Origin of the sequence: Nonomuraea sp. NPDC049714, from assembly GCF_044465295.1 — a bacterium.
Classification (GTDB): Bacteria; Actinomycetota; Actinomycetes; order Streptosporangiales; family Streptosporangiaceae; genus Nonomuraea.
In genome coordinates this window covers 132,570-189,023 of record NZ_JBITLM010000016.1, presented here as the reverse complement: position 1 = coordinate 189,023, position 56,454 = coordinate 132,570, and the positions used below count along the sequence as shown (strand labels likewise).

The 56,454-nt window shown below is 69.9% G+C and carries 54 protein-coding genes, 6 pseudogenes and 1 riboswitch (1 of these 61 cut by a window edge); of the genes and pseudogenes, 33 read left to right on the top strand and 27 right to left on the bottom strand.

Translation table 11 applies throughout. From position 1 onward, the window contains the following. The 5 genes in view from ACIBQX_RS43775 to ACIBQX_RS43755 are tightly spaced (at most 8 nt apart) and all read left to right on the top strand, a layout consistent with a single transcriptional unit that may run on beyond the window. Positions 1-551 carry the 3' portion of a CbtA family protein gene (locus ACIBQX_RS43775; protein ID WP_397015443.1) on the top strand. Its footprint begins 202 nt before the window's first position, so 551 of the gene's 753 nt are visible here — the last part of the coding sequence; its start codon lies off the left edge, out of view; it ends in the stop codon at positions 549-551. A gap of 5 nt (positions 552-556) precedes the next feature. Beyond that, positions 557-1,111 carry a histidine phosphatase family protein gene (locus ACIBQX_RS43770; RefSeq protein WP_397015441.1) on the top strand — a complete coding sequence of 185 codons (555 nt, stop codon included), beginning with the start codon at positions 557-559 and terminating at the stop codon, positions 1,109-1,111. Beyond that, on the top strand, positions 1,108-3,180 hold the full coding sequence (locus ACIBQX_RS43765) for a VWA domain-containing protein (RefSeq protein WP_397015439.1): 2,073 nt from the start codon (positions 1,108-1,110) through the stop codon (positions 3,178-3,180). The genes ACIBQX_RS43770 and ACIBQX_RS43765 overlap by 4 nt, the downstream gene beginning before the upstream one ends. Positions 3,181-3,182: 2 nt before the next feature. Continuing rightward, positions 3,183-3,785 (top strand): cob(I)yrinic acid a,c-diamide adenosyltransferase, encoded by a 603-nt coding sequence (gene cobO / locus ACIBQX_RS43760; protein ID WP_397015435.1) that lies wholly within the window; start codon positions 3,183-3,185, stop codon positions 3,783-3,785. 8 nt (positions 3,786-3,793) lie between these two features. Then, positions 3,794-5,107, top strand: a complete 1,314-nt coding sequence (locus ACIBQX_RS43755) for a cobyrinate a,c-diamide synthase (RefSeq protein WP_397015535.1) — start codon at positions 3,794-3,796, stop codon at positions 5,105-5,107. On the opposite strand, the gene cobN is transcribed toward ACIBQX_RS43755, so the two are convergent. Then, entirely contained in the window at positions 5,062-8,706 is a 3,645-nt protein-coding gene (gene cobN, locus ACIBQX_RS43750) for a cobaltochelatase subunit CobN (RefSeq protein WP_397015433.1), read from the bottom strand. The genes ACIBQX_RS43755 and cobN overlap by 46 nt on opposite strands. 30 nt (positions 8,707-8,736) lie before the next feature. Next, positions 8,737-8,942: riboswitch (cobalamin riboswitch) on the bottom strand. Between the two features lie 15 nt (positions 8,943-8,957). Between cobN and cobG the strand changes: the two genes are divergently transcribed. From cobG to cobJ, 3 genes are read left to right on the top strand one after another with little or no spacing between them, the layout of a single operon-like run. After that, a complete protein-coding gene (cobG, locus tag ACIBQX_RS43745) occupies positions 8,958-10,205 on the top strand; it encodes a precorrin-3B synthase (RefSeq protein WP_397015431.1) in 1,248 nt (415 codons plus the stop codon). After that, on the top strand, positions 10,202-10,822 hold the full coding sequence (locus ACIBQX_RS43740; protein WP_397015429.1) for a precorrin-8X methylmutase: 621 nt from the start codon (positions 10,202-10,204) through the stop codon (positions 10,820-10,822). Before cobG ends, ACIBQX_RS43740 begins: the two co-directional genes overlap by 4 nt. 5 nt (positions 10,823-10,827) lie before the next feature. Next, a complete protein-coding gene (gene cobJ, locus ACIBQX_RS43735) occupies positions 10,828-12,306 on the top strand; it encodes a precorrin-3B C(17)-methyltransferase (RefSeq protein ID WP_397015427.1) in 1,479 nt (492 codons plus the stop codon). Here the strand turns inward: cobJ and ACIBQX_RS43730 are convergent. Genes ACIBQX_RS43730 through ACIBQX_RS43715 form a run of 4 tightly spaced genes read right to left on the bottom strand, consistent with a single transcriptional unit; the run spans position 12,297 to position 15,368 of the window. After that, positions 12,297-13,031 carry a cobalt-precorrin-6A reductase gene (locus tag ACIBQX_RS43730; protein WP_397015425.1) on the bottom strand — a complete coding sequence of 245 codons (735 nt, stop codon included), beginning with the start codon at positions 13,029-13,031 and terminating at the stop codon, positions 12,297-12,299. The two genes, cobJ and ACIBQX_RS43730, sit on opposite strands and share 10 nt — an antisense overlap. Beyond that, positions 13,016-13,771, bottom strand: a complete 756-nt coding sequence (gene cobM, locus ACIBQX_RS43725; RefSeq protein WP_397015423.1) for a precorrin-4 C(11)-methyltransferase — start codon at positions 13,769-13,771, stop codon at positions 13,016-13,018. Before cobM ends, ACIBQX_RS43730 begins: the two co-directional genes overlap by 16 nt. After that, positions 13,768-14,976 (bottom strand): precorrin-6y C5,15-methyltransferase (decarboxylating) subunit CbiE, encoded by a 1,209-nt coding sequence (gene cbiE / locus ACIBQX_RS43720; RefSeq protein ID WP_397015421.1) that lies wholly within the window; start codon positions 14,974-14,976, stop codon positions 13,768-13,770. The genes cobM and cbiE overlap by 4 nt, the downstream gene beginning before the upstream one ends. After that, complete coding sequence (locus ACIBQX_RS43715) at positions 14,973-15,368, bottom strand: pyridoxamine 5'-phosphate oxidase family protein (protein WP_397015419.1); 396 nt, start codon at positions 15,366-15,368, stop codon at positions 14,973-14,975. The genes cbiE and ACIBQX_RS43715 overlap by 4 nt, the downstream gene beginning before the upstream one ends. A 62-nt stretch (positions 15,369-15,430) precedes the next feature. Between ACIBQX_RS43715 and cobF the strand changes: the two genes are divergently transcribed. Further along, the gene (cobF, locus tag ACIBQX_RS43710) at positions 15,431-16,189 is read left to right on the top strand and encodes a precorrin-6A synthase (deacetylating) (protein WP_397015417.1); all 759 of its coding nucleotides are present in this window, start codon (positions 15,431-15,433) and stop codon (positions 16,187-16,189) included. Positions 16,190-16,956: 767 nt separating this feature from the next. Here the strand turns inward: cobF and ACIBQX_RS43705 are convergent. Beyond that, entirely contained in the window at positions 16,957-17,676 is a 720-nt protein-coding gene (locus ACIBQX_RS43705; protein ID WP_397015415.1) for a CHAT domain-containing protein, read from the bottom strand. 169 nt (positions 17,677-17,845) lie between these two features. Then, on the bottom strand, positions 17,846-18,196 hold the full coding sequence (locus ACIBQX_RS43700) for a leucine zipper domain-containing protein (RefSeq protein ID WP_397015533.1): 351 nt from the start codon (positions 18,194-18,196) through the stop codon (positions 17,846-17,848). Positions 18,197-18,363: 167 nt separating this feature from the next. On the opposite strand from ACIBQX_RS43700, the gene ACIBQX_RS43695 reads away from it, so the two are divergent. Continuing rightward, complete coding sequence (locus ACIBQX_RS43695; RefSeq protein WP_397015413.1) at positions 18,364-18,489, top strand: hypothetical protein; 126 nt, start codon at positions 18,364-18,366, stop codon at positions 18,487-18,489. A 73-nt stretch (positions 18,490-18,562) separates the two neighbouring features. Then, positions 18,563-20,230, top strand: a complete 1,668-nt coding sequence (locus tag ACIBQX_RS43690; RefSeq protein ID WP_397015411.1) for a hypothetical protein — start codon at positions 18,563-18,565, stop codon at positions 20,228-20,230. A gap of 920 nt (positions 20,231-21,150) precedes the next feature. Here the strand turns inward: ACIBQX_RS43690 and ACIBQX_RS43685 are convergent. Next, positions 21,151-22,809, bottom strand: coding sequence for a DUF4012 domain-containing protein (locus ACIBQX_RS43685; RefSeq protein WP_397015409.1), 1,659 nt, complete (start codon positions 22,807-22,809; stop codon positions 21,151-21,153). Between the two features lie 1,034 nt (positions 22,810-23,843). Here ACIBQX_RS43685 and ACIBQX_RS43680 point away from each other — a divergent pair. The 3 genes from ACIBQX_RS43680 (at position 23,844) to ACIBQX_RS43670 (ending at position 25,038) form a co-directional block, all read left to right on the top strand. Next, on the top strand, positions 23,844-24,251 hold the full coding sequence (locus tag ACIBQX_RS43680) for a hypothetical protein (protein WP_397015407.1): 408 nt from the start codon (positions 23,844-23,846) through the stop codon (positions 24,249-24,251). A 206-nt stretch (positions 24,252-24,457) separates the two neighbouring features. Then, positions 24,458-24,790 (top strand): zinc-binding dehydrogenase, encoded by a 333-nt coding sequence (locus tag ACIBQX_RS43675; protein WP_397015405.1) that lies wholly within the window; start codon positions 24,458-24,460, stop codon positions 24,788-24,790. Continuing rightward, the gene (locus ACIBQX_RS43670; RefSeq protein ID WP_397015403.1) at positions 24,787-25,038 is read left to right on the top strand and encodes a hypothetical protein; all 252 of its coding nucleotides are present in this window, start codon (positions 24,787-24,789) and stop codon (positions 25,036-25,038) included. The genes ACIBQX_RS43675 and ACIBQX_RS43670 overlap by 4 nt, the downstream gene beginning before the upstream one ends. 246 nt (positions 25,039-25,284) lie before the next feature. Here ACIBQX_RS43670 and ACIBQX_RS43665 read toward each other — a convergent pair. Both ACIBQX_RS43665 and ACIBQX_RS43660 read right to left on the bottom strand, forming a co-directional pair. Beyond that, positions 25,285-25,386 (bottom strand): annotated as a pseudogene (locus ACIBQX_RS43665) (Tn3 family transposase); the annotation flags it as partial. A gap of 231 nt (positions 25,387-25,617) precedes the next feature. Next, positions 25,618-25,824: pseudogene (locus ACIBQX_RS43660) on the bottom strand (Mu transposase C-terminal domain-containing protein); the annotation flags it as partial. 227 nt (positions 25,825-26,051) lie between these two features. Here ACIBQX_RS43660 and ACIBQX_RS43655 point away from each other — a divergent pair. Further along, positions 26,052-26,291: a hypothetical protein gene (locus ACIBQX_RS43655; protein WP_397015401.1), complete on the top strand. Its 240-nt coding sequence runs from the start codon at positions 26,052-26,054 to the stop codon at positions 26,289-26,291. A 13-nt stretch (positions 26,292-26,304) separates the two neighbouring features. On the opposite strand, the gene ACIBQX_RS43650 is transcribed toward ACIBQX_RS43655, so the two are convergent. Beyond that, positions 26,305-26,649 carry a hypothetical protein gene (locus ACIBQX_RS43650; protein WP_397015399.1) on the bottom strand — a complete coding sequence of 115 codons (345 nt, stop codon included), beginning with the start codon at positions 26,647-26,649 and terminating at the stop codon, positions 26,305-26,307. A 314-nt stretch (positions 26,650-26,963) separates the two neighbouring features. On the opposite strand from ACIBQX_RS43650, the gene ACIBQX_RS43645 reads away from it, so the two are divergent. Continuing rightward, positions 26,964-28,259, top strand: a complete 1,296-nt coding sequence (locus ACIBQX_RS43645; protein WP_397015397.1) for a flavin-dependent oxidoreductase — start codon at positions 26,964-26,966, stop codon at positions 28,257-28,259. A gap of 164 nt (positions 28,260-28,423) precedes the next feature. Here ACIBQX_RS43645 and ACIBQX_RS43640 read toward each other — a convergent pair whose 3' ends face one another. From ACIBQX_RS43640 to ACIBQX_RS43620, 5 genes and pseudogenes are all read right to left on the bottom strand, one after another. Next, on the bottom strand, positions 28,424-28,699 hold the full coding sequence (locus tag ACIBQX_RS43640) for a chromate transporter (protein ID WP_397015531.1): 276 nt from the start codon (positions 28,697-28,699) through the stop codon (positions 28,424-28,426). A gap of 121 nt (positions 28,700-28,820) precedes the next feature. Beyond that, a pseudogene (locus ACIBQX_RS43635) lies at positions 28,821-28,913 on the bottom strand (hypothetical protein); the annotation flags it as partial. Continuing rightward, complete coding sequence (locus tag ACIBQX_RS43630) at positions 28,907-29,086, bottom strand: hypothetical protein (protein ID WP_397015395.1); 180 nt, start codon at positions 29,084-29,086, stop codon at positions 28,907-28,909. The gene ACIBQX_RS43630 and the pseudogene ACIBQX_RS43635, both read right to left, overlap by 7 nt. A gap of 64 nt (positions 29,087-29,150) precedes the next feature. Next, a pseudogene (locus tag ACIBQX_RS43625) lies at positions 29,151-29,270 on the bottom strand (hypothetical protein); the annotation flags it as partial. Positions 29,271-29,395: 125 nt separating this feature from the next. Continuing rightward, complete coding sequence (locus tag ACIBQX_RS43620) at positions 29,396-29,866, bottom strand: winged helix-turn-helix transcriptional regulator (RefSeq protein WP_397015393.1); 471 nt, start codon at positions 29,864-29,866, stop codon at positions 29,396-29,398. An 88-nt stretch (positions 29,867-29,954) separates the two neighbouring features. On the opposite strand from ACIBQX_RS43620, the gene ACIBQX_RS43615 reads away from it, so the two are divergent. Beyond that, positions 29,955-30,368, top strand: a complete 414-nt coding sequence (locus tag ACIBQX_RS43615; RefSeq protein ID WP_397015391.1) for an ester cyclase — start codon at positions 29,955-29,957, stop codon at positions 30,366-30,368. Positions 30,369-30,461: 93 nt separating this feature from the next. Here ACIBQX_RS43615 and msrA read toward each other — a convergent pair whose 3' ends face one another. Continuing rightward, positions 30,462-30,971, bottom strand: coding sequence for a peptide-methionine (S)-S-oxide reductase MsrA (gene msrA / locus ACIBQX_RS43610; protein ID WP_397015389.1), 510 nt, complete (start codon positions 30,969-30,971; stop codon positions 30,462-30,464). 104 nt (positions 30,972-31,075) lie between these two features. Here msrA and ACIBQX_RS43605 point away from each other — a divergent pair, with 104 nt between their 5' ends. Continuing rightward, entirely contained in the window at positions 31,076-31,429 is a 354-nt protein-coding gene (locus ACIBQX_RS43605; protein ID WP_397015387.1) for an ATP-binding protein, read from the top strand. Between the two features lie 90 nt (positions 31,430-31,519). Further along, entirely contained in the window at positions 31,520-32,623 is a 1,104-nt protein-coding gene (locus ACIBQX_RS43600) for a hypothetical protein (protein WP_397015385.1), read from the top strand. On the opposite strand, the gene ACIBQX_RS43595 is transcribed toward ACIBQX_RS43600, so the two are convergent. Continuing rightward, positions 32,620-32,763: a hypothetical protein gene (locus tag ACIBQX_RS43595; protein WP_397015383.1), complete on the bottom strand. Its 144-nt coding sequence runs from the start codon at positions 32,761-32,763 to the stop codon at positions 32,620-32,622. The two genes, ACIBQX_RS43600 and ACIBQX_RS43595, sit on opposite strands and share 4 nt — an antisense overlap. A gap of 488 nt (positions 32,764-33,251) precedes the next feature. Between ACIBQX_RS43595 and ACIBQX_RS43590 the strand changes: the two genes are divergently transcribed. The 3 genes from ACIBQX_RS43590 (at position 33,252) to ACIBQX_RS43580 (ending at position 35,760) form a co-directional block, all read left to right on the top strand. Beyond that, complete coding sequence (locus ACIBQX_RS43590) at positions 33,252-34,928, top strand: hypothetical protein (RefSeq protein ID WP_397015382.1); 1,677 nt, start codon at positions 33,252-33,254, stop codon at positions 34,926-34,928. A gap of 65 nt (positions 34,929-34,993) precedes the next feature. Continuing rightward, entirely contained in the window at positions 34,994-35,230 is a 237-nt protein-coding gene (locus ACIBQX_RS43585; RefSeq protein WP_397015380.1) for a MerR family DNA-binding protein, read from the top strand. 401 nt (positions 35,231-35,631) lie between these two features. Next, positions 35,632-35,760, top strand: a complete 129-nt coding sequence (locus ACIBQX_RS43580) for a hypothetical protein (RefSeq protein WP_397015378.1) — start codon at positions 35,632-35,634, stop codon at positions 35,758-35,760. On the opposite strand, the gene ACIBQX_RS43575 is transcribed toward ACIBQX_RS43580, so the two are convergent. Further along, positions 35,757-36,491, bottom strand: a complete 735-nt coding sequence (locus ACIBQX_RS43575; RefSeq protein WP_397015376.1) for an alpha/beta hydrolase — start codon at positions 36,489-36,491, stop codon at positions 35,757-35,759. The two genes, ACIBQX_RS43580 and ACIBQX_RS43575, sit on opposite strands and share 4 nt — an antisense overlap. A 434-nt stretch (positions 36,492-36,925) precedes the next feature. After that, complete coding sequence (locus ACIBQX_RS43570; protein ID WP_397015375.1) at positions 36,926-37,846, bottom strand: serine protein kinase RIO; 921 nt, start codon at positions 37,844-37,846, stop codon at positions 36,926-36,928. A 188-nt stretch (positions 37,847-38,034) separates the two neighbouring features. On the opposite strand from ACIBQX_RS43570, the pseudogene ACIBQX_RS43565 reads away from it, so the two are divergent. Continuing rightward, positions 38,035-38,115: pseudogene (locus ACIBQX_RS43565) on the top strand (hypothetical protein); the annotation flags it as partial. Positions 38,116-38,724: 609 nt separating this feature from the next. Here ACIBQX_RS43565 and ACIBQX_RS43560 read toward each other — a convergent pair. The 3 genes from ACIBQX_RS43560 to ACIBQX_RS43550 all read right to left on the bottom strand — a co-directional run bounded on the left by ACIBQX_RS43560 (position 38,725) and on the right by ACIBQX_RS43550 (position 40,812). Next, positions 38,725-39,051, bottom strand: a complete 327-nt coding sequence (locus tag ACIBQX_RS43560) for an SRPBCC family protein (protein WP_397015373.1) — start codon at positions 39,049-39,051, stop codon at positions 38,725-38,727. Positions 39,052-39,356: 305 nt separating this feature from the next. Continuing rightward, a complete protein-coding gene (locus ACIBQX_RS43555) occupies positions 39,357-40,148 on the bottom strand; it encodes an agmatinase family protein (protein WP_397015371.1) in 792 nt (263 codons plus the stop codon). 52 nt (positions 40,149-40,200) lie between these two features. Then, positions 40,201-40,812: a TetR/AcrR family transcriptional regulator gene (locus ACIBQX_RS43550; RefSeq protein WP_397015369.1), complete on the bottom strand. Its 612-nt coding sequence runs from the start codon at positions 40,810-40,812 to the stop codon at positions 40,201-40,203. A 96-nt stretch (positions 40,813-40,908) separates the two neighbouring features. Between ACIBQX_RS43550 and ACIBQX_RS43545 the strand changes: the two genes are divergently transcribed. From ACIBQX_RS43545 to ACIBQX_RS43530, 4 genes and pseudogenes are all read left to right on the top strand, one after another. Next, positions 40,909-42,414: a carboxylesterase/lipase family protein gene (locus tag ACIBQX_RS43545; protein ID WP_397015367.1), complete on the top strand. Its 1,506-nt coding sequence runs from the start codon at positions 40,909-40,911 to the stop codon at positions 42,412-42,414. 271 nt (positions 42,415-42,685) lie between these two features. Further along, a pseudogene (locus ACIBQX_RS43540) lies at positions 42,686-43,148 on the top strand (IS3 family transposase); the annotation flags it as partial. Between the two features lie 219 nt (positions 43,149-43,367). Next, positions 43,368-43,916: a Gfo/Idh/MocA family protein gene (locus ACIBQX_RS43535; RefSeq protein ID WP_397015365.1), complete on the top strand. Its 549-nt coding sequence runs from the start codon at positions 43,368-43,370 to the stop codon at positions 43,914-43,916. Positions 43,917-43,922: 6 nt separating this feature from the next. Next, a complete protein-coding gene (locus ACIBQX_RS43530) occupies positions 43,923-44,156 on the top strand; it encodes a hypothetical protein (protein WP_397015363.1) in 234 nt (77 codons plus the stop codon). A gap of 327 nt (positions 44,157-44,483) precedes the next feature. On the opposite strand, the gene ACIBQX_RS43525 is transcribed toward ACIBQX_RS43530, so the two are convergent. Then, a complete protein-coding gene (locus tag ACIBQX_RS43525; RefSeq protein ID WP_397015361.1) occupies positions 44,484-45,095 on the bottom strand; it encodes a TetR/AcrR family transcriptional regulator in 612 nt (203 codons plus the stop codon). Between the two features lie 427 nt (positions 45,096-45,522). On the opposite strand from ACIBQX_RS43525, the gene ACIBQX_RS43520 reads away from it, so the two are divergent. The 4 genes from ACIBQX_RS43520 (at position 45,523) to ACIBQX_RS43505 (ending at position 49,332) form a co-directional block, all read left to right on the top strand. Then, positions 45,523-46,428, top strand: a complete 906-nt coding sequence (locus ACIBQX_RS43520) for an NADP-dependent oxidoreductase (RefSeq protein WP_397015359.1) — start codon at positions 45,523-45,525, stop codon at positions 46,426-46,428. Between the two features lie 51 nt (positions 46,429-46,479). Further along, a complete protein-coding gene (locus tag ACIBQX_RS43515) occupies positions 46,480-47,202 on the top strand; it encodes an alpha/beta fold hydrolase (RefSeq protein WP_397015357.1) in 723 nt (240 codons plus the stop codon). 168 nt (positions 47,203-47,370) lie between these two features. Continuing rightward, positions 47,371-48,513 carry a Gfo/Idh/MocA family protein gene (locus ACIBQX_RS43510; RefSeq protein ID WP_397015355.1) on the top strand — a complete coding sequence of 381 codons (1,143 nt, stop codon included), beginning with the start codon at positions 47,371-47,373 and terminating at the stop codon, positions 48,511-48,513. 621 nt (positions 48,514-49,134) lie between these two features. Beyond that, positions 49,135-49,332 carry a hypothetical protein gene (locus tag ACIBQX_RS43505; protein ID WP_397015353.1) on the top strand — a complete coding sequence of 66 codons (198 nt, stop codon included), beginning with the start codon at positions 49,135-49,137 and terminating at the stop codon, positions 49,330-49,332. 133 nt (positions 49,333-49,465) lie between these two features. On the opposite strand, the gene ACIBQX_RS43500 is transcribed toward ACIBQX_RS43505, so the two are convergent. From ACIBQX_RS43500 to ACIBQX_RS43490, 3 genes are all read right to left on the bottom strand, one after another. Further along, positions 49,466-50,095 (bottom strand): hypothetical protein, encoded by a 630-nt coding sequence (locus ACIBQX_RS43500; protein WP_397015351.1) that lies wholly within the window; start codon positions 50,093-50,095, stop codon positions 49,466-49,468. A 141-nt stretch (positions 50,096-50,236) separates the two neighbouring features. Beyond that, the gene (locus tag ACIBQX_RS43495; protein ID WP_397015349.1) at positions 50,237-51,190 is read right to left on the bottom strand and encodes an AAA family ATPase; all 954 of its coding nucleotides are present in this window, start codon (positions 51,188-51,190) and stop codon (positions 50,237-50,239) included. Between the two features lie 29 nt (positions 51,191-51,219). Then, a complete protein-coding gene (locus ACIBQX_RS43490; protein ID WP_397015347.1) occupies positions 51,220-52,797 on the bottom strand; it encodes a Mu transposase C-terminal domain-containing protein in 1,578 nt (525 codons plus the stop codon). A 243-nt stretch (positions 52,798-53,040) separates the two neighbouring features. Here ACIBQX_RS43490 and ACIBQX_RS43485 point away from each other — a divergent pair, with 243 nt between their 5' ends. Both ACIBQX_RS43485 and ACIBQX_RS43480 read left to right on the top strand, forming a co-directional pair. Further along, positions 53,041-53,346 (top strand): trypco2 family protein, encoded by a 306-nt coding sequence (locus ACIBQX_RS43485; RefSeq protein ID WP_397015345.1) that lies wholly within the window; start codon positions 53,041-53,043, stop codon positions 53,344-53,346. Positions 53,347-53,361: 15 nt separating this feature from the next. Beyond that, the coding region (locus tag ACIBQX_RS43480; protein ID WP_397015343.1) for a trypsin-like peptidase domain-containing protein at positions 53,362-56,454 on the top strand (3,093 nt) is incomplete at its 3' end.

Below are 56,454 nucleotides of genomic sequence, written 5' to 3'. Positions count from 1 at the left end.
CGGGGCTCTTCCTGGCCACGGGGCTCTACGGGCTGGCCGTGGGCGGCGTGTTCGCGCTCGTGTTCGCGGGCCTGCGCGGACGGGTGGGGCCGCGCTCCGACGGGCGGCTGGCGCTGGCCGCCGTCGGGACGGCCTTCGCAGCGGTCATCCTCGTTCCCTTCGTGAAATATCCGGCCAACCCGCCGGCGGTGGGCGATCCCGAGACGATCAACGGTCGTACGGTGCTCTACCTGGTGATGATCCTCGTCGGGCTGGCGGCGACGGCGATCGCGGTGGCCACCGCCCGCCGCGTCACCGCGGACCCGTGGGCCCGCTGGGTAGCGGCGGTCATCGTCTTCCTCGTGCCGGTGGTCGCCGCCTGGGCGCTGCTACCCACGGTCGACGAGGTGCCCGACGGCTTTCCCGCCACGCTGCTGTGGGAGTTCAGGATCGCCTCGATCGGCACGCAGCTCGTCTTCTGGGCGGCCTTCGGCGTGCTGTTCGGCTGGGCGAGCGAACGGGCGGCGCGGCGTACGAGCGACGTTCCGTTGAGCGCCGCCGCGCCGGCCTGAGCGGGGTGCTGTTCGTCCGGCACGCCACGACGCCGGGAATGCGCGCCGCGCGCTTTCCAGCCGACGAGGACGCCGACGCGGCGGCTCTGGCCAGAGCCGCCGCGCTCGGCTCGGCGGTGGCCGGAGTGGTGGCGTGGGCCGCTCCTGCCACCGCGGCCCGGCAGACCGCCGATGCCCTCGGCCTGCGTGCGCGTGTGGTCCCGGCGCTCGGGGAGGCGGACTGCGGCCGGTGGCGCGGCCTGCCGTACGAGCGAGTAGCGCAGGAGGAGCCGGACGGGCTGGCGAGCTGGCTCACCGACCCGCACGCGGCCCCGCATGGCGGCGAGAGCCGGGCTGCATTCGCGACCAGGGTGGCGGCCTGGCTCGAGTCCGTCCGGGAGGAACCCAGCGGGGTCGTCGTGTGCGATGCGGGCGCTATCCGGGCCGTGCTCGGCCACGCCCTGGGACTGGACCCGTTGATTGCCGACCGCTTCGATCTGACTCCTCTGTCCACCACCGAGCTGGCCGTCACGCGGGAGGGCTGGCGGGTGGCTCATGTCAACCGGAAGGTTCTGTTTTGATCGTCACCTACCCGTTCAGCGCCGTCGTCGGGCTTGCTGACCTGAAGCTGGCACTGGTGCTCAACGCGGTCTCGCCTCGAGTGGGCGGGGTGCTCGTACGCGGGGAGAAGGGCACCGCGAAGTCCACAATCGTGCGCGCGCTGGCGGCCCAACTGCCCGCCGTGGACGTGGTGCCCGGCTGCCGGTTCGCCTGCGATCCGGGCGCGCTCGACCCCGAATGCCCGGACGGACCCCACGAGCCCGGCGCCGAGGGCGTGCGTCGCCCGGCCGCGCTGGTGGAGCTGCCGGTGGGCGCGTCGGAGGACCGCCTGGCCGGCTCGCTCGACGTGGAGCGGGCGCTGACGGAGGGTGTGAAGGCGTTCGAGCCGGGCCTGCTGGCGGCCGCGCATCGCGGCGTACTGTACGTCGACGAGGTGAACCTGCTGCACGACCACCTGGTCGACCTCCTCCTCGACGCGGCCGCCCTGGGCAGGTGCTATGTGGAGCGCGAGTCGGTGTCGGTCCGGCACGCCGCCCGGTTCCTGCTGGTCGGCACCATGAACCCGGAGGAGGGCGAGCTGCGGCCGCAGCTCCTGGACAGATTCGGGCTCACGGTCGAGGTGAAGGCGACCCGCGACCCCGGGGAACGCGCCGAGGTGGTCCGGCGGAGGCTGGCCTTCGACGCCGACGCGGAAGCGTTCGCGGCGCGATGGGTGGCCGAGGAGTCGGCGCTGGCGGGCCGGATCGCGCGGGCGCGGGCCCGAGTGCCGGGCGTGCGGTTGCCGGACGCCCGGCTACGGCAGATCGCGACGGTGTGCGCGGCGTTCGAGGTCGACGGGCTGCGGGCCGACCTGGTCACGGCGAACGCCGCCATCGCCCATGCCGCCTGGCAGGGGCGGGACACGGTGACCACCGAGGACGTGCGGGCGGCGGCTCGCCTGTCATTGCCGCACCGACGGCGGCGCGACCCGTTCGACGCGCCGGGGCTGGACGAGGCCCTGCTCGACGAGCTGCTGGAGCGTACGTCCCAGGACGACGGACCCGGCGACGGCGGTCCAACCGGACCACCACCGGATGGGAGTGAGGGGTCGCCGCCGCCGGACGGGAACCAGGCGCCGCGGCCGTCAAGCGGAAGCGACGGGTCTCCGGATGAGAGCGAGGGACCACTCTCGGGGGGCCCCGAGGACGCCGGGCAGGCACTGGAGCCTCCCGCCAGCGACGGGCGGCCGAACAGCGGCCTCCCGGATCTGAGAGACGAGGACGCGAGAGGGACAACGCCCGGCATCGGCGTGCGGGTGGCAGGCGTAGGGGCTCCCCACCGGGTACCGCTGCTGGAGGTTCCGGGAATCGGCGAGGGGGCGGTCGGCCGGCGATCGCGCTCACGGACCCGGCACGGCCGGGGCACCGGCGCCCGCCGTCCCTCTGGCCAGGTGCGCGACCTGCACGTGACGGCGACGATGCTGGCCGCGGCACCGCACCAGCGGGGACGTGGGCGCACCGGCCCCGGGCTGGTACTACGTACGGACGATCTACGCGAAGTGGTGCGCGAAGGCAGGGAGGGCAACCTCGTGCTGTTCGTGGTGGACGCGAGCGGCTCGATGGCGGCGCGCAAGCGGATGAGCGCGGTCAAGACGGCCGTGCTGAGCCTGCTGCTGGACGCCTACCAGCGGCGCGACAAGGTCGGCCTGATCACGTTCCGGGGTGCGGGCGCCGAGGTGGCGCTACCCCCGACCTCGTCGGTGGAGGCGGGTGCGGCACGACTGCGTTCGCTGCCGACCGGCGGGCGCACCCCCCTGGCGGCGGGGCTGATGCGGGCGGCGGAAGTACTGCGCGTAGAGCGGCTGCGCGACCCGGCCAGGCGTCCGCTGCTGGTGCTGGTGACCGACGGGCGCGTCACGGCGGGCGGGGACGTGGACCGGGCGGCCTCCCTGCTGGAGGGCACAGCCTGCGTGGTCGTGGACTGCGAGAGCGGGCCGATCCGGCTCGGTCTGGCGGTCAAGCTCGCCTCGCGGTTGCGGGCCCGGCTCGTCTCCCTCGATGCGCTGGCCGATCTCGGTGGCCTCGTTCGTGACTACAGGAAGGCGGTCTGACCATGCCGCAGGGAAAGTCCTCCGTCGTGCCCGACGACGGCCTGACCACCCGGCAGCGGCGTACCAGGCCGCTGCTGATGGTCCACACCGGTCCGGGCAAGGGCAAGTCGACGGCCGCCTTCGGGATGGCGTTGCGGGCCTGGAACCAGGGCTGGCCGGTCGGGGTGTTCCAGTTCGTGAAGTCGGCCAAGTGGCGCATCGGCGAGGAGCGGGCCCTCAAGGTGCTCGGCGACAGCGGCGAGGGCGGCTCGGTGACCTGGCACAAGATGGGCGAGGGCTGGTCGTGGATCCAGCGCCCCGGCTCCGAGGAGGACCACGCGGCCGACGCCCGCGAAGGCTGGGAGCAGATCAAGCGGGATCTGGCGGCGCGGACGTATCGGTTCTACGTGCTGGACGAGTTCACCTACCCGCTGAAGTGGGGCTGGCTGGAGCTGGACGACGTCCTGGACGCGCTCATCGGCAGGCCTGACGGCCAGCATGTGGTGATCACCGGCAGAGACGCGCCCCAGCGGCTGATCGAGGTCGCCGATCTGGTGACGGAGATGGGCAAGGTACGTCATCCCATGGACTCCGGGCAGAAGGGTCAGAAGGGCATCGAGTGGTAGTTCCGCGGCTGGTCATCGCCGCACCCTCGTCGGGCAGCGGCAAGACGACGGTGGCCACGGGGCTGATGGCGGCGCTGCGGGCCCGCGGGCTGAAGGTCTCGCCGCACAAGGTGGGACCGGACTACATCGACCCCGGCTATCACGCGCTGGCCACCGGGCGGCCGGGCCGCAACCTGGATCCGTGGCTGGTGGGCGAGGAGCGGCTGCTGCCGTTGTTCCTGCACGGGGCGGCAGGGTGCGACGTGGCGGTGGTCGAGGGTGTGATGGGGCTGTTCGACGGCAGAGGCGACACGGACTTCGCCTCGACCGCGCACGTCGCCAGGCTGCTGGACGCGCCGGTGGTACTGGTCGTGGACGCGGCCCGGCAGAGCAGGTCGGTGGCGGCCGTGGTGCACGGGTTCGCCACGTTCGACGTGCGGGTGCGGGTGGCCGGGGTCGTGCTGAACCAGGTGGGCTCCGACCGGCACGAAGCGCTGTGCCGCGCCGCGCTCGCTTCGGCGGGGGTATCGGTGCTGGGCGCGATCCGCAGTGACGACGCCGTCTCCACGCCGTCCAGGCATCTGGGGCTGGTGCCCGCGGCCGAGCGCGAGGCGGAGGCGGTGGCAGCGGTGGACCGGCTGGGCGCGCTGGTGACCCGCTCGTGCGACCTCGACGCGCTGGTAAGGCTGGCGCGATCGGCCCCACCGCTGGACGCGACGCCCTGGAAGCCGGAGCGAGGACCGGCCGGGGACAGGCCGGTGGTGGCCGTGGCAGGCGGCGCGGCGTTCACCTTCGGCTACGCCGAGCATGTGGAGCTGCTGCGGGCGGCGGGCGCGGACGTCGCGGTGTTCGACCCGTTGCGGGACGAGAAACTGCCGGACGGGAGCGCCGCACTGGTCGTCGGCGGCGGGTTCCCCGAGGTGTACGCGGCCGAGCTGGCCGCCAACGAGCCGTTGCGCGAGCAGGTGGCGGCCTTCGGCGGGCCGATCGCGGCCGAGTGCGCCGGGCTGCTCTACCTGTGCGAGGAGCTGGACGGGCAGCGCATGTGCGGGCGGGTGCCGGGGCGCGCGCGGATGACGTCCCGGCTCACGCTCGGTTACCGGGACGCGGTCGCGCTCAAGTGTTCGCCGCTGACGAGGGCGGGCGAGCCCTTCCGCGGCCACGAGTTCCACCGCACCGTCATCGACCTCGCGGGCGAGCCGTTGTTCCGCTGGGAGGGCGGCGCCGACGGGTTCGGCGACGGCCTCGTGACCGCGTCCTACCTGCACCTGCACTGGGCGGGGAAACCCGGCCTGGCTCAGCGGCTGGTGTCGTCCTCCAGGTCGCCTTCGGTCTTGAGGTAGACCTCCCGCAGGCCGCGCAGGAGGTCCGGGTCTGGGTGCTCCCACATGCCGCGCTCGGCGGCTTCGAGGAGGCGCTCGGCGATGCCGTGCAGCGCCCACGGATTCGACTCGGCCATGAACGCCTGGTTCTCCGGGTCCAGCACGTACGTCTCGGTGAGCTTGTCGTACATCCAGTCGGCCAGCACGCCGGCGGTGGCGTCGTAGCCGAACAGGTAGTCGACGGTCGCGGCCAGCTCGAAGGCGCCCTTGTAGCCGTGCCGCCGCATCGCGGCCAGCCATCGGGGGTTGACGACCCTGGCACGGAAGATGCGGGACGTCTCCTCCGACAGGGTACGGGTCCGTACCGCGTCAGGGCGGGTGCTGTCGCCCACGTACGCGACGGGGGCCCTGCCGGTGAGCGCGCGGACGGTGGCGATCATGCCGCCGTGGTACTGGAAGTAGTCGTCGGAGTCGGCGATGTCGTGCTCGCGGGTGTCGACGTTCTTGGCGGCCACGGCGATCCGGCGGTAGGCGTCCTCCATCTGCGGGCGGGCGGCGACGCCGTCGAGGTCGCGGCCGTAGGCGTAGCCGCCCCACGCCGCGTACACCTCGGCCAGGTCGGCGTCGTCACGCCAGTTGCGGCTGTCGATGAGCGGCAGCAATCCGGCCCCGTACGCGCCGGGCGCCGAGCCGAAGATCCGCATCGTCGCCTGGCGCTCGTCGCCGCCGCTCCGGCGGGCGTGGGCGCGCACGTAGTTGTCCTCGTCCGCCTCGTCCAGCCGGGCGGCCAGGCGTACGGCGTCGTCGAGCATGCCCACCACGTGCGGGAAGGCGTCGCGGAAGAAGCCGCTGATGCGGACCGTCACGTCGATCCTGGGGCGGCCGAGCTCGGCGAGCGGGATGGGCTCCAGGCTCGTGACACGGCGCGACGCCTCGTCCCATTCGGGGCGGATGCCGAGCAGGGCCAGCACCTCGGCCACATCGTCGCCCGCGGTGCGCATGGCGCTGGTGCCCCAGACGGACAGACCCACCGAGCGCGGCCACTCCCCCGTGTCGGCGTGATAGCGCTCCAGCAGCGAGTCCGCCATCGCCTGACCGGTCTCCCAGGCCAACCTGCTCGGGACCGCGCGGGGGTCGACGGAGTAGAAGTTGCGGCCGGTCGGCAGGACGTTGATGAGGCCGCGCATGGGGGAGCCGCTCGGGCCCGCGGGGACATAGCCGCCGTCGAGGGCGTGCAGGAGGTGGTCGAGCTCGTCAGTGGTACGGGCCAGCCGCGGCACCACCTCGGTGGCGGCGAAGGCGAGAATGCGGGTGACAAGATCCAGCTGATCGCCGCTCCGCGTGCCGACGGGCTCGACACCGCCCGCGATGTCAGCGGCGGAGGCCGTTTCGAGCACAGCGCGGGCGACCTCGGGCGCGGCGTCCGGCGCCCAGCCGCGCTCCTCCATCGCCTCGACCAGGGCGCGGGCGACGGCCTCGGCTCGGTCCACGTGGCTCAGCCCGGCCGTGCCGTCCTCCGCCAGCCCGAGCGCCTCGCGCAGGCCGGGCAGGGTCTCCCGGCCTGACCACATCTGCCGGGCCCGCAACATCGCCAGCACCAGGTCCACCCGTACCTGGCCGGTCGGCGCCTGCCCGAGCACGTGCAGGCCGTCGCGGATCTGCGCGTCCTTCACCTCGCACAACCAGCCGTCCACGTGCAGGATGAAGTCGTCGAACTCGCTGTCATGCGGCCGGTCGGCCAGCCCGAGGTCGTGGTCGAGCCGGGCGGCCTGGATCAGGGTCCAGATCTGCGCCCGGATGGCGGGCAGTTTGGCCGGGTCCATGGCGGCGATGGTGGCGTGCTCGTCGAGGAGCTGTTCCAGCCGGGCGATGTCACCGTAGGTGTCGGCGCGGGCCATCGGCGGCACCATGTGGTCGACCAGCACGGCGTGCGCCCGCCGCTTGGCCTGGGTGCCCTCGCCCGGGTCGTTGACCAGGAAGGGGTAGATCAGCGGCAGATCGCCGATGGCGGCGTCGGTGCCGCAGGCGGCCGACATTCCCGCCGACTTGCCCGGCAGCCACTCCAGGTTGCCGTGTTTGCCCACGTGCACCATCGCGTGCGCGGCGAACTCGGCCGAAAGCCAGCGGTAGGCGGCCAGGTAGTGGTGGCTCGGCGGCAGGTCGGGGTCGTGGTAGATGGCGATCGGGTTCTCGCCGAATCCGCGCGGCGGCTGCACCATCACCACCAGGTTCCCGGCGCGCAGCGCGGCCAGCACGATGTCGCCCTCGTGCACGAACAACTCGCCCGGCGGCGGCCCCCAGTGCTGTTCCATCCGGGCCCGTAAGTTCTCGGGCAGGGTCCGGTACCAGCGCTCGTAGGAGGCGGCGGAGATGCGTACAGGGTTGCCCGCCAGGTGCTCCTCGGTCAGCCAGTCCTGGTCCTGGCCGCCGGTGGCGATGAGCGCGTGGATGAGCGCGTCGCCGTCCTGCTCGGCCACTCCAGGGAAGCCGTCGCCCAGGTCGTAGCCCGCCTCGGCGAGCCGGGCCAGCAGCCGCACGGTGCTGGCCGGCGTGTCCAGCCCGACCGCGTTGCCCACCCGGGAGTGCTTGGTGGGGTACGCCGACAGCATCACCACCAGGCGGCGTTCGGCGGGCGGGGTGTGCCGCAGCAGGCCGTGCCGGACCGCGATGCCCGCCACCCGGGCGGCCCGCTCGGCGTCGGCGACGTAGACGGTGAGCCCGTGCTCGTCGATCTCCTTGAACGAGAACGGCACCGTGATGATCCGCCCGTCGAACTCGGGGATCGCCACCTGCGAGGCCGCGTCCAGCGGCGAGAGCCCGTCGTCGTTCTCCTCCCACGCCTGCTTCGAGGTGGTCAGGCAGAGTCCTTGCAGGATCGGCACATCCAGCGCGGCGAGTGCGCCGACGTCCCAGGCTTCGTCGTCACCACCCGCCCCCGCGGTGGCCGGTCGGGAGCCGCCCGCCGCGAGCACGGTCACCACCAGCGCGTCGGCCGCGCCCAGCGTGTCGAGCAGCTCCGGCTCCGCGGTGCGCAGCGAGGAGCAGAAGACCGGTAGTGCCTGCCCGCCCGCCGCCTCGATGGCCGTGCAGAGCGTCTCGACGAACGCGGTGTTGCCGGCCATGTGATGCGCGCGGTAGTACAGCACACCTACCACCGGCCCGCTCCGGGAGCCGGCCACCCGCTCCAGCCGTCCCCAGGCGGGCGAGGGTACGGGCGGCGCGAACCCGTGCCCCGTCAGCAGGACGGTGTCCGACAGGAACGCGTGCAGCTCGGCCAGGTTGGCCGGCCCGCCGTGGGCGAGGTAGGCGTGCGCCTCGGCGCAGACGCCGCCGCTGACCGTGGACAGCTCCATCAGCTCGGCGTCCGGTGTCTGCTCGCCGCCGAGCACCACGACGGGGCGCGGCTGCGCCAGCAGCGCGTCCAGGCCCTCTTCCCAGGCCCGGCGACCGCCGAGCAGGCGGACGACGACCAGATCGACGCCGTCGAGCAGGTCCGGCAGATCCTCGGCCGTCAGCCTGGCGGGGTTGTCCCACCGGTAGGCCGCGCCGCTGGCCCGGGCACTCAGCAGATCTGTGTCGGAGGTCGAGAGCAGCAGGACGGAACGGCTGTCGCCAGGCACGGCGCATCCTCCCTCGGGGTCCTCGCCCCGGGTAGCGGGTGTCGCGACGGCAGGAGTCTCCTGGCTCCCGGATCAGCGCTCACCCCGGCCTTCCCACCCGTCGCCGGGTAGTGGCCTGTGGTGGGGTTCGCTCCCCGGTCACAGTGGCGGGACCGCGCCGGTTTCGCACCGGCTTCCTCCCTTTGCCATCGCCTATCCAGGAGCCTACGGCAGGAGCCGCCATCGCCATAGGTGGCGTTACCATCCTCTTCGTGTCCATAGCCGACTTTTCCGGACGGGTGCGCCCTGACGCCTGTCCGGGAGCGCTACAGGTGCACGAGGCCGCCGACGGCCGGTTGGCGCGCGTTCGCCTGCCGGGCGGCGCTGTCACCCCCGTTCAGCTCCGTGAGATCGCGGCCTGCGCGGACGAGCTCGGCTCGGGGGTGATCGAGCTCACCTCACGGGCGAACGTGCAGGTGCGTGGCCTGCGCTCCGACTCCGCCGCCGCTTTCGCCGAGCGGATCGCAGCCGTGGGTCTGCTGCCGTCCGCCGCCCACGAGCGGGTACGCAACATCATCGGCTCGCCTCTGGGCGGGCGGGGCCCTGGGGGGTTGCTCGACACGCAACCGATGGTGGACGCCCTCGACCGGGCGCTTTGCGCGCGTCCACGGCCGGCCGGGCTGCCGGGACGTTTCTTGTTCGTGCTGGACGACGGTACGGGAGATGTGGCCGGGCTCGGCGGGGACGTCACGTTCGCGGCCGTGAGCTCGGGCTACGGGCGATTACTGCTGGCGGGCTCGGACAGCGGGCTCGTCGTGTCCCTGGACTCCGCGGTCCCGCTCATGATCTCCGCAGCGGAGGCGTTCCTCGATGAACGGTCCTCCCTGAGCGAAAGCGCAGGCACCGCCTGGCGGATCCACGAGTTGGAGAACGGCCCCGAGCGGATCGCCGAGCGTCTGAACGATTTCACAGTGCAGCAGGCTGATCCCGGTGCCTTGAACGAGGAGATCGATCATGCCGCCTCCGCCGGCGCAGGCGATGTCGGCGGCGCCGGTGGCCTGGGTGGCGCAGGTGGCGGGCGGCGGGCTGGGCGCGTCGGTCAGCGGGATGGCCGCGTCGCGCTCGAAGCCCTGGTGCCGCTCGGCCGGTTGACGCCCGGCCAGGCTCGGGCGCTCGCCGACGGCGGGCCCGAGGTGCGGCTCACTCCGTGGCGGAGCACCGTACTGCTGGATCTGTCCCCCGCAGGAGCGGATCGCGCCGCGAACGTGCTCGAAGAGGCCGGGCTCGTCGTCGACCCGGCGTCGCCGTGGGCCGGTGTCACCGCCTGTACCGGCCGGCCGGGCTGCGCCAAATCGCTGGCAGACGTCCAGGCCGACGCGCGGCGCTGGGTGAAGAGCCTGGACGCCGCGCCGCGGACGCCCGTGCACTGGGCCGGTTGCGAGCGTCGCTGCGGGCTCCCACGCGGCCAGGTCGTCCAGATGATCGCCACCGAAGACGGTTACCAGGAAAGGCAGCAGTGATCGACTACATCCGCGACGGCGCCGAGATCTACCGGCGATCCTTCGCGACCATTCGCGCCGAGACCGACCTGTCCGGCATGCCGTCCGAGGTCGCGCAGGTGGCGGTGCGGATGATCCACGCCTGCGGGATGACCGACCTCGTCGCCGACCTGGACTGGTCGCCCGCCGTGGTCGCCCGTGCCAGGCAGGCGCTGCGCCGCGGCGCGCCCGTGCTGTGCGACGCCATGATGGTCGCCTCCGGCGTGACCCGGCGCAGGCTGCCCGCCGCCAACGAGGTGCTCTGCACGCTGGGCGAGCCCGGCGTCGCCGACCTGGCCGAACGACTCGGCACCACCCGCAGCGCCGCCGCCCTCGAACTCTGGCGCGACCGCCTCGACGGCGCGGTGGTGGCGATCGGCAACGCGCCCACCGCCCTGTTCCGGCTGCTCGAACTGGTCGCCGAGGGCGCGGGCAGGCCCGCGGCGGTGCTCGGCATCCCCGTGGGGTTCATCGGCGCGGCCGAGTCCAAGCGAGCGCTGGCGGAGAGCGATCTGGATTATCTGGTGGTGCACGGCCGTCGCGGCGGCAGTGCGATGACGGCGGCGGCGGTCAACGCCATCGCGAGCGAGACGGAGTGAGTGCGATGACGGGACGGCTGTACGGGGTCGGCCTCGGCCCGGGGGATCCCGAACTGGTCACGGTCAAGACCGCCCGGCTGATCGGCGAGGCGGACGTGATCGCCTATCACGCAGCCCGGCACGGCCGCAGCATCGCCCGCTCCATCGCGCTGCCGTACATGAAAGAAGGGCAGATCGAGGAGCTCCTGCTCTACCCGCTGACCACGGAGACGACCGACCACCCCGGCGGCTACCAGGGCGCGCTCGACGACTTCTACGCCGACTGCGCCGAACGGCTGGCCACTCACCTGGACGCGGGCCGCACCGTGGTCGTCCTGTCCGAGGGCGACCCGCTGTTCTACGGCTCCTACATGCACATGCACAAGCGGCTCGCCCATCGTTACCCGACGGAGGTGGTGCCCGGCGTGACGTCCGTCAGCGCGGCCGCCGCGGTGCTGGGCCGGCCGCTGGTGGAGCGGGACGAAGTGCTCACCGTCCTGCCCGGCACGCTGCCCGCCGAGGAGCTGGCCGAGCGGCTGCGGGGCACCGACTCGGCCGCGGTGCTCAAGCTGGGCCGGACCTTCACGAAGGTCCGCGACGCCTTGGCCGAGGCCGGCCGCCTCGACGACGCCTGGTACGTGGAGCGCGCCACCATGGGCGCCGAGCGGGTCGCGCCGCTCAAGGACGTCGACGCGGACGGCGTGCCGTACTTCTCGCTGGCTCTGCTGGCCAGCCCGGCCGAGCGGACCTTCGTTCCCCAGCCCGCGGTGACCGAGGGACGGGGTGAAGTGAGCGTGGTCGGCCTCGGCCCGGCCGGGCGGCCGTGGCTCACGCCGGAGGCGCAGGAGGCGCTGGCGGCGGCGACGGACCTGGTCGGCTACGGCCCGTACGTGGACCGGGTGGCGCCGAACCCGCGCCAGCGCCGCCACCGCACCGACAACCGGGTCGAGGCCGAGCGGGCCAGGCACGCGTTCGAGCTGGCCCGCGAAGGGGCGCGGGTGGCCGTGGTGTCCTCCGGCGATCCCGGCGTGTTCGCCATGGCCAGCGCCGTCCTCGAAGCGGCGGGCGACTACCCCGACGTGCCGGTACGGATCGTTCCCGGACTGACCGCGGCGCAGGCGGTGGCCAGCAGGGTCGGCGCTCCCCTGGGGCATGACTACTGTGTGATGTCGCTGTCGGACCTGCTCAAGCCGTGGGAGGTGGTGGCCGACCGGCTGTCGGCCGCCGCACGGGCGGACCTGGTGCTGGCGATCTACAATCCGGCCTCGCGCAGCCGTACCTGGCAGCTCGGAGCGGCCCGTGACCTGCTGCTGGAGCACCGCGACGCGACGACCCCCGTGGTGATCGGCCGCAACGTCGGCGGCGCCGAGGAGAGTGTCACCGTCACCACACTCGGCGAGTTCGATCCCGCCCAGGTCGACATGCGCTGCCTGCTGATCGTCGGCTCCTCGACCACCCGCGTCACGGATCGCGGCGTCGTCTACACGCCCCGCTGCTACCCCTGAGCCCAGGCCGCCGCCGCGGTCACGGTGTCCACCAGCAGGATGCCCGGCGGCGGTGCCGGCCGGTCCACCATGATCACCGGCAGCCCCAGCTCGCGGGCCGCGACCAGCTTGGCGCTGGTCATCTCACCGCCGCTGTCCTTGGTGACCAGCACGTCCAGGCGGTGCTCGTGGATGAGGGACCGCTCCCCTTCGACCGTGTACGGGCCGCGATCGAGCAGCACGTGCACGTGGGCCGGGACGGGCGCGTCGGGCGGGTCGACCGACCTGGCCAGCAGCCACATCCCGGACAGCCCGGTGAAGACCGGCAGGCTGCGGCGGCCGGTGGTGAGGAACACCCGCCCCGCGGCTCCCTCGGCCAGCCGGTCGGCCGCCTCCTCCAGGGAGGAGACGCGCTGCCAGGCGTCGCCGGGGCTCTCCCGCCAGCCCGGCCTGCGCAGCAGGAGCAGCGGCACACCGGTCCGCGCCGAAGCCTCGGCCGCGGAGGCCGTCATCCGCGCCGCGAACGGGTGCGTCGCGTCCACCACGGCGTCGATCCGCTCGGTGGCCAGCCAGGCGGCCAGACCGTCCGGCCCGCCGAACCCGCCCTCCCGCACCTCGCCCACCGGCAGCCGCGGGTTGCGCACCCGCCCGGCCAGCGACGACACCACATGCGTGCCCTCGCCGGTCAGCTCGGCGGCCAGAGCCCGCGCCTCGGCGGTGCCGCCCAGGATCAGGACCCGGCGCATGGTCGCGCCCGTTCCGCGCTGTAGAGATGGCTGTCGGGGAACTGCGTCGCCGACAGCACCCGGCCGACGACGATCACCGCCGTACGCCGGATGCCGGCCTCGTGGACCTGACCGGCGATGTCCGCCAGTGTCCCGCGCAGGATGACCTCGTCGTCCCTGCTGGCCCGCGCGACCACCGCGACCGGGCAGTCCGGGCCGTACGAGGGCAGCAGCTCGGCCACCACCGCGTCGATCCGCTGCACGGCCAGGTGCAGCACCATCGTCGCGCCGCTGGCGCCGAGCGTCGTCAGGTCCTCGCCCTCGGGCATCGGCGTGGCCCGTGCCGAGGTGCGGGTCAGGATGATCGTCTGGCCGACGCCGGGCACGGTCAGCTCCCTGCCGAGAGCGGCTGCCGCCGCCGCGAACGCCGGAACTCCAGGGACCACCTCGTACGGCACACCGAGCACGTCCAGCCGGCGCATCTGCTCGGCCACCGCGCTGAACACCGACGGGTCGCCCGAGTGCAGCCGCGCCACGTCCAGGCCCTGACCGTGGGCGGCGGCCAGCTCCTCGACGATCTCGTCCAGCGTCAGGTTCGCCGTGTCCACCAGCCTCGTGTCCGCCGGGCAGGAGGCGAGGAGCTCTCGCGGCACGAGCGAGCCCGCGTACAAGCAGACCGGCGACGACTCCAGTCGCCGGAGCCCGCGCAGCGTGATCAGGTCGGCGGCGCCCGGGCCCGCTCCGATGAAGTAGACGGTCACGCTCGATCCTTCCTGGTGACCGACCAGACGGTCACCGGCATCGCGGCCCGCCATCCCGTGAAGGAGCCGACGGGCGAGGCTCGCTGTACGGCCAGGCGCACCAGCTCGCCGCCCAGCCGGGCGTACCATCCGGCCACGACGGCCTCGGACTCCAGGGTGACGGCGTTGACCACGAGCCTGCCGCCGGGTCGCAGCGCCGACCAGCACCTTTCCAGCAGTCCGGGCCCGGTCGCGCCGCCGCCGACGAATACGGCGTCCGGTGCGGGCAATCCGTCCAGGGCAGCGGGCGCCTTGCCTTCCACCACCCGCAGCGACGGCACTCCGAGGGCATCGGCGTTGCGCCGGATCGCCCCAGCCCGATCGCCACGGCTCTCGACCGCGACGGCTGCGCACGCTGGGTGGCTGCGCATCCACTCGATGGCGATGCTGCCGGCCCCCGCGCCGACGTCCCACAGCAGTTCGCCGGGGACCGGTGCGAGCCGCGACAGGCTGACCGCGCGGACCTCGCGCTTGGTGAGCTGCCCGTCGTGCTCGTACGCCGCGTCAGGGAGGCCGGGGACGCGGGCCAGCGGTTCGGCGTCCGGCTCGGCCACACACTCGATCGCGATCACGTTCAAGGACGAGGGTGCCGGCGCCGCCCAGCCCGCCGCCGTACCGGGCAGCACCGACTCCGACGCCGCGCCCAGGTCCGACAGCACTGTCATCGGGCTCGGGCCGTACCCTTTCCCGGCCAGTAGCCCCGCCACCAGGGACGGCGAGTCGCGTCCCGCGCCCAGCACGACGATCCGCCGTCCGGGCAGCAGGGCGGCGTTCAGCGCAGTCGGCCGACGGCCCACGAAGCTCACCACCTCCACCTGCTCGACCGGCCAGCCGAGCCGGGCGCACGCCAGTGACAGCGACGACAGGTGCGGCAGCACCCTGACCCGCGAGGCACCCAGCAGGCTCACCAGGGTGGAGCCGATGCCGTAGAACATCGGATCGCCGCTGGCCAGCACGCATACGTCGTGATCGGCGTACCTTTCCAGCAGCGCGAGCAGCGCCGGGAGCAGCGGTGACGGCCAGACGACCCGCTCGGCGGCGGAGGCCGGCACGAGGTCGAGCTGCCGGGCGCTGCCCATGAGGACCTCCGCCTGCTCCAGTGCACGGCACGACTCGGCGGGCAGGCCGTCCCAGCCGTCCGCGCCGATGCCGACGACGATGATCACACGTTGCCCAGCACGTTCGTCACCTGGATCTCCATGACCGGTCTGGACGGGTTCGGACGCGGGGGCTTGTAGCGCGCGGTGTAGCGGCGCTCGGCGTCGGCCACCTGCTCCGGCTCGGTCCGCAGCACGGCCCGGCCCTCCAGCGTCGACCACCGCCGGCCGTCCACCTGGGTCAGCGCCACCAGCACGCCGGACGGGCCGGACCGGGCGACGAGCCTGGCCTTGTACGAGGACCCGGAGGTGATCACGCGGGCGGTCGCCGTCACCAGATCCAGCGTGCCCCCCACCGGGACCACGTGCGGCGGCCCGCCGGAACGCGAGGTGGCGAGCGTGCACAGATGCCGCTCCTGCCAGAATGCGGCGAAGCCGTCGCCCTGCTCGACCAGATCCACGGTCCTCCTCGGGTGTTTTGCGAGCGATATCGTATATCTCCCGCTCTGGCACACTCTTACGGGTGAAGCGGCTACTCGTCATCGGCATCGGCGCAGGCGATCCCGACCATCTCACCCTCCAGGCGGTCAAGGCCATCGCCCGCACGGACGTGTTCTTCCTCGTCGACAAGGGCGAGATGAAGGACGAGCTGGTGCAACTCAGGCAGGACTTGATCGCTGAACACGGCCGCCCGCCGTACCGGATCGCCGAAGCCCGCGACCCGGAACGCGACCGGAGCGCTTCCGCCTACACCGCCGCCGTCGAGGACTGGCGCACGCGCCGGGCGCTGGCCTGCGAAGCGCTCATCAGCGAGGAACTGGCCGACGGCGAGACAGGAGCGTTCCTGGTCTGGGGAGACCCCGGTGTGTACGACAGCACGCTGGCCATCGTCGAAGAGATCCTTCAGCGCGGCAACGTCACGTTCGAGTACGAGGTGATCCCCGGCGTCAGCAGCGTGGCCGCCCTGACCGCCCGCCACCGCACCAGCCTCACCCAGGTCGGACGGCCCGTCCACCTCACCACGGGCCGCCGCCTGGCCGAGGAGGGTGCCACCGCCGACGACGTGGTCGTCATGCTGGACGCCCACTGCTCCTTCGCCGGCCTGGACGACTTCCACATCTACTGGGGCGCCTACCTGGGCACCCCTGACGAGATCCTGGTTTCCGGGGACATCGCCGAGGTCGGCGACCGCATCCGCGAGCTCCGCGCCGAAGCGCGCGCCCGCAAAGGGTGGATCATGGACACCTACCTGCTGCGCCGAACTCCTCCCGCCGACCGTTGAGGTGCCCGCCGCGCAGAGCGGCGACCTTCGGCGCCGCGCTCATGTCGGCCGCCCGGTGATGAGCGCTGTACCGGATAACGTGCTGGAGTCGCGCACCCGCCCGGCGAAGGGTTCTCCTGGTCGCCGCGCCGCCATGATCGCTCATGTACGCGATAGCAAGCCGTCATCACGTACATGAGTTGAGGGCTTTGCCGTCCTTGGCCGATCGGCCGGGTCGCCCCGCCTGGCATGGAGCACGTCTGTGAGTTCATCGCCGGAGGGCCTGGCTGCGGTCGACGAGGCGCAGGACGGCTTCTCTGGTCCGGCGGAAGACGGCGACGGTGCCGCAGGCGGCCGCGGTGACAGTCTGCTCGTCGGGTGTGGTCCGTGGGCACGGTTGGAATAGCGGATCTGCACGGCCGGCGGCCGCAGACTGGAGGGCAGCCGGAGCCGTTGCTAGGCTCCGGCTATGAAGCGCGCCAAGCGGACGACGCGCGGCCTGCGCTCGGCCCTGGTGGCACTCAGCACCACCGTGATCGCGGTCGCCGCCCACCGCACCGGCCACGGGACGACCCCGCCCCTGCTGGCCCTGGCCCCCGTGGTCCTGGCGGCCTGGGGCGTTGCCTACACGCTGGCCGATCGGACGGCTCCGGGGGGGGCATATCGCGCACTGTGCGCTGCGCCTGCCGCAGTGACTCCGCGATGGTGGTCATTGACCACCTGTCCTTTCCTCGCAGCTCCTCATAGAACCGCGTCATCATTTACGCCGCCGCCTCGTCGTCGACCTCCTAGAGGCTCACGACGACGGCGCGAACCCCAGAGCAACGTCCGGGCCAGTCCGACGAACTCGTCCCCGACGCCAGCCGCGCCCACCCCGCTCCTGCACGCGCCAGCACCACCACCGCACCCGCCCAGGGCAGCTCCGCAAGCTGCGGCAATGTGACGACGTCGTTCGGGGCCCAGGGCTGCGGTCTCTCCGCCGCCGGCACGAGACCGCTGCGCTCAGGACGGCTGGAGTTGAAGACGCCGTGACAGGCGAGGTGGACCACCGCGACGTCATCGTGCGCTCTCTCCAGCTCGTGCCGCAGACACTCAAACGTCACCTCGTCCCCTAGCGCCGCCTGCACCGTGAACCGAGCAGCGACTCCTCCGAGGCATTCGCGCTCGAGCGATGAATCCACCCACCAGTCCCCCAGCGCAGGACCTTGCCGTACAGGGTGAGCACAAGGCCGCTCTCGAAATCGGCCGCCGGAATGCGAATCGAGCGGACCAGCGGATCGCCTTCCCCGAGGGACCCGTAGGTCCCCGCTCCAGCAATGTAACGCCTCGTAGGCTCGTACCAGCAGTCGAAGAAGGCCCAGTCGCCCGCGGTCGAGACATAGCAGAGGATGCGCAAGCCGACGACCAGCCCCGGTGGGCCGAAGGCCGCCTGGACTTCGCTGCGACGGACGTCCTGCCCTCGAACCGGTTCCGGCGGCCCGACGCGTCCTGCGGATTCCCCGTTCCATAGGTCGGTGCAAACGGCTGGACGGTTGAAACGCTCCTATGAAGGCCAGCCCGGCCGACGGCGGGAGTTACCCGCCCCCTGCCGCCCTCACGGCGCCGGTCGCATCGGGACGCGCCACGGATGCGCCATGCTCTCCGGGGCAGGTCACATGCCTGCCATGCCTGACAAGATCATCGGTCTCTGACCTGCGAGAAGAGACCAATATTCCAAGATGTCCATCGCGCTGCCCTCGCTCGGCCCTGCCTACGGGGTCGATCTCTTGGAGGAGCGGGACAAGGGCGCGCCGCGGTAGCGGCGGGAACTGAGCTCCCGGTTAACAGTCGCCGAAACGCGGCCGCGTCACCGCCACCGATGGGTATCCCCTCGATCAGGTCGGCGACGTCGGCCGGGGTCCGGCTCGGCGAGTGCTCTGGCGTCGATGCGCGGTCTTCCAGCCCGGCGGGGCCGTCGGCCAGCCAGCGGGTGTACCACTTGGTCAGGCAGCGCCGCGAGACGCCAGCTTCTGCGGCGACATGGACGATCGGGCGACTGGCTAACTATCGGAAGGTGATCTTCTCTCCGGCTGCTGCCATCTCCTCGAAAGTCTTGAGTACTCGGCCTCGCTTGATCTCGCTGTCGCGCGCTCTGGCCTCGCGCAGCACTTGGGCTATGGATTCCGTTCCAAATCTCTCTGACCCCCGAGCCGCCCATGCCCGGCAAGGTCTCCTACGACCAGGCCAAGAGCTTCGCGCAGGCTTTCCTCAAGGGCCAGCCGCCCAAGGCGGCCATCGCCACCACCCTGTTCAAGGACCGCATCCAGAAACTCGGCGACTAGCCCTTCACGGCAATGCCGCAACATGCGAATATACGTTCGAAGAAAGAAGATCGTCTTCCGGAACGGAGTGCATGTGCGTCCATCAGCCTCTGAACGCATCGGCCGATTAGTCGCCTCGGCCGGGTCCCTGCTCCTGGTGGCGAGCCTGCTCGCCGCCCCAGCCCCCGCCGCCGCGGCCGCCGATCTCGTCGCCGACCTCGGGGTCGCGGGCAAGGGCGGGGACCTGGTGGCCGGCCACGGCAAAGTCTTCGTCGCCGCCGACGACCGAATCGTGGTCACGCACCTCGACGGCGAGGCCGTCACCACGATCGGCGGCCTGTCCGGAGTCACCGCCCTGTCCGCGCCGGACGGCGCCAGGAAGGTGTACGCGACGCTGAGCGGCACGCATGAGGTGATCGAGATCGACACCGCCACGGTCGCCGTCACCCGGCGCATCGATCTGTCCGCGTATCCGTGCCCGTCCACGCTGGCGCAGGCCCACAACCGGCTGTGGATCGGATACGGCTGCGGCGGGGCGGGTGAGGGAGGGGTCGTCGCGCTCGAGGTGCGGGCCACTCCCATCCTCGTCAAGGTCGGGCCGGCCACGACCCGGCCTCCGTTGGTCGCGGTCGCCGGCGCCTTCCTCGCCGTGTCGGAGCCCGGAGTCAGCCCCGCCACCGTCAGGTTGTACGACGTCAACCGCGACCCGGGCAACCCGCTCGGCGAGATCCTCGGCGACGCGGAAGGGCTGCCGCCCCTGGAGGACCTGGCCCTCGCCTACCAAGGGTCGGCGGTGCTGCCGGTGCCGTCCGGCGCCCACCGTTTCGACGCCTGGGACACCACGACCTTCGACCGGGCCCACGCCTACGACGAGAAGGGGCCGGCCGGGCACGATCTGGCCGCCACCGTCGCGGCCAGCGAGAACGGCTACTACGTCGTGGGCGGCTGGAACTCCGCCGCGGGTGACGCGGCGGAGCTCGTGGTCTACGACGCGACCACGAGAGAGGTGATCTACACGGCCGGCCACCAGGGAAAGGCGCTGGTGCCGGGCAGCATCGGCTTCTACGGCATCTACACCTTCGCGGTGCTGAAGGAGCCCGGCACCGGGCGCATGCACCTCTGGCGGCTGCCGTCCGCGCCCTACCACTCCTCGGCCCTGACCCTGACGGCGCCCGCCGAGGCGAACGCGCTCAAGCCGCTGACCATCAGCGGACGGCTCACGCTCAGCACCGGGGCGACCCCCGGCGTGCAGACGCTGGAACTGTACAGCTGGCTCCCCGACGGCACCGACAGACCCTTCCGGGAGGTCACCACAGCGGCGGACGGGACCTACGAGTTCACCGACACCCCACCGGGCATCGGGGCGTTCAGGTATCGCCTGTCCTGGCCGGGTAACTCCTGGTACTACGGGGCCTACGCGACGGCGACCGTCACGGTGGCCAGGTACGAACCGGCGCTCATCGTGACCGGGCCCGCGACGGGCGCCGTCGGCGAGCTGCTGGAGTTCAGCGGCACCTTTGCCGCCGAGGGCGTCGTCTACCCGCGCACGACGGTCACCGTCAGCCGCAGGGCCGTCGCGCCGGACGGCACCGTCACCACCAAGGGTCAGAAACTGGCCGCCGCCACCGACGGGACGTTCGCCTTCACCGACACGCCGGCCACGGCCGGGAAGCACACCTACACCGTCACGCTGGTCGGGAGCTCGACCGTCAAGGGAACGAGCACCAATCACGTGGTCACCGTCGTCGAGCCGGCGGGATAGCGTCCCAGGGAGCCGGGGCCTACCTCTCGTAGGCCCCGGCGATGGCCGGCCGCGGCGGCGCGCAGGGGCTCCGACCCGACCTGCGGAAACGCTCCAGTGATCGTTATCACGCCGGACTTATCCCGCCATGTTCGAGCCGAAATCCTCGGGCGTACACCGATCCCAAAGCCCCCGTCAACCCGCCCCTGCCGACCTGCGGATCCGTCCTTAACGTAGCTACCGGTCAGTAGAGTTCGGGGCCCCCGAGTACACCGGTTCACGCAGATCGTCTGCTTGGGGGGTGAGTGGGACTAGTGACGCCGTTGAATCGGTGCCAGAGGCAGATCGAGCCGAGCGACAAGACCGGCGAGATAGCTGCCGTGCTGGTCAACCTGTCGGTCCCAGCGCGTGTCCGTAATCACGCACTCATACACCGCGTCGGCGGCACCGGGGACGGTCGACGTGCGACGCACTGCGGCACCGCGTCCCCGTTGGAGCTGGCCACGGAAGGAGGCCGGACTGTCATATTCGATCATCGATATGCAGTATCCCCGTGGTGGAGGCGCTGAGCGAGCGAACAGCGGCCATGGCCATGATGCCCGGGCCAGGCCGCCATCATCGACGACCGGCGCACTGAGCTGCGCCGACGCCTGGCCGAGCCGGACCTGTCGTATGCCGCCTTCAACCGTGGGTACCGCGAACGGACCCGGTCCGGAGCGTTGCGCTACCACGCCCTGGTGCCACTGACAGAGGCCGACATCTGGCGGGCCTACCAGATCGAGCTGCGCGAGCGCGGTGAGCCGCACCACGACCCTTGGGGAATCAATCCCTTCGAGCGCCGCTGAACTGCGCCGCTCTCATAGCCGCGGTCAGACGCAAACGAGTGTGCAGGAAACTGCACGCGCTACCGCCACTGATCGTTCCATTCCTCCCCGAGAGCCTCACGAAGGGCAGCCCCGAGGATCCTGGATAATTTCGGTGTGCTGCGGACGAACCAGCGGCTGGACCGGGATCTGCGGTGGCGCAGTGGAATAAGGCTCCACCAGTTCGAGCTCCAAGGTCCGCGACTGTCGCGGGGCGAACTCGATCATCTTGGAATAGATCGGATGGGATCGCTCGTCCTCGCGGACGACCGGCACCCGGTCGCCATCGAGCCACGCGGCGCTCAGCTTCGTGCCGACCGAGGCATACAGCGACACCCATAGGAGGTTGGAGCCGACAGCATGCCGCCGATGCGGCGAGTCCAGCCGACCGGTGACGTACGTAGGCAGGAGTTGCTTCGGCACATCGTTGTCGAGCCTGATCCGCACTCTCGTGATGCGGAGACCGTCGTGGCAGGGCCCCAACTCATAGGTGAGAGAGCGCTCCAAGTAGTAGTCGAGCTTGTTGCCCCCCGAGTTGTTGACCACCAGTCCCGCGAACGGCCCGGGTGACTCCGGCAGCACGCCGCCGAGCGGGGTCGCCGAAAGGTACCGTTGCTCAGCGTCCCTGCGGCTCCAGATCTGCACGCGCCGCTCCTTGACCAGCCGGGACAGGATGGGCAGCAATTCGGCCGGCTCGGCGGAAGAATCCGTCAGTTTCTCGCTGACGGCCAGCGCAATCCTGATCAAGAATCTCTTGCGCGCCGCGGACTTCTGATAACGCGCGTAGGCCTCCCGCTCAGTGAGGTCTACGACGTTGCCGGCGGTCACCTTCTTGCCGCCAGGAAGAGTAACGGGGCCGATCACCCGGAGAAGGTACGCCAGACCGACGGGATCGGTGGCGATGGCGCCGTCCAGCCGTTGACCGGTCTGCCGCTCCCACATTCCGGTCCAGATGGCCGCGGCGTGGGGAAGGTGCGGGGAGAGATTGGAGATGGACAGCATCCTGGCCGCATCCAGCCCGTAACGCGCCCGGTAGGCAGGGCCGAGGTCGACGACGGGGGCGGACGTGTCGTCAAAGTCGGCATTGCTGGCCAGCCGTTCGATGGACATCCGGCCGTGCTTCGCTTCGAGAATGCCGAACGCGCCTACGAGGCCGCCGGTTCCGCGCGCTTCGGCATTGGTCTGGAAGGCCAGGTAATAGCGGCGCGGGCCATCGCCGCCCAGCATCGGGTGGAGTACGGTGGCCGCGGTCGCTGCGGCGTCCAGCCAACCCTGCAGCCTGTCCATCTCCCGCAATGCCGTGGCGCGCGCCTGATCCACCCGTTCCAGACGGGTGGCCGCAGGGGTGGCGGCAAGGCGGGTCCGCGCTCGGGCAAGGCGGGTCCGCGCCTCGTTCAGCCTCGGCGCCATCGTTTCGAGGCTGGGCAGGAGCCGCCGCATGTCGCTCACGGACTGCACACCGACCGCGATCGGGGACGCGCTCTTCTGGATGCCGACCAGCACGTTGGTAAGTTCCGCTGCGGCCTCGGCAAGCCCGCGGACGACCGTGGCCACGTCTCCGACCATGGGAACGTGCGCGAGCAGGGCCCAGTCAGGCGTGCCAGTAAGCTCTTGCGCTTCCGCCGCGCTCTGCCGAGCCTCGCTCAGCGGCCCCGCCAAGGCCCGCAGGTCGCCGGCATTCACGACGTCACGCAGCCGAGACAGCGCGTGCCTGGTCACCTCGAGGTGATCCTGCACGCTAAGACCGCGGTGGGCCCACCAGCCCCCGCCGGACACAATGACGACGGCAAGGGCCAGCAGGCACCCTAGCGCGATGCGGGGTGGTTTCTTACTCGGCAACAGCTACCGATCCAAATCGCTTGCTTGAACGTGTCTTCCTTGATCGGGGCTTTCGTACAGGCGCCCCTACCAGCTGTGGCTGCATAGCTCGTGCCCGGCTAGGACTCGACGATGTGGACAATGCTGATCTCGGAGAAGGTCATGTCATGACACTTGCTTACCGGCGGATATTTCTTGTGAGTCGAACATTTTGTGCAAGTCGCACGGACTGTGTGCCGGTCGCACATTTTGCTCGACTCGCACGTCGATTTACAGGAGAGTGCCCCGGCGGTGGCTCCGCTCCCGACACCGACCGCCAGCGCACCCCCCAACGCTGTCGCGATTACGGCGGATATTGCATACTTTCTCATCATTTCCGATCCTCCTGTAGGAAGATGCCACCCGGAATGCGGGAGACCTGTCTACGGAACCTGTTTATATCCCGGCGATCAATCACCACCCCGGCGACACGGCAAGTCTTATAGAACGATCACTGAACCTTTTTTTACCCTCCACTCGGGTCGGTGTAATAGACCACAAGTAGAGGCGTATCCCCAGGTCAGAGCAAGGCAGCGAACCTGTAGGAATTCACTCACCAACCCGTTTGCCGACGTTGATTCCCGGCACGATTTCTCGACGCTCACCACCTGCGACCTCCTGATATCCCGGAGGAGTGTCGACAGACGAGGAGGTCCCGGTAGTAATGGCTGCGAATCCAACAATGTTGCTGCTGATCTGCAGAAAACACTAGGGAAGCACGATTACGGATGGCGGGCCAAGCTCCGTCTGTGTAGGTCAGACCCATTATCCGTTGGTTTTTCCGAGGCGCAGACCGCTGCGGACAGGGAGAAGATCCGCAAGCACCCGAAGCTGGCCAAGGCCTCCTCGAAGGTCAGGTCATCGCCGCGTCCAAGGGCAACCACGGCGGGCGGCCGAAGGTCATCGACGACGACATGCTGACCTTCGCCGTCGCGCTGAAGGACAAGGGCGTACCCGTCCCCGAGATCGCGAAGAAGCTCGCCATCAAGGTCGGGAAGGACGCGGGCAAGTCCCCATCGGTCGCCTCGCACCGGGCACTCCCGGAAGCCGAGGCCGCCTCGGTGGACGACGGCCTGCCGCTCAGGCCCAATCTCGCCCGTATCCGCCGGCTCGAGGACCCGCTCACCGCCGAGGAGATCGACCTCCGCGAACGGCTCCAGGCCCAGGACTACCGGGACCCCCTTACTCCCGCAACCGCTCGACCAGATCACGAGTCTGCGCCTCGCGCTCCTCCAGCCGATCCAGAAGGCTCCTTACCCGGTCACGACCCCGGCCTCCCAGTTCATTGCCACCGTAGAAGCCCCGACCAGCACAGGCCATAGCAAGCAGCCATAAACCACCGAAAGGTCTCTCAGTGGGAGCTACACCCATCGCACATTGACTAGGAAAGCGCGCTCGTGAGCAGTGCCTTGGCCGCCTCGTCCGGGCGGGTGAGCATCCATTCATGACCGCCCGGCACCAGCACCGACACCCAGGGCGGCTAATCGCAGGCCATCGTCGTCACCGAGGACTTCGTCCTCCGCGTGCCGTGGATTCGAGAAGGCCGCGCCGCTGCTGTGCGCCGCTGCGCCGCTGGCAGGCGGGGCCGGGCAAGAAGGTCGCCATCGTCGGCCTCGGCGGTCTCGGTCACATGGGTGTGAAGATCGCGGCGGCCCTCGGTGCCGATGTCACCGTGCTCTCGCAGACGACCTCCAAGAAGGAGGATTCCCTGCGCTTCGGCGCGACGGCTCACTACGCGACGACAGACCCGGAGACCTTCACCCAGCTCGCGAACTCCTTCGACCTCATCATCAACACCGTCTCGGCGAAGATCGACATGGACCCTACCTCGGCCTCCTCAAGGTCGACGAGACCCTGGTGAACGTGGGAGCCCCGGCGGAGTCCCTCGAGGTCCCGGCCTTCGCTCTCATCCCCTCTCGCCGCAGCTGGGCTGGATCGTCGATCGGGGGCATCTGTGAGACCCAGGAGGTGCTCGACTTCTGCGCCGAGCACGGAATCGTGCCCGAGACCGAGCTCATCAGCGCCGACGACATCAACGACGCCTACGAGCGGGCACTGAAGTCCGACGTCCGCTACCGGTTCGTCATCGACGCGGCCACCTTCGCATAACGACACCGCCAGATGACGAAGCGCCACCATGATCGGCGAATCGCGGCCGACTCCCACCAGGCGCGGCGTATGGCCGCGCCTGGTGGACGAGAGCGGCTTTGGGGGTACCGGTAGTCCTGGCGGAAAAACCAACGGATATGATCCCGCGTCCTGGACGGTGTCCGTAAGACGTTCCGCTAACGGACACCGTGATCAGCAGTCCTTGTCCTCCTCGTCAGCTGACGCCGGATCGCGCAGCGGGTGGGCGCGCAGCTGCGTGACAGCGGCGTCCAGGTAGCGGGTGGTCCACGGCACGACCGCGTTGAGCACCAGGCCCAGGGAGCTGAGTTGGTCTTCCTGCCCTTCGCGGCCAAACATGCGCAGCAGGTCGTAGGCGCGAACTTGGTTGGTGACGAGTGATCCGGCCACGCGCAGGGCGGGCAGGGATTCGGTGTGAGCGGCCAGCAGCCGGTCGATGACGGCGTCGCGGCTGGTCAGGTGGCCGCGTAGCTGTTCGCGGCGAGCGTTGCGGGCAGCGGTGATCTCTTTGAGGCTGACGGTGGCGCCCGACAGTTCGGGGCAGATCGCCCGGCACAGGAATTCCTCGGCGCCATCGGACAGGCGGAGGTAGACGCGGATCTCGGTGATGTCGCGGGGGTCGTAGCGGATGGTGGCCTGCTCCCGGATGTAGAAGGCCAGGACGGGGTCGAGGTAGCGCAGGGACGGGAAGTGGATCCCGTCGGTGTGGATGACGCGGGGCTTGGCGACGGTGAGCAGCAGGTCGAGTTGTTCGAGCGAGTCGGGCATGCGCGGGATGAACCCGCCGGCCTCCCACCGGGCCCGCGGGAGCGTCTTAGTCTCGCTGTGGGTGCGCAGGTTGTAGACCTCGCGGATGAACCTGCCGACCGCGGCATCCAGCTCGGCCAGGGTCAGCTTGGCCTGGCTGGCGCGGTCGGGGTGCCGCGGGGCGCGTAGCCGGGCAGGTGAGTCAGGCACATCTGGTTGACTGTCTCAATCAGCCGTTCGATGTTCCCGTGGCCGTGCGGCTGGTCCTTGAGCGAGAAGACGGGCTGGACCCCCAGATCGGCCATGACCTGTTCCAGATGCGCCGAGGTGAAGTCGGATCCGTGGTCGAGGTGGAAGACGGGATGCCGCATACGTGCCAGTCCGGTTCGCCTTTGCGCCAGATCGCGTGCCGGAAGGCCAGCGCGGTGATCAACGCCGAGGGCGCGGCCAGGTTGACGGCGTATCCGGCGATGGCGCTGGAGTGGTAGTCCTCGATGGCGGTCAGCCACGGCCGGGCCGGTCGGCCCTTGTCGTCGAACGCCCAGATGTCCAGCTCGGTGTGGTCGGCCTGCCAGATCTCGTCGGACCCTTGGCTTCGCGCCGGTACACCAGGTCGTAGATCTCCCGGTACTTCTTGGTGCCCTCAAGGCCGAGGGTGACCAGCGCGGGGTCCAGGTCCGCGACGATACGGGCCACGGTCCGGTAGGGGGCAACGGCCAACCGCGCGCCTCGGCGATGCTTTCGGCCTTCCGGTGGATGGCGGCCGCGCTGGGGGCGCGGCCCGCGCGGGGCCAGCCCCTCGATGAACGCCACGAGCTCGTCGGGGAACCGACGCAGAGTAGCCACCGCTGCAGCGTGCGGCAGCAGATGCCGTCCTCGCTCTGGGCAGCGGCCACTTGCCTGCGTGTGTCGATCGCTCGCAGTGCTCACTCTGTTATCGTCCGTCCCCCGCAATGGCCGCCCACCACACCCGCGCGGGCCATGGCAAGCCCATGCAATCTGGGCTCTGTCGTGGTGCGGACGATCGATATCGGCCCCTCCTCCGAAGTGCGGACACCGTGTGGACGCCACATGGGGGGCGGTGCCTCCGCCAGCGGAGATTGGTTCTCTATCAAGGGGTGGGTCTGGAATAGGGCAAGTGCTGTATGGCTCCCGGTTCTTTGGGGCAGATCGCGGATGTGATGGTAATGATTATCGGTGCGGGGATCGGCGGGCTCACTGCGGCGTTGAGTTTGCACGCCGCCGGCATCGACTGCACGGTGATAGAAGCGGTTGCCGAGCTGAAGCCGCTTGGGGTGGGAATCAACCTGCAGCCGCATGCCGTACGCGAACTGGTGGAGCTCGGCCTGGGCGAGGAACTCGCGCAGACCGGGATCGCCACCAGCGCACTGCGATATGCCACCTGCCGCGGCGACGTCGTCTTGACCGTGCCGCGCGGGCGTGCCGCGGGTTACCTCTGGCCGCAGGTGTCCATCCACCGCGACCACTTGCAGATGCTCCTGCTTGCTGCGGTCGTCGACCGGCTGGGGCCGGACGCCGTGCGTACCGGCCTGTCCTTCGACGGCTTCGCTCCGGGCGCTGTGGAGGGCACGGGCTCGGTGGGCGTGCGACTGCGTGAGAGTGCCACGGGCCGGCTGGTCAAGGACGGCGCAGACGTCGTGGTCGGTGCGGACGGGCTGCATTCGACTGTTCGGGCCCTGGTGCATCCGCGCGAGGACGAGTTGCGCTGGAGTGGGATCACTATGTGGCGGGGCGTCACTGAAAGCGATCCCTTCTTCGACGGTGCCACGATGGTGGTTGCGGGCACGCAATTCGGTGCCAAGATCGTTGCGTATCCGATCTGCCCGAAGGCCAGGGCCCGCGGGAAGGCGCTGGTGAACTGGGTGGCCGAGGTGCGTACCGCCCCGGCCGGCACCCCGGCGGCCGAGGCGGACTGGTGGCGTTCGGGACGCCTGGCCGACGTGCAGCCGCACTACGCCGACTGGGTGCTTCCCTACCTGGACGTGCCGGAACTCATCGCCCAGGCGGATCGGATCCTGGAGTACCCGATGGTGGACAAGGCGCCCCTGCAGCGCTGGGGTACCGGCCGGGTCACGCTGGTGGGCGACGCTGCGCACCCGATGTACCCGGTCGGCTCCAACGGCGGCTCCCAGGCGGTGTTGGACGCCCGCTACCTCGCCCTGGCCCTGGCTGCCGAACCGGAGCCGGCGGCAGCGCTGGCCAGGTACGAGCACGAGCGGCGCCGGCAGACCGACAGCCTCGTCACCTCTGGTCACCGCTTCGAAGTCGACGACCTGGTCCGGCTCGCCGAGCAACGCGCTCCTGGCGGCTTCACCGACATCACCGCGGTGCTCACAGCTCAGGAGCTGTCGCACGCGGCTGACGCCCACCGGCGTGTTGCCGACATGGACGTTCAGTCGCTCAATGAACGCCCTTCCTGGACCGTCTCCCGCTGACGCTGACCGCGCGCGTACCATTCTGGTTACAACCGAGACGGCCAGTGGCGTCAGAAGGGGCAGCCCTCTTCGGTACCACAACTGGCAGAAACGGGTCGCGGCGTGTGCGGCCAGGGCAGGTCGGTGCGGACGGAGACGGGATCTCCCGCGACGGGATGCACCGGTCAGGTGAGCAGGGTGTGGGCCAGGCCAATGGCGGCGCCGGAGGCGGTGAGGTAGGCGTTGTTGAGCCGGGTCTTCCACAGCAGCCCGAGCGTGACCAGCACGATGACTGCGGTGAGCGGGTCGATGATCGCGGTTCTGCCGAGCTGGAACGACACCCCGGCCATGAGGGCGAGCGCGGCGGCGTTCACGCCGTCCAGCATCGCGGAGGCCCACGCGCGGGAGCGCAGCCAGTCGGTGAGCCTGGTGAGCAGGCCGACGAAGACGAACGAGGGCAGGAAGATGGCGACGGTCGCCAGAAACGCGCCGATGGGGCTGGCGATGTGTTAGCCGAGACAGGGTGAACACCGGGCCGGGAGTGACCTGGCCGATGGAGACGGCGTCGATGAGCTGCTGTTGGGCGATCCAGCCGAGCCGGTCGACGAAGTCGCCGCGCAGAAAGGCCAGCAGGACGTACCCGCTGCCGTACAGCACGGAACCGATCTTCAGCATGGTGGCGAGCAGCTGGGCGAGCTGGCCGCCGGTCGGGTCGCCGAAGAGGGGGATCCGCCGAGGGTGAGCAGCCGGACGGCGGCGGCCAGCGCCGCTCCGGCCGCCAGGATCAGCAGTTCGTTGACGCCGAGCAGGTAGGCGGCCAGGCGGCGATCGCGAGCGCGCCGAGCCACATGGTTTGATGACGGTGCGGAGCAGGCCGAACAGGGCGTGGGTGATGATGGCGATCACCACGGGGACGATGCCGTACAGCAGGCCCTCGACGGCGGTGGTGCCGTAGGTGACGTATGCCCAGGCCAGCGCGGTGACGATGAGTGCGGCCGGGAGGATGAAGCAGACTCCGGCGGCGATCTGCACACCCCCGGACACGACGCAGAGCTGGTGGGCGGCACCAGATCCTCCAGGGGATTGGACGCGTCCTTCTGATCGGCGCCTGCGAGAAGGGCGAGCCGATCAGAGTCGAGCACTGACGGCGGGGCACCTCAGGACGCCGCGAGTCGCGTATCCGGCGTGCGCTGAGCGACCAGTTCCGCGGGCGGGACGAACTCGCCGTCGACGGTGACGAAACCGAGCCGGACCACCATGCCCGTCTCCTCGCCGGTGAAGCACGGAGAAGTGCCGTCCGGGCGCGGGCGATGGATGCGTCCCCAATCCGCGAGAGCCCCGATGACAAGCGTGAGCGCACGGCCGGACTCGGTGAGCACATACTCGTCGCGCGAACGCGAACCCGGCTCCTGGTACGTTCGCCGCTCCATCAGACCGTCCTCGACGATCTTCTCCAACCGCTTGGACAAGATGTTGGGCGCGACACCGAGGGCCTCACGGAACTCCCGGAAGCGTGTGGCTCCGGTGAGCATCGCCTCGCGGATGATGAGCAGGGTCCACGTGTCGCCCACCGCCTCAAGGCTGCGCGCGATCGAGCAGGTCGACTCCTTGCCGAGCGTCTTGGCCATGCACTCAGCATAGATTTCTGACTTGCATATCGCTACTCAGATGCCTAGATTGCTGTTCACAACTCAGCTGGGCTGAAGGAGAACAGTCATGAGCATCGTCGATGGAGTCGCCGCGGTCGAGAACTTCTGGGCGCGGGTCTGGCAAGCACGTGCCCCCGAAGCGGTGGACGAACTCGTCCACGAGGACTTTGTGATCGTCAACGCCGGCTCCGAGATCCGCGGCCGAGCCGCGTTCAAGACCTGGGTGGAGGGCTTTCTGGACGCGGTCCACGACTTGGAATTCACCGTCGTCGAGACGTTCCAGAACTCCGATGGAACCCGGGTCTGCTCGCTGTGGGAGTTGACCGGGCGCAACAACGGCATCGTCGGCCTCGAGCCCGATGGCCGACCGGTGCACCTCACCGGCACAGCCGTGTGGGATGTCCACCCTGACGGCACGCTACTGCGCAACCGCGTCGAGCGTAATGCCTTCGAGCTGCACCAACGACTCACCAACTCCTGAGGTACAGGAATGGCGACCATGGCGCTGCGACCGTGTACGCCGTCCGCCTTGACGGCGGGTCGTCACGCGGCGACGACCCGCCGTCCCGCGGCGTCAGGCTCTGGCGGTTCGCTTGGGCAGCCTCCAGCCGGGCCGGGGGAAGTGGCATGTGTAGCCGTTCGGGAACTTCTGCAGGTAGTCCTGGTGCTCCGGCTCGGCTTCCCAGAAGTCGCCGGCGGCGGTCACCTCGGTGACGACCTTGCCCGGCCACAGGCCGGAGGCGTCGACGTCGGCGATGGTGTCCTCAGCGACCTTCCGCTGCTCGTCCGAGGTGTAGAAAATCGCGGAGCGGTAGCTCGTGCCGATGTCGTTGCCCTGCCGGTTCACGGTCGTGGGGTCGTGGATCTGGAAGAAGAATTCGAGCAGCGCCCGGAAGTCGGTCTCGGCGGGGTCGTAGACGACCTCGATGGTCTCGGCGTGGGAGCCGTGGTTGCGGTAGGTGGCGTTGGGCACGTCGCCGCCGCTGTAGCCGACCCGCGTGCGGACCACTCCGGGCTGTCGGCGGAACAGCTCTTCCATCCCCCAGAAGCAGCCACCCGCGAGCAGTGCCCTCTCGGTTGCCATGTTCTCCCCCTCGTGTCTTTACCGGTCCTTACAGCGGGCATCGCGTCAGCGTTATTCCGTCACGATCACGTACTGCCGAACGACCCCGATCCTATTTCCGCGGGATGGTCCGTGGGCCGTTGGCCCGGGTCATGCCCGCTGTGCGGCTTAACTGGTGTTACCTCCGGGAATGCCTGTTATGTGAACTCGTCCGTGTGCTGACACGGCCCCGAGGTGAGCGTCCGATTCCGCTCGTGGGCCGCCGCGCCGAGCGCGAACCGCTCGACCGCCTGGTCGAGGATATTCGCGCGGGTGAGAGCCGGGAGCTGGTCCTGCACGGCTTGGCGGGCACCGGGAAGACCGCGCTGCTGGCGTACACGGCCGGGCGGGCATCGGGTGCCGCGTCGTCCGGGTGTCCAGCGTCCAGTCAGGCTTGGGGCTGGCCTTCGCGGGCCTGCACCAGTTGTGCGCGCCGATGACCGATCACCTCGAAGGTCTTCCGGCGCCCCAGCAGGACGCCCTGCGCACCGTGTCGGCACTGGTCGCAGCCGGCCGCGCAGCGGCAGGCCGTGCACGGCGGCTTCGCCGAGGTCACCGACCCTCGGCGTGACGGCGAACGCCGCGCCAGGCATCGGGCCCGGGCCGCCACCGGCCCGGACGAGGACGTCGCCGGCGAGCTGGAGCGTTCCGCCACGCGGGCGCGTGCCCGGGCCGGGCTCGCTGCGGCGGCGGCGTTCCTCGAACGCGCGGCGACGCTCACCCGACCCGGTCCGCCGGACGGCGCGCTCGCCAAGTTCCCGGCCAGCGCGATCGAAGTGGCGCAGCAGCTGCTGACCGTGGCCGAGGCCGGGCCGCTGGAGGAGCACCTGCTCGCCCGCGTCGATCTGCTCCGCGCCCACCTCACCTTCGTCACCAGCCGGGGCGGCGACGCTCCGCTGCTGCTGGTCCGAGCCGCCGGACAGCTGGCGTCGACCGATCCGGGACTTGCCCGCGAGACCTATCTGGACGCGCTTTCGGCCACGGTGTTCGCAGGCCACCTGGCGAGCCCTGGCGGCGGCGCCCTCGACGTGGCCCGCGCCGCCTCGACGGCGCCGCAGCCCCTGGACGTCCCGCGCTCGCCCGATCTCCTGCTCTCCGGCCTAGCGGCGAACTTCACCGACGGATACGCGGCTGAAGTGCCGCCCCTCCGGCAGGCGCTGGCGTCCTTCGGCGAGGGCATGTCCGCGGATGAGGAGCTGCGCTGGCTGTGGCTGATCACTGAAGCCGTCCTCCACCTGTGGGACGACGGACGCTGGGAGACCCTGTCCGCCCGGTACGTCCACCTCGCCCGTACGGCGGGCGCGCTGAGCGAGCTTCCACTCGCGCTCAGCACACGCGCCTACATGCTGCTGTTCACCGGCGATCTGGCCACCGCAACGTCGCTGACCGATGAGAGACGGGCGGTGGCGGATGCGACGGGCGGGAACATCGCGCCTTACAGCGCCATGGCCCTCGCCGCGTTCCGGGGCAGCCGGGCCGAAGCCCTCGCGTTGATCGAGTCCACGGGCAAGGACGTCACCCTGCGCGGCGAAAGCATCGGGGCGGCCGTCGCCACGTGGGCGAACGCGGTCCTCCACAACGGACTCGGCGAATATCCCGAGGCGATGGCGGCGGCCCATGCGGCCCTTCGTTAGCAGTACCCGAGCATGCGGTACCCGGGCGTGGCGAACTGGGCGGCGGCCGAGCTCATCGAAGCGGCCGTACGCAGTAACGAGAACGACACCGCGGCCGACATCTGCCGCTGGCTCACCGAGATGACCGGCGCCAGCGGCACCAGCTCGCTCGACTGTCGGCAGCGTGCACACCGACGGCACTCATTCCTCACCGAGGGCGATCTCCTGTTGTGTCGGCGTCCGGCGGGTTCGGCCCCGTTAGGAACGCCGTGGCCAGGGCATCGGCCTCGCGCGCTGTTGTGTGCGCACACCGCGACCCGCACCTGCGGCTGATATGCCCTAACGCCGATACCGATGGACCAGCCCGCAGCCAGGGACCTTTGCGCTCCAGCGTGACGAAGCGGACGATGTCCGCGCGCAGGGCACTCCCTCGAATGATCATCGAGGACGCTCCCGACGGATAAGATCGCCGTGATCGGCACCTCAACCCTCGTTTGGCCGGCGTTCCATCCGATGGGCGCGCCGACCTCAGCCAGGCGCCGGAGTCGGATGTGTCTTTTCCGAGCCAGCGCGCCGCGACCAGGACCATCGTTCCCGCACCAGCTCGGAGAAGAACAGCAACCCCGTTCCCCTCTTCAAGGAGATGCACGTGCTGCAGCAGCGTCCACGCTTCGCCTCGTCCTCGCTCATGCGCCGATTAGCCGCCCTCGGCCTGACCGCAATCGTGACGACCGGCCTGCTGGCCGCTCCCTCCCAAGCCGCCCCGGACTCCCCCGTGGCCTCGGCCGCGGAAACCACGACCGACCTCGGCGTGGCCGTGGGCCTGTCCTCCGTCGCCGACCTGGCGGTCGGCGCTGGCCGGGTGTTCGTTTCCGCCGGCGACCGGATCGTCGTCACCGACGCGGCCGGTGGCGTCACCGGCGCCATCACCGGACTGTCCCAGGTGCACGGGCTGGCTCTGACCCCGGACGGCACCCGCCTGTATGCGGCCCTGTACGGGTCGGACGAGGTGGCAGAGATCGACACCGCCGACCTGACGATCCTCCGGCGGATCGGGCTGGCCGCGCACCCGTGCCCGTCCACCCTCGCGCTGACCGGCGACCGGCTGTGGATCGGCCGCGGCTGCGGCCAGAACTGGCAGGCCGGCGTCATCGGCCTCGACGTGACGCAGGCGGCACCGGTGCCGATCGTGCTCGCCTCCCGCCTCTATAGCGCCCCGGCCATCGCGGCCGCCGGCGGCACGCTCGTGGCCGGCGAGACCTACTCCAGCCCTGCCACTTTGTGGGTCTACGACATCGGCCAGGCGGCACCGGCGCTGCGCGGCACGATCTCCGGTTTCACTTACCGCACGGCCGGCATCCGGGAGGTCGCGCTGACCTCTGACGGCTCCGCCGCGGTCACGGCGGCCGGCGACCCCACCCGCTTCACCCGCTATGACATCACCGCCCTGTCCCGGACCGGCTCCTACGGCGGCTACTCCGCGAGCCCGGTCAGTGTCGCGATCAGCGCCGACGACGCCACCATCGCCGGCGGCCGCAGGTCCGGCACCGACCTCACCCTCTACGACGCCGCGACGGGAGCCGAACTGCTGCAGACTGACAACCCGGCCGGCAACCTGGTCGCCGGCAGCATCGCCTTCTCCGGCGCCGACGTCTACGCCCTGCTGCGCGCCCCGGGCGACCGGCTACACCTGTGGCGGCTGCCCGGCGTCGCCCTTCCGCCGTCGCTGCTGACGCTGACGACGTCGCCGCGGGTGCTGACCGGCATGGAGGTCCTCACCACCGGGCAGCTCACCCGAGCCGACGGCTCGCCTGTGGGCGCACAGCCGCTCACGGTGACCCGCCGCCTGCCCGACGGAACCGACGAGCCGCTCGACGGCGTGACCACGGCGACCGACGGCACCTTCACCATCTCCGACACCCCACCCGGTGTCGGCGAAGTGATCTACACCGTGGCCTGGGCCGGTGACGACGCCTCCCGCGCCGGCCGCGCGGAGGCTGCTGTGATCGTCCAGCACCGTTCCTCACTCACCATGACCGGACCAGCCCTGGGCGCCACCGGCACACCGTTGCACGTCAGCGGCGTCCTGAAAACAGGCGGCAACCCTCCCCCGCCAGGCTCCACCCTCACGCTGCAGCGCACCGTGCAAGACGACGATTCCCCGAGCACCACGCTGCCCACGGTCCCCGTCAACGACGACGGCACCTTCACCTTCACCTATACACCCGCCACCAGCGGCCGCCACATCTACCACGCGCAGTGGTCCGGAAACGACCTGTCTGAACCGGCAGAGAGCCTGTACCGGGTCACCGTCAACGACGGCTGACTCCGACCCCGGGAGGGCGTCCGAATTTCGGCGGACGCCCTCCCGGCACTCACTTCCACCGGCGCGTGCGCAGCGCCACCGTGGGGCCGGACGCCCGAGACCATCACCCTGCTGACCGTGATCGAAGTCGCGCAGCGGCTCGCGACTTCACCCTGGATGAGGTCGCCGAGCTGATCGACACCGGCCGGCGCGGGCACCCCACCTCGGACCTGCGCGCCCGCGCCCAGGCCAAGATCGCCGAAGTGGAGGCGACGATCGCGGACCTGACCACCATCCGCTCCGCGCGGACCGCTGTGATCTAGGCGGGCTGCGACAGCTTGACCCACTGCACCTGCCCCGACTGCCCTTTGCCGTTCGCCGACCTGGCCACGAGCCGTGCCCCGAGGAGAACTGACCTCCGTGAGCGCCCACCATGACCATCGTGCCCCCGTAGGGCCAGTCTCCGTGACCCTGTCGGCTTCCGGCCGGCGACTGGGAGAGCCGGGCGAGTCCGGTATCGACGGCGGCAGACCACCGCTGCGCAGCAAGGTGGCCTCCGGGGAGGATCGGACCGGATTTTGGGCGCCAGAGAGTCGATCTTGACGACGATTCGGTGACGGCTGTTTGCCCTGGTCGAGCGCCCTAGCGTTCCTGCTCATGCCTGTGGATTTCCTCTTGGATGAGCAAGTAGCCCGCCGCCACGACCGGCCGGTACCGGCCGGTCGTGGCGGTTGTGCATCTGCTGGCCACCGCTATCGAGGAGGGCCGGGGCTTGTCCTCGATGAGCGGCGTGCTGGCCGGCGCCGCCTACCGCTTGCTGCTGGCCTGGCGGCGGGCCCTTGCCTGCGGCTAGCGCAGATGCCGGGCGAAGAACCCGGCCGCATCCTCCCCTGCGAACTGCGGGACACCGGTGTGCCCGCCCATGTTGGCGTGCAGCGTTTTCTCCTTGGAGCCGAAGGCGTCGAACAGGTCCAGGGCCGCCTGCCTGTCGTTCCCTTCGTCATCCCACTGCAGCAGGACATGCAGCGGAATGGTGACCTGTCGGGCTTCCTCGAACATGGTGCGAGGCACGAAACTCCCGGCGAAGAAGCCGGCGGCCACGATGCGCGGCTCGACCACCGCAAGCCGGACGCCGATGGAGATCACTCCCCCCGAGTACCCGACCGGGCCGCCGATCTCGGGCAGCGACAGGAGGGCGTCCAAGGTGGCCTGCCATTCCGGGACCGCCTTGTCGACCAGCGGGAGGATGAGGGCGTCGATGATCTCGTCGCCGACCGGCTCGCCGGCCTCCATAGCCCGGCGCAGGTCGGCGCCGGCCTGCTCGGCGCCGGCCGAACGGGGCCGGTCACCGCTCCCGGGGAGCTCGATGGTGGCGGCGGCGAAGCCATCCGCCGCGGCGTGCCGGGCCCGCGCCACCAGCCGGGGGTACATCTTGCGCAGCCCGAGCGGGGGGTGGCCGAGCAGGATCAGCGGGACCGGTGCGGACGCGGATGAGGGCGTCCACAGGATGCCGGGGATCTCACCGAGGGTGAATTCGCGTTCGACGACGCCGTCGTCGAGGCGCTGTTCAGAAGTGAATCGCAAGGTCGTGCCTTTCGGGAGTGCGCTTGAACGGCGCTCCCGGACGACCTATCGCCCGACCGTGGCCCCAGAGGGGAGCACCCATGTCGATACTGCGTTCACGGGTACCACCTCCTCGTTCTCTCGCACGGCCTCCAGAAAGGTAGCAGTGGTCGCCATGGTCCGCCAACGGGTTTTCGCGAAGGCTCCGTGGCCGGATACCACGGAGCCACTCGCCTAAGGCAAGGCCGTGTAGTAAAGGCCTTCGCGGTGACATGATCGCAGCGTGACGAAATCGGAACACTGCGCAGAGCTACTTAGGAGAAGCCGACGAGGCCCCGATCTGGAATGAGAGCCCACGGTCTCGGTCAGCCACTGGTCGTCACCGACTTCACCGCACCGCTGTAGGTTCCGGATAGACCTCTCGGTGTCCGAGTGTGTTGTCGTGCATAAGGCGATCAGAACACCATCGTGAGCAGGTCGGCGAACAGCTCCTGTTCGTCGATCTCGAGCCCGCGGTTCGTGAACCAGGTGGCCATGTTGTGGCAGTCGCGCATCAGGAAGTCCATGCCCTTCGGGTTGCCGACGATGTCGACGACCTGGGGCAGGTCGATCATCACGATCCGCTCGTCCTGCGCGAGGACGTTGTACGGCGAAAGGTCGCCGTGCGCGAGTCCCGCGCGGGCCAGTTCATGCATGCCGTTGCGGAGCTGCTCGAAATACACACCGAGCAGCTCCTTCGACGGCCGGACCTGGGCGAGCCGGGGCGCGGCACCGCCCTCGCCGTCGTCGATGAACTCCATCAGCAACTCGGTGCCGTCCACCTGCACGGGATACGGCACCGGGACGCCGGCCTTCCACAACCGGTTGAGGGCGTCCCATTCGGCGTAGGCCCACTGACCGGCCGCGACACTGCGGCCGTGCGAGCTCTTCTTCGCCATCGCCCGGCTGTCGCGGCTGTTGCGGGTATGGCGGCCTTCGACGTACGACGTGCTGCGGTGGAAGGACCGGTGCTCCTCGGTGCGGTACCGTTTCGCGGCCAGCAGCGAGGACTTCGCAGGGTTGTCGCCGATGGCTTCGACGGCCCGTTCGAGCAGGAAGACGTCGGCTTCCTTGCCGGTTTTGAGGACGCCGAGCTCGGTGTCGATCGCAGCCTGTTCCGTCACAACCCACGAGGGGCGGGGTTCCGGGCCGCGAGAACCGCGCTCGACCTCCAGCCAGGTGGACCACCGCTGATCTGGGCCCAGCTCCTCGTCGACCGAATGGAACTCGAAGACGAAGGCTGCGGCCGGATCTGGCTGGGACTCGTCACGGGTGAATTCGGACCGGGGGAAGCGGAGGTCGGAGTAGCTATCAGCGGGTTCGTACTCGGAAGACAACGGGTGTGCTCCTGAACAAAGAGGTGGGACTGATGCGGACATGCCGCAGCGCAGTGATGGCCATCCGTCAGCCCTCCTTAGTCCAGGCAGCGCTCTCCGCCGCTCGATCGACCCAGCATGCCCCGCCCGTTTTGGATCCCGCAACGTATTTACCGGCGCTGGGACCGTGCTCCTGCCATGATCCCGATGCCTACGGTGGGGTGTTCGTCGCCGGATCGCTGGCGTGGGGCATGGTCATCGACGGATTCCGGCCCGATCGCTGGGATGTCACACGCCGGCACCGCCGGGCTGCTGCCACGGTTGCTCAGAGGCCGTACCCACGGGCCCGTCTTCGTCACCCACCGCCGCCCCGGTCCCGGCAAAGTGCTCAGCAGCCGGGACGTGTGCCCGGACACCGGGCTGGCCCGGCTGTCGTACGGTCAGGCCCGCGCGCTGCTGGACGAGCACACTGCCGCCCACGGCCCGGGTACAAGCTGGGATCTGCACGAGTCCGCCACTCGGACTCACCCATCTCGGCGAGCACGGCGCCAGCCTTCCGATGCTGATGGCGAAGTCGAGGTACAAGAAGGCGGAAAACGTCCGGCGGTACTTCAAGCCGTCCGCCGAGGTGACGAGTCCGCTCGCGCCCGGATACAGCCGCCGCTGAACCCGGTCTGGGCGATCGCTCGGAGGCTCGCGGCCCCGAGGCAGGCTGAACTACAGCGGCCGGCCGGCCGGGTGAGCGCGGCCCGGATCGCCGGCCACGCCGGACGGATGCCTGGATGGCTGCGGAGCCTTTCGCGCGCCGCAGCGCCGGTGGAGCTCGCCCCAGCGGTCATCTACGAACGAAGGGAAGATCAACACGCCACACCGTCAGACGCCTGACCAATCACGTCAGATCAGTCCGTCGCTTCGCGGACGTCCTTTCTCTGCTCAGCGAACGCCTTGAAGTCCTGCATGTGCTGTTGCGACTGCTTGCGGAAGGCGCCGGGCATCAGAAGTCCCACCAGCTTCATCAGAAAGCCGCTGAACCGGTAGTCGTTCTCGCTCTCCCAGAGCGTCGTTTCCGGGCTGGCTTCGGTCAGCCGGTCGCGCACGGCGCTCCACATGCCCTCGCCGACGATCTCACGATCGAAGTGAACGACGCTCGTTTTCAAGATCTCGCGCAGGTCTGCAGGTTCCCGGCGTGTGATGGTCTCGGTGCACTCGATCTTCCGCTGGCCCATTTGCATCACGACCCGCGACTTGGTGCCGAGCTGCCCGCCTCCCGGCTAACCACGCCAACGGACGAGACACACCGTAGCGAGGCGAACCAGTCCCCGACAGACGAAGAAGATCAACCAGCCCGCTCATCCAGTCATGATCATCCCGATGTGGGGTTTGGGCTTATGTGGGCTGACTCCCGAGAAGCTGTGATCAGCTCCGTCACGCCCCCGGCCACCGGCGGTCTCCTCAGCGCGCTCACTTGACCAGGGTTCCCCATGCCCCCCGCCGTACTCAGCCGCCTCCCAGGCCGGCTGCGGCCAAACGATCAAGACGGGTACGGGCCCCACGCGACCCGGCCCGAACTGGACGGCTTGCGACCGAGTTTGCCGGAGCGCACCTGTACGGCGAGGCTGTCGAGGATGACCCGGCTGCTCATCAGGCAGGTCATCTCGGCCCAGTCGTAGGGCGGCGAGCACTCCACGATCTCGATACCGGCCAGGCCTGGTTCGGAGACCAGCCGGACCAGGTTGAGTGCTTCCCGGGGCAGCAGGCCGCCGGGTTCCGGCCAGCCGGTGCCGGGCACGAACCCGGCGTCGATCACGTCGATGTCGAAGGAGAGGTAGACCGCCTTTGCGTCCTTCCAGGCCACCTCCAGCGCCACCTCGGCGACTTTCTCCACGCCGACGCGTTCGACGTCGCCCACCGTGATGATCGTGGTGCCCCGCTCGCGGCCCACCTTGACGCCGGCGCGCGGTGACTGCCAGCCGCCGATCCCGATCTGGACGAGGTTGGTGGCCGGGGCGTTCCTGATGTTGGTGGCGTGAAACCAAGGCGTGGTGTGCATGCGCTCGTCGAGATCGCTCTCCTGGGTGTCCACGTGCCGGTCGAAGTGGATGATGCCGACGTTGCCGTCCACGTGAGGAGTCAGCCCGCGGACCGTGGGGAAGCCGATCGAGTGGTCGCCGCCCAGGACGATGCGAGAGCTGGAAGGCGAAAGTGTGGCGGGCGTTTCGGGCTCGTCGCGCGGACCCGAGTGGAGGGCCTCCGGCTTCGTGAAGTGTGCCGGTGGAGATTCTCCGGCGAATGCGCTCGGACCGGGTGCTGCGCCGCCCCGCACCTTCGCGTGAGAAGTTTTTCCTTCCCAACCCTGACGGGGGTCGACGCGCAGGTCACGCACTCCGATCGTTCCGGCTGAACAGCCTGTCCAGATGCAGATCGATCGCTGCGAGCGCGTCCTGAGGCTCGATCACGTCGAGTTCGATCAGGGGGGTGAAGCCGGTGAGGGCGAGGAGCAGGTTGGTCTCGGTCGCCGGGTCGCGGTCGGAGTCGATGTGCCCGTCGGCGATCGCATGGCGGACCAACTGCTCGACGAGGGCCCGACCTTGGACGAGGCCGCGGCGCGCCTGCTCGTGGACGGCCTCGTCGTGCAGCGCCTCCAGGACGTAGGCGGCGCTCATCCGGCTGGTCGCGCGGGCGTCGGCATGCAGGGGGAGCATTTCCGCGAGCGTCAGTCGCAGCACGTCACGAGGGTGCGGACGGTCACCGAGCTTCGCAAGGCCCTGTTCGACGCGCAGCGAGGTCTGCTCGGACGCGAAGTCCATGGCGAAGGAGAGCATGGCGGCCCGGGAGGCGAAATAGTGCTGCAGCTGCCCGAGGGAGATGCCCGCCTCCTGCGCCACCACGCGCATCGTCAGATGCGCGACGCCGCGCTGCTCCACCACCCGCCACAGCGCGCGGGCGATCGCTTCGCGGCGTCCGCGATGATCCACCTGTTTCGGCATCGCCGACCTCTCCCTCGTACTCCGGACTCTTTCCCATACGGTTGACATAATACACTTGACCTACAATTCTGGGGTCCACTCCAGGAAGGAAGCGTCATGCCTGAACGACTGCCTGAACAGCCAAAGGTGCGGACCACGGAAGGAGTGGTGCAGGGGCGCCGGCGGCGGGGGCACGCGGTGTTCCGCGGCATCCCCTACGCCCAGCCCCCCGTGGGAGCGCTCCGCTTCGCCGCGCCCGCGCCGCCGCACCACTGGGAGGGGACGAGGCCGGCGGCGGAGTTCGGCCCCGTGGTACCGCTGTCCCTGCCGATCGACGTGGGCCCGCCGCAGGGCACGGACTGGCTGACGCTCAACGTCGGCACTCCGGATCCGGGCGCGGCAGGACTGCCGGTGCTGGTGTGGATCCCCGTGGGCGGCTACCTCTCGGCGGCGTCGAGCGACCCGATGTACGACCCGGCAGCGCTGGCCGAGGCGGGACTCGTCGTGGTGACCATCAACTGCCGCGTGGGTGCGGAGGGTTTCGCGTTCCTCGACGACGCGCCGCCCAACCGCGGATTCCTCGACCAGATCGCGGCACTGGAGTGGGTGCAGCGGAACATCGCCGCCTTCGGCGGCGACCCCGGCCAGGTCACCGTGGGCGGAGTGTCCGCCGGGGCGGGGTCGGTCGCCGCCCTCCTGACGATGAAGCCGGCGCGCGGCCTGTTCCGGCGAGCCATCGCCCACTCGGTGCCGGGTCTGCACAGCACCCCCGCGCTGGCACGGCAGGTCACCGCCGCGCTAGCGGACCGGCTCGGCGCGGCGGTCCCCACCGCCGCGGCCTTGCGCGACATCGAACCCTGGCACCTGGCCGCCGAGCTCACCTCCTTCAACGCCGGCCTCCACGCACACCGGGAGAGCTGGGGACGCCTCACGGAGACCGGCACCGCCCTGTGCCCCGTCGTCGACGGCGACGTCCTCCCCGAAACGCCCTGGCCCGCGCTGACCGGTGCGCGCGCGAGCGGGACCGAGCTCCTCGTCGGCCACACCCGCGACGAGTTCCGGTTCTTCAGCGTCATGAGTGGACGGCGGGGCACCTTCACCGAGCAGGACGCCCGTGCGGCTTTGGAACTGCTCGCCCCGCAGCCGCACGGCCCGGAGGCCTACCGTGCCGCGTTTCCGCAGGCCGGCCCGGAGGAGCTGGTGGAGACGGTGTACTCCGACGCCCTCTTCCGCATGCCGTCACAGAAGCTGGCCGAGGCGAACGCCGCAGCCGGCGGCACCTCGTACCTGTTCGAACTGCGCTGGACCACCCCGGTGCTCGGCGGCGCCCTGGGCGCCTGCCACAGCCTTGACATCCCGCTGGCGTTCGGCACGCTGGACAGCCCCGTCGGCACGCAGCTCATCGGCGACGAACCCACCCCCGAGGCCATCACCCTCTCCCACGAACTCAAACAGGCATGGACCCGCTTCGTCACCACCGGCGACGCGGGATGGGCCGCTTACCAACCCGACCAGCAGCTCACCCGCGTCCTGGACGCCGAGTCGGAGACTCTGCCCTACCCCGAACAGGCCTCCCGCCGGATCTGGGAAGGCCACTCCCCCGCCCCCTTCGATCTCTCGTAGGGTGCGGAGACACTACAGGTCAGAATGGGCACAAGATCACAAGCTTGGGAACAGGCGCGTTTCCTGTCGACCTCGTACGAGCTGCTGGTCAACAGTTGCCAGAACGGCGCGTCATTCGTCCGGTAGCAGAGGCATCTCCAGGACCGTCTTCACACTCGCCACCACGTCCGCCGCGTAACACTCCGCATGATCCACGATCAGGTGCATTTGCGTACGGAGGGTGAGCCGCTCCGGGCCTGATGAAAGCTCGATTCCTTGAGAGGATCGAGTCATGGCACGTCCGTCCCCCTACCCTCCCGAACTTCGTGAGCGTGCGGTGCGCATGGTCGCGGAGATCCGGCCGAACTACCCGACCGAGTGGGCCGCGATGAACGCGGTCGCGGCAAAGCTCGGCATCGGAACGGCGGAGACGTGCGCAGCTGGGTGCGCCGGGCGGAGATCGATGCACGACAGCGGCCCGGGACCACGTCGGCCGAGGCCGAGGAGATCAAGCGGCTGAAGGCGGAGAACGCCGAACTGAGGCGGGCCAACGAGATCTTGAGAGCGGCGTCGGCTTTCTTCGCGGCCGAGCTCGACCGGCCACACAAGCGCTCGTAGCGTTCATGGACGCTCATCGCCAGGTGTTCGGGGTCGAGCCGATCTGCCGTGGGCTGACCGCGCACGGGTTGGAGATCGCAACGAGCACCTGCTACGCCGCCAAGAAGCGCACGCCAAGCGTCCGCGCTATACGTGACGCCGAGCTCAAGCGGCACATCAGCCTTTACTGAACCTGTCAACCTGTTCCGCTGCTACCAGGGATCCCCGTTCGGGAGTCGTGAGAGGCAGCTTGAAGAGGTAGCGGCGGGCGTTGACGGTCCGCTGCACGCGCCTGGACCGCGGGCGGGTGCTGTCCCTCTCTCTTAGAGAGCGTCTGTGAACTGGGTCAGTGGGCCAGGCGGTTGCTGAGTTGCCACGTGGCTGCGGTCCAGATCATGGCTTCGTGGGCGACACGACGTGAGGAATCGGCGAAGCGCGCCGCGGAGGTGTTCGGGGCACGGCGATGGTTCGATGACCCCCACGCGCTCATCGCCGACCCCGACATCGACCTCGCCACGGTCGCGGTGAAAGTGCCGGCCCACCGAGACCTCGTGGTGGCGGCGCTAGCCGCGGGCAAGGCCGTCTACTCGGAATCCCCCCTGGGCGCGAACCTCGGTGAAACGGAGGAGATGGCCGCGGCCGTAGGGTCTCAGCACACGGCAATCGGTCTGCAGGGCAGCCTGAACCCTTCGGTGCGACGCGCGGCGGAGATCATCGCGAAGGGGGCCATCGGGCGTGTTCTCTCGGCCCGCGTTCACGCCACGACCTTCGGCTACGGCCCGGAGTCCATCTCGGCCTACGACTACTTCAACAAGCAGGAGGCCGGGGCCAGTTTCCTCACGATCACGACCGCGCATGTCCTGGACGTCATCGAGACCGCCCTCGGACAGATCGCCGAGGTGGATGCGCGGACCGAGAGGCTCTGACCGCAGGTGGTGCTCACCGACTCAGGGGAGACGTCGGAACGTGAAATCGACGATCACATCGACCTGATTGCCAAGACGAGTTCGGGCGCTCCCGTGTCGGTGCAGGTCCTCGCGGGTGTGGCTATTAGGGAGTCGCGATTCACACTGGAGGTGCGTGGTGCAGAAGGTTGGGTGAAGCTCGACGGCAACCATCCTGGCGGTGTTCAGGTCGGCGATCTCACCCTTTCGGCAAGCGTTTAGTTCGACGCACCCGATGCGCCGGTCTCGTCCGGCGTCGGACCCACCGCTGTGGAGTTCTGGGCGGGAGCCTCGATCAACGTGGGAGAGGTGTACGCGAGTCTCGCGCGAGACATCGACGAGAACACCTTTGCGACGCCGGGCTTCGCTCACGCGCTGCACAACAGTCAGCTCGTCGCGCGAGTGGAGGAAGCCGCCCGCAGCGGGCAGCGACAGTAGAACTCCTCAGCAGGGTGCGGGCGGCCACGGCGGCGGCCCGCACCCTGCTGTCGAGCGGACTCGGCGGTGACGCCTAAGGCATCGATGAAGACGATCGCAGAGTTCGCTGTCTCAGCCGTGGGACCAGGACACCGCGTTCATCGCCACATCAGCAACCCGGCGCAGTTCCGCCTCGCTCTTGCCCGTCGCCGCCTGAACGGCGATGCCGTACGCGACCGTCGTGATGTAGGCCGCCAGCGTGCGCGGATCCTCGGTCTCCGGCAGATCACCCTCGGCCCGCGCACGCAGAAATCGGGACTCGAGGCGCGCAGCGCCATCCTGGCGCCAGTCGACGAGGACCTTCTGGGCAGTGAGCCCGTTGTCGCCGGCGGACAGTGCAGCCTGGACGCCAAGGCATCCGTGGGGTGCCTCGCGACTCGTGCTGGCAGCGGCTGCGCCGCGAAGAATGGACTCGGCCACTTCGCGTGCGGTCGGCTCGGACAGTGCACGGATTCCGTAGGAGGCTGGGCCTTCCGTGTACCGCTCGACCGCTCGGCGGAACAGCTCGTCCTTGTTCCCGAACGCCGCATACATGCTGCTGCGAGTGATGCCCATCGCCTCGGTCAGGTCCGTCAGGCTCGCCCCTTCGTATCCTTTGGCCCAGAACACTCTCATGGCTTGTTCGAGGGCGTAGTCGGGGTCGAACTCGCGGGGTCGCCCCAGCTTGGTCTGCGATACGGGCATGGCAGTCATTATGCCCCCTTACGGACCAGGCAGTCCAGATAACGCGAAGGATCAGGCGTTCAAGCCGCCGTCGATGGTGAGCACAGCTCCGGTGATGAACGCCGCCGAGGTGCCCGCGACGAAAGCGACTGGGACGCCTGTGCAACCCCGCGCAGCGCGATGTCATGACGCGGGCGATCGAGCTCGCGCGGGCCGAGGACGGCGCGAACACCCAGGCCTGACGCCCCGGGCCGTGACGCCTGCCCGCACGGTTGAGGGCTTGCGAATAAATCTCTGCCCGTCTACGTTACTTGTGGAACGATCAGTCCTGAATTAACGTACTGGACCTCCGGACGTGACCTCGCTACCGGGCCTCCGTGAGCGAGCACGCCGAAGCACGCCGCAGCGGAAGTGCCGCCGGCTCGATATGAGAAGGAGAAGGATCATCATGAAAGCCGCCGTCATCACCTCGTTCGGCGAACCCTCCGTGTTGCGGGTTGCGGAGGCTCCGCGACCGGTGCCGGGTCCGGGTCAGGTACTGGCGCGGGTTCACGCCGCCGGGGTGAACCCGGCGGAGATCCTCGCACGCGCCGGAGCGTTCCGCCTGCGTGCTCCCGCCATCATCGGATTCGAGTTCGCCGGCGTCGTCGAGGCGGTCGGCCCGGGCGTCGACGAGGGCGTGGTCGGCGACCGCGTCGCCGGGTGGCCGGACTCCGCCACCCAGGGCTCCTACGCCGAGTACACGGTCAGCAGCAACTTCGCGACGATCCCCGACGGCGTTTCCTTCGAGGAGGCCGCGGCCACCGTCATCGGCGCCGACAACGCGGCGAGGGCGCTCGGGCTTCTGAACCTTCGCCCGGGTGACACGCTCGTGGTCACCGGCGCGAGCGGTGCATTGGGCGGCGCCGCCGTGCAGTTCGCGCGACAGCGCGGTGTGACGGTGATCGGCGTCGCCGGGACTGCCAACGCCGACTTCGTCAGGAGTCTCGGTGCGATCCCTGTCGCCCACGGCCCGGGCCTGGTCGAGCGCATCCGCGAAGCCGCTCCCGACGGTATCGATGCCGCGCTCGACACCGCCGGCAAGGGGCTCCTTCCCGCCCTCGTCGATCTCCTCGGCGGCCCGGACCGGATCGTGACGCTCGCCGACCGCGATGCCGCACGATACGGCGTCGCATTCAGCCCGGGAGGCAGCGGGAATCGCGACCGCGGCCCTGTCCAGGAAGCCCTGAATCTGATCGCCGCCGGCGCATGGACCGCACGCATCGGCCGGAGCTTCCCACTCGACGAGGCCGCGGACGCCCATCGCCTCGTCGCCACGGGCCACACCCACGGCAAAGTCATCCTTCTTCCCTGACTCGGCCGACCGGCCATTCCACCACGACAACAATCAATTGGAGAATCCGAAATGCCTGCAGTCCTCGTCCATGGTGTACCTGATACCCACCGGCTTTGGGACACCGTCCGTTCCTATCTTCAGCGCGAAGATATTGTGACGATCGATCTCCCCGGGTTTGGCGTACCCCTACCAGCGGGATTCACGTCGACGAAAGAAGAGTATCTCGATTGGCTTATTAAGAAGATCGAAGAAATCGGCGAACCCGTCGACCTGGTCGGTCATGATTGGGGGTCTCTGCTGACGGGCCGTCTCGCGTCTATCCGACCAGATCTGGTGCGGACATGGACAGGCATCAGCGGGCCAATCGATCCGGAGTATCCGTGGCACTATCTTGCCAAGATCTGGCAAACGCCAGGCGAGGGCGAGCAATGGATGGCGGACCTCGACCTCGAGGCGTTTGCAGCAAGCCTCAATGAGGCGCAGATGCCGCGCGACGCGGCAAACGAATCGGTTCGGCATCTCGATGCCACTATGAGGGCAAGCATTCTCGCCCTTTACCGTTCGGCGATCGAGGTCGGGGCGGAGTGGAAGCCAGGTTTGAGCAACGTGACCGCACCAGCGCTAGTGATCTGGGGCCTGGACGATCCGTTTCTTCCTCACCGCTTCGCCGACGAGCTCGGTAATGCCACACGCGCACGTGCCGTCTTCAAGCTGCGCAGCTCGCATTGGCCGATGATAGAGCGTCCGGCCGATGTCGCGCGCGAACTCGAGGCCCACTGGGCTCACACGTAAAACCTGCGCTTGGGTCACTCGGGCTCGAACCCCGCGGCCGCTACGCGAACGGCAATAATTGCTCGCTCGCCATGGTGAGCCCGAGTGCCCACGCATTTGTCCGGAAACGAATCATCGTGACGCAGCCCGGAGAGCGTTGCCGGGGCTGCACAAGGCAGGAGCATCGTAATGACGAATTCAGCAAATACCCGGATCGGCGTCGGCCTTATCGGGGCTAGTGCCGATCGGGGTTGGGGCGGAATTGCTCACGTCCCGGCGCTGCAGGCGCTCGACGCGTTCCAGATCCGCGCCGTCAGTACGACTCGTATGGAGAGCGCGAACGCGACCGCTCGTCGGCTGGGCGCCGATCTCGCCTTCGACACACATGAGGCTCTGGTCGTGCGACCGGAGGTCGACCTGGTGGTGGTTGCGGTCAAGGTGCCGGAGCACAAGCAGATTGTTTCCGACGCGCTGGCCGCGGGCAAGATGGTTTATTGCGAATGGCCGCTCGCAAGAAACCTATCGGAGGCCGAAGCGCTGGAGGGGTTTGCCCGCGAGCGGCGGCTGCGGACGGTTGTCGGGTTGCAGGGCGGCCTGCACCCGCCGATCCTCTTCCTTCGCGACCTCATCGCGCAAGGCGTGATTGGCAAGCCGCTCAGCACGAGCATCCGAGCGCATTTGACCGACGACATGTGGGTCGGCCGATATGACCCGCCGGTCGAGTACATGGCTCACGCAAAGCATGGCGCCACGCTTCTGAGCATCATGCTCGGCCACGGGCTCGAACCGCTTGCGCGCGTGCTCGGCACGTTCGAGAGTCTGTCCGCCGTCGTCGCCAATCAGCGCGGTGACGGCGTCCGCCTCTCCGATGGCGCGTCGCTGCCGAAGGACGCGCCGGATGAGATCGTCGTCGCCGGCGTTCTCGAAGGCGGGATCGTCACTTCGCTGCACTACAGTGCCGGGCAGTCTGCCGGCTCGGCGATGGTATGGGAGATCCAGGGCACCGAGGGCAGTGTGCGTGTGGAGTCGGCGTCGGGCTACATCCATTTCACCGATTTCACCATCACGCTGCGCCGCGGCAGCGAGCCTGTCCAAGTGCTACAGGTCCCCCCCGCTTATGCGGCTCCCGACCTGCAACTCGACGCACCCGCAGCGGGGGTCGCCCGCCTCTACGCCCAGTTCGCCGCCGACCTCCGCGACGGAACCGCCGATGCGCCGGATTTCGCGGTCGCACTCGATCGCCACCGGGTACTCGAGGCGATCACACGGGCCGCTGAAACAGGTCATCGGCAGCATCTGTCCCGCCCCGACCGAATGAACTCCAATCTTTGAACCCGGGAGAGGCACTGCCGCAGGACCCGAGGAGATGGCGATCCGCGAGCTAACCCTGACTTGATCACACAGAGCTGACCCGCACCGTGTCGAAGAACTCTGCCGACCAGCGGGACCTCGCCCTCCATCCCTCTTCTTCAATGCGGCGCCGACTGCGTCGCTCGCCCACCGCTTCCCCCGCGCCGTGCAGCGCTCATCCGCATCGCCGAATCGTGCCCATGTGTGCCCCACGACGCGGGCTGCTCAGGTGGCATTCGACACCAGCTGGCAGGCGTGGCGTGGCCATACCTGTGCGTCTTCGGTCGGGATGATCCTCGAAGAGCCCGACGATCAGGACAACGACCGAGCGCAGCGCGATTCGGGACATTTATCCGCGGAATCGCACACGCGGTTCAGGGACATTTAGGGTCGGTCACCCCCCACTGCCGGGACATCTGTCCGCGGAATTTGCAGTGTGACGGGCGCCAGCCGAACTTCGAGGAGTCGATCCAGGGGATCCAGGTGCCGGGAAGTTGGCCGCCGCAGAACGCCCGGACGCGATCTTCGGCTACTCCGACCTGCAATCGCGCGATACGGGTCCGTGGCCTGATCCGAGCCGGGCTGACTACCCGGCTGACGAAGATGGTCCTGGACGCGGAGCAGCAGTGCGCCCTCGATCAGATCCCCGAGTGCCCCATCGATCTGGCCAAGGAGCTTGCCGACGAGCTGACGGCCATCAACGACAGGCTCCAGGAACTCACCCGGAGCCGTGACACCCTCAGCGACTATCTGGAACGCACACGCCACGGGGCGCTGCTGCCGGGCGCGACAGCCCGCTGAGACTCGGCTGGTGGCGGGAGCTCGGGTGGCCGCGCCTCGACCTGCTCGATTTCCCTCATGGCTCCAGCGCCAGGGACGACCTGGTGTCCGCGCAGACTGCTGCGGACACCAGGTCTTGTTCCTGCCGGCACACCTACTCTCGGACGCCGGTTCGTGCGGCTCGCTCGACCCGGGCGACCAGGCGGCTGTTGTGAGCGGCGTGCGCGAACCCAGGGGTGTGGTGGGTGCCGTCGGCGATGTCGCGCGCGAGGCTCGCGTAGACCTCGCCCACGTTGAGGGCGGCACCGGTCCAGATCTCAGCGGCGGCCGGACCGGTTCCCGTGGCGACGGGGCTGTCGGGCGCTTCGAAGTCGACGTTCGAGGTCAGCGTGAGGTCGCCGACCTGGACGCCGGCGGGGTGGTTGCCGGTCAGCCTGAGCCAGCCGTCGGCGCCACGGACCTCGAGGCTGAACCGGGCGTCGGGCACGGGCACGCCCGCCAGAACCTGTACTCCCACCGGGGCGCCGGAGGTGGTCTTGAGGATCGCGTCGAGGTGGTCCGGGACCTCACGGGTGGTGGTCGTGCCGGTGTCGGTCAGCTTCACCTCGGGCCAGAGCAGCTCCGTGCGTGCGTCGATCTCGGTGATGTCGCCGAGGACCGTCTCGATCACGTCCAGTACGTGGCCCACCGCGATCGTCATGAAGCCGGCGCCGGCGTCCGCCTTGTCGAAGTACTCGTAGGCGCTCACCGACTCCGGGCCGTTCCCGAAGGTCGTCGCGGTCACTCGGTGTAAGTTCCGGCGGTAAATGGCCGGGATCTCCAGCGCTATTTGGCCGGACGTGATCACGTGGCGGTACGAGTACGGCCCCGCCGTGGCGGGGCCGGGGTTGTCGATGTGGTGGGTCGCGAGTTCGAGGCGGGAGCCTCACATGACGCCGATGATCAGGTTCTCGCGGGCGGCTTCGACGACTTCCTTGGTCACGGTGCTCAGCTGGTTAATCTCCAGGACGCGTTCGATCTGGTCGACGAGGCGGGTGATGAGGCGGAAATTTCCGCTGGTGATGCGGGTGATGGCGGCGATGGCCTCGGTCGTGGCGAAATCGTCGCTCGCGCCCAGGCCCAGGTGGGGCCATTTGCGGTCCAGGACGTGCGCCTGTTCGTCGATGGACAGGGGCTTGTAGTGGTGGATGAAGCCGACCCGGGAGTAGAGCTGGGGGTAGCGGGCGAGGCGCTTTTCGATGCCGGGCATGCCGATGAGGATCACGCCGATGCCGGTGCGGTCGTGGTGATCGCGGAGTTGTTCGAGCCCGGCTGTTTTGAGCCGGTCGGCCTCGTCCACGATCAGGAGTTCGGCACCGGTGGAGCTGGTCTGAGGTGAAGAGTTGTCGCCGTTGCCTCGGCCGGTCTGCAGCATGAGGTCGACGGTGCGGCCGAGCCGGTCGCACAGCAGGGAGATCTCCTTGTCGAGCTTGTCCGGGGTGCTGTGGACCTTGGGGGTGTACATGACGGCACGGACGGCCAGCACGTCGTCGGCCTCGGGCGCGGCGGCCGATCCCTGCCCGTTGAGGTGCGGGGCGAGCTGGTCCCAGCGGGTGTAGGCGCGAGCGGATTCGGTCTTGCCGACGCCCGGGCCGCCGTAGCACAGGCCGATGTAGCGCTTGCGGCGGACGGCTTCGGCGAACTCGCCGAACCTGCGGTGCTCCTTGGTCACCATGAGCGGCGCGGGCGCTGGCTCGGATCGGTTCGCGGGAGCGGGGCCGGGCTCGAGCGCAGGGCGGTCGGTGGTGTACGCGCGCGCCGTGGAGCTGGCAGCGCTGGGCGGGGTCGGGGCTGGGTGGGGTTCGGAGGTGTTCTCACCTGGGGCATCGGGCTCATCCACGCCGGGGATCTTTCCGGGCGGAGCGCCGATCACTCATTCCAGTAGCGTTTGAGTCGCGGAGCATCGCCAGGGGTAGAGGTGTCGCCCGCGTCGCCTGCGCTGTCTGCACTGTCTGCAGGGGAGGCAGTGTCCGGGGTCGTCCATCGGCGCAGCCCAGTCGTGGCCGGATAGGCGGCGGGCAGCGGTTCGTCGTGCAGGGCCAGCAGGGTGTCGACCACGGTGGCGCGGGTGGCGAGCCGGCCGCGCAGCTGTTTGCGGCGGGCGTTGCGCGCGGCGGTGATCTCTTTGAGGCTGATGGTCTGGCCGGACAGGTGCGGGCAGATCGCCCGGCACAGGAAGGTGTCGTCGGTGCCATCGGGGCGGCGCAGGTAGACGCGGATCTCGGTGATGTCGCGGGGGTCGTAGCGGATGGTGACCTGTTCGCCGACGTAGTCGGCCAGGACCGGGTCGATGTAGCGCAGGGCCAGGAACTGGATGCCGTCGGTGTGGACCTTGCGCGGTTTGGCGACGGTGCACAGCAGCAGGTCCAGCTGCTCCAGACAGTCGGGCATGCGCGGGATGAACGCGCCGGCCTCCCACCTCGCCTGCGGCGGGAGGCGGGTTTCCGAGTGCGGGCGCAGGTTGTAGACCTCGCGGATGAACCTGCCGATCGCGGCGTCGAGCTCGGGAAGGGTGAGGGTGGCTTGGGCGGCGCGGCCGGTGCTGCCCTTGGGGGCGTAGCCGGGCAGGTGGGCCAGGCACATCTGGTTCATGGTCTCCATGAACCGTTCGATCTTGCCGTGGCCGTGCGGCTGGCCCTTCTTGCTGAACACCGGCCGCACGCGCAGGTCGGCCATCACCTGTTCCAGATGGGCGGAGGTGAAGTCCGGGCCGTGGTCGAGGTGGAAGATCTCGGGGATGCCGCACACGTGCCAGCCCGGTTCGGCCTTGCGCCAGATCGCCTGCCGGAAGGCCAGCGCGGTGGACAGCGCCGAGGGCGCCTCCAGGTTGACCGCGTACCCGGCGATCGCGCGGGAGTGGTCGTCCTCGATGGCGGTCAGCCACGGCCGGGCCGGTTGCCCCTTGGGGTCTATGACCCACAGGTCCAGCTCGGTGTGGTCGGCCTGCCAGATCTGGTTCGGCTGGGACGCTTCCCTGCGATGCACCAGCTCATACACCTCCCGGTAGCGTTTGCTGCCCTCCACTCCGAGCGCCACCAGCGCCGGGTCGAGGTTGCGGACGATCTCGTGCACGGTGGAGTAGCCGGGGACCGGCCAGCCCTGCGCGGTGGCGACGCTGGCGGCCTGCCGGTGGATCACCGCGATACTTCTGCGGGGCGGCCGCAGCGCCAGGCCCTCGATCAGCAGCCGCAACGGCTCGGGCATCCGCACCCGGCCGCGGTCCGAACGTGACCGGCGCACCAGAGCGGCCAGGCCGCCGGCCTGGTAGGCGGCGCGCCATCGGCGCAGCGTCCGCTCGGGGATCCCGCAGGAGGCGGCGATGCGGGCCAGCGGGACATCGTCTTGGAGGTGGGGCCGCAGCAGCCGCCAGCGCTCGAGCGCCTGCAGGCGTTGCGCGTCGCTGAAGCCCGTCAACGGGGGGTCGCCGTCCGGTGCGGCTGCTTGCATGAACCGTCCCTCCCTGACCGCCTCACTGAGCTGGCCTCCTTCGGAGTGTGCCCGCTGCGCTCACGAAACTTGCCGACAGAGTGGCGGATGGCGCATGCGCGGTCGCCGACGGCGCCGCCGTACCGGCGACCATCGTCATGTGGTGTCGGTTTGTGGGGGGATCGGCGGGAAGGGCGGCGCCGCAGGCGTTCGGCGGCCTAAGATCAGGTTTCTGGCCGGGTCCCTGGTGCGGTGGGAGGGCGTGTGGCAGAGCTTGGGCTGCCGGAGGCGATCGAGCAGATCCGTCAGGAGCTGCGGGAGGCGATCGCCGCGGGCGCTGATGCGGAGATCCAGTTCCCCGTCGGGGAGGTGACGCTGGAGTTCCAGGTCGGGGTGACCAAGACCGGTGAGGGCAGCGGCAAGGTCAAGGTGTGGGTGCTAGAGGCCGGCGCCGGCGGCAAGGTCGAGCACGAGCGGGTGCAGAAGGTGACCGTCGTCCTGCAGCCGCCCGTCGATGCGCACGGTGACCCGGTCAAGGTGGCCCGCCGTTCGTCCGCCAAGCCGGGTTAGCCAAGGGGGGCAGCGGTGCTGGTGGCGATCCAGGACCGGTTTGTCGAGGTGATCGCCCAGATCACCGTTGGCCGCGGCTCTCGGGCCCGGACGGAGTGGCAGGTCGCCTCGGGTTTCATGATCGAAGGTCGGCACGTTTTGACCTCGTTGCACGCTGTCGCCGACGGCGACATCGAAGTCCGGCGGGCCATCCCCTGGCCCGATGGCCCGAAGAGGAGCTGGCGGGCGCGGGTGCTGCTGCGCGGAGATGTCGGGCACGCGGATCTGGCCGTGCTGGAGCTCACCGAGGACGCGCCGGCGGAGATCGGGCTGCTGCCGTTGATCGGGTTCGCCCGCGTCGCCGAGCGTACGGAGCGGTTGGAGGTGGTCGAGGACTGCGGCGCGGTGGGGTTCCCGCGGTTCCTGGAACGCGGCCACGGTGCGACGGCGGTCCGGCAGGCCGCCCAGGTCAGCGGCCGGATCCCCATCTCGCAGCGGCCGGGGCCGGGCCTGCTGACCCTGCAGACCGGGCATCGTCCCGAGGGGCCGCCGCTGCCGTCGGCCGGCACGGCGCTGGCCGGGTCGGCCTGGTCGGGCATGTCCGGGGCGGCGGTGCTGGCCGGTGGCCTTGTCGTTGGGGTGGTGTCGGAACACGCGCCGCGTCAGGGCGCCTCGGACCTCACCATCGTGCCGATCACCCTGCTCGACACCCTCCCCAACCGTGACGCGTGGTGGGCGCTGCTCGGCACCAGCGTTAGCCGACTGCGCACGCTGCCCGAGGCGGGCGGCGGCGTGGTGTGGGCCGACGGCTGCCCGTATCAGGGACTGGCGCCGTTCGGCCCGGAGCAGGCGGTCCTGTTCCACGGGCGGGGCCAGGCCACCGCCCGGCTGCAGGCGATGGTCACCGCCGAGCGCGCGGAGGGCGGGCTGGTCATGGTGACCGGCGCCTCCGGGGCGGGCAAGTCGTCGCTGCTGCACGCCGGGCTGCTGCCCGCCCTGGACGCCGCGCCTGATGACCCCAGCGGATGCTCATCGTGGCCGCAGATATGCTTCACCCCCGCCGAGCGGCCGCTGCAGGAGCTGGCGGTGCAGTTGGCGGTGCGGTGCGGCGCCGACCCTGATGTCGTGGCGGGTGAACTGCGTGCCGATCCTGCCCGGGCCAGGGTGCGGGCCGGGCAAGTGCTGGCGGCCGAGGCGATCCGCCGCCGCCAGCTGGGTGGGTCAGGCCAGACTCCGCGCCGGCTGATCATGGTGGTGGACCAGTTCGAGGAACTGTTCACCTCCTCCGTGCGCGGGCACGCCGGAGAGGTGGCCGCGTTCGTGGCCGCGCTGGAGGCGATCGCCACCCCTGCTGCCCCACCAGCGGCTGGCCCGCAGGATCCCGGTCGGGAGGCGGCCGACCGGCAGGGCGCAGACTGGCACGATCGGGAGCCGGCCGGGATTGTGGTGCTGGCGGTGCGCGGCGACTTCATCGACCGGTGCGCCGTCCACCCGGCGCTGGCGCGGGCGCTGGAGGGGCGGGCGTTCGTGCTGGGCCCGATGAGCGAGCCGGAGCTGCGCAGGGCGATCACCGGGCCGGCCGCGGCGGCCGGGCTGCGGGTGCAGGACGGCCTGGCCGAGCAGGTGGTGCGTGACCTCATCGCCCACACCCGGGGTGCTGCGGCGGATGGGGCGCCGGGTGGCGGCTCGGTGGTGGGGGCGCTGCCGCTGCTGTCGATGGCGATGGTGCGCACCTGGCACCACCGCCACGACGGGCAGCTGACCCTGCACGGCTACGACCGCTCCGGCGGCGTCGCCTCCGCCGTTGAGGATGCCGCCGAGGACGCCTACCGCGACCTGCCCCCGCGCCAGCAGCAGGCCGCCCAAGGGGTCTTACTCGCGCTGACCCTCATCGGCACCGACGGGCAGCCCGTCCGGCAGCGGGCGAGCGTCGGTGAGCTGGCCGCCCGCTGCGAGCCGGCCGAGCCCGAGGTGGCCCGCCACGTCGTGACGGCCTTCACCCGCGCCCGGCTGATGGTGACCGGTTCCGTGCCACCCGCCCCCGTACCCGCGCCCCTGGGCGCATCCGGCCCGACCGCGACGGGCGACAGCGCTTCCTCCACGGCGACCGTGGATCCTCTCGCGGACCCGGCGGCCGGCACCGTCGAACTCGCCCACGACGTCCTGCTCACCGCCTGGCCACGTCTGTGCTCCTGGCTGGCCGAAGAACTAGCCGATCGCCGACTGCACGGCGAGATCTGCCAGGACGCCACCCAATGGGAGCAGACCGGCCGTGATGCGTCGTTCCTGTATCGCGGCATCCGGCTGGAAACGGCCCAGCGCGCCGCGGCGAGTTGGCACGCCGACCCCGGCCGCCACCTCAGGCTGCCCGAGCTCGCCACCGCCTTCCTGCACGCCGGCACCCGGGCCGCCACTCGCACCCGGCGCCGCCGACAGGCCCTGTTCGCCACCCCGGCCGGACTCCTGGTCATCGCCATCATCACCGCGATAATTGCGGCGCGCTCCGCCCAGGACGCCGAACAGGGACGCCTCGTGGCACTGTCCAGCCGACTAGCCGCCGACAGCCAATCCTTGCCCAACGACCCGGTGACGGCGGCGCGTCTGGCAGCAGCGGCCTGGGCGATTGCCCCGACCAGTGGCGCCCAGGCAAGTATGTATGCGGTGGTCAGCCGGCCCGCACGAGGCGTCCTTAAGGGCCACACCGGTCTGGTGTACTCGGTGGCGTCCAGCCCGGACGGCACCCGCCTGGCCAGCGCCGGCCACGACGGGACGGTGCGGGTGTGGGACGTGGCCACCGGCCACCCGATCCGCACCCTGACCGGCCACAAAGGCGCGGTGAAGTCGGTGGCGTTCAGCGCGGACGGTAAGCGCCTGGCCAGCGCCAGCCTCGACGGGACGGTGCGGGTGTGGGATGCGGCCACCGGCCGCCAGATCCGCACCCTCGCCGGCCACACCGGCCCGGTGACCTCGGTGACGTTCAACCGGGACGGTAAGCGCCTGGCCAGCGCCGGCTACGACCAGACGGTGCGGATATGGGATGCGGCCACCGGCCGCCAGATCCGCACCCTCGCCGGCCACACCGGCCCGGTGACCTCGGTGACGTTCAACCGGGACGGTAAGCGCCTGGCC

What these genes read in the sequence shown, in the direction of transcription:
- cobO (WP_397015435.1), top strand. Translation starts at nt 3,183, where the DNA reads ATGCCGCAGGGAAAGTCCTCCGTCGTGCCCGACGACGGCCTGACCACC.
- cobJ (WP_397015427.1), top strand. Translation starts at nt 10,828, where the DNA reads ATGACGGGACGGCTGTACGGGGTCGGCCTCGGCCCGGGGGATCCCGAA.
- msrA (WP_397015389.1), bottom strand. Translation starts at nt 30,971, where the DNA reads ATGGCAACCGAGAGGGCACTGCTCGCGGGTGGCTGCTTCTGGGGGATG.
- ACIBQX_RS43605 (WP_397015387.1), top strand. Translation starts at nt 31,076, where the DNA reads ATGGTCCGTGGGCCGTTGGCCCGGGTCATGCCCGCTGTGCGGCTTAAC.
- ACIBQX_RS43515 (WP_397015357.1), top strand. Translation starts at nt 46,480, where the DNA reads ATGCCTGCAGTCCTCGTCCATGGTGTACCTGATACCCACCGGCTTTGG.
- ACIBQX_RS43510 (WP_397015355.1), top strand. Translation starts at nt 47,371, where the DNA reads ATGACGAATTCAGCAAATACCCGGATCGGCGTCGGCCTTATCGGGGCT.
- ACIBQX_RS43505 (WP_397015353.1), top strand. Translation starts at nt 49,135, where the DNA reads ATGGTCCTGGACGCGGAGCAGCAGTGCGCCCTCGATCAGATCCCCGAG.
- ACIBQX_RS43730 (WP_397015425.1), bottom strand. Translation starts at nt 13,031, where the DNA reads ATGCGCCGGGTCCTGATCCTGGGCGGCACCGCCGAGGCGCGGGCTCTG.
- ACIBQX_RS43695 (WP_397015413.1), top strand. Translation starts at nt 18,364, where the DNA reads ATGCCCGGCAAGGTCTCCTACGACCAGGCCAAGAGCTTCGCGCAGGCT.
- ACIBQX_RS43705 (WP_397015415.1), bottom strand. Translation starts at nt 17,676, where the DNA reads ATGGAACGGGGAATCCGCAGGACGCGTCGGGCCGCCGGAACCGGTTCG.
- ACIBQX_RS43615 (WP_397015391.1), top strand. Translation starts at nt 29,955, where the DNA reads ATGAGCATCGTCGATGGAGTCGCCGCGGTCGAGAACTTCTGGGCGCGG.
- ACIBQX_RS43560 (WP_397015373.1), bottom strand. Translation starts at nt 39,051, where the DNA reads ATGGGCCAGCGGAAGATCGAGTGCACCGAGACCATCACACGCCGGGAA.
- ACIBQX_RS43680 (WP_397015407.1), top strand. Translation starts at nt 23,844, where the DNA reads ATGCTGACCTTCGCCGTCGCGCTGAAGGACAAGGGCGTACCCGTCCCC.
- ACIBQX_RS43520 (WP_397015359.1), top strand. Translation starts at nt 45,523, where the DNA reads ATGAAAGCCGCCGTCATCACCTCGTTCGGCGAACCCTCCGTGTTGCGG.
- ACIBQX_RS43550 (WP_397015369.1), bottom strand. Translation starts at nt 40,812, where the DNA reads ATGCCGAAACAGGTGGATCATCGCGGACGCCGCGAAGCGATCGCCCGC.
- ACIBQX_RS43525 (WP_397015361.1), bottom strand. Translation starts at nt 45,095, where the DNA reads ATGCCCGTATCGCAGACCAAGCTGGGGCGACCCCGCGAGTTCGACCCC.
- ACIBQX_RS43620 (WP_397015393.1), bottom strand. Translation starts at nt 29,866, where the DNA reads ATGGCCAAGACGCTCGGCAAGGAGTCGACCTGCTCGATCGCGCGCAGC.
- ACIBQX_RS43545 (WP_397015367.1), top strand. Translation starts at nt 40,909, where the DNA reads ATGCCTGAACGACTGCCTGAACAGCCAAAGGTGCGGACCACGGAAGGA.
- ACIBQX_RS43490 (WP_397015347.1), bottom strand. Translation starts at nt 52,797, where the DNA reads ATGCAAGCAGCCGCACCGGACGGCGACCCCCCGTTGACGGGCTTCAGC.